Raw genomic sequence first — 57671 nt, 5'->3', positions numbered from 1 at the left:
GACATTGTTCCAGTAATCCAGCGAGACCGTTGCCGCGCCGGGACCGCAGAACAGTCCAAAGAGACCATCTACATAGTTATAGCCCTTTGCGTCCTTGCCACTGGAAGGTGGCTCAAGAATCCAATCGGCATATGATGTATCCAGGTAGTAGTAAGCGGGCGGGTTGCCAGAGTGATTGGCCAGGGGAATCAAGCTGTTGTTGTGGCGAGGATTGGCATGAATTTTGCCAGACAGCTTGTCTGCCGTAATTGCGGCAACATCAATTTGATAGGCATGCGCTTTACCATTGGCTGCGAGCGGGCTGCCAGAGCCAATACCCGTTCCGCTGGCTTGCCTGGTCGTATGAGCCAGGGTGGTTGTGGTTCCCAGCGAGAGGCTATAGAAGGCCAGCGCCAGGGCCAGGAAGAGGACTTTTAGTTTGAGTCGAGAACGTTTCATGAGATGATAGATCCTTCTTTCATAGAGTAGCCGTTAACGGCATCCTGCCAGGTGTACAATTGAAAATGCAGGTAATCTGTGTTCTAGAACTCAGAAGCGTTGTTTCCTCCTTCTAAATGAGGCGAAAGCATTGGTGCTTTTTCCTCGTGCAGTGCGTGCTCAAGCTTTACTGCATAGGAAGAGTAACATGGATACGTTATGTGAAAGAAGGGATTTGTTTATCGGCGTTATAACATGTATTTATCATCCTTTTTCGTGCATTGCCTCACTGCTACATTTGTTTGCTTTATAGCGTGTTGTGGAATATGGAGAGTGGCTTTTTACCCCCTAGAAAATGCAAGAACTGGCGCATAGTATCTCTCTATCGTAGAGTGTGGAAGCATGGGTAGGCTCTTCTACAAGAGCCATAAGCACGAGGAGGCCAGTGATGGCTGAACAGGTACAACAGTTTACTGAAAAGCGAGAGGTGAGGCCGTGGAAAGAGTTCGCGTTAAAGTTTAAGAACGACTGGGCATTTAACCTGTCGGCGGCCCTGGCCTATCATCTCCTGCTGGCGATTTTTCCTGTCCTGGTGGCGCTATTGTCGCTGCTGGGATTGGTGTTTGGGTTTATGGGCGGGGATTCGACCAAAAGTGTGACGAATATGATGGTAAGCGCCCTGCCCTCGGTAACCAATCCGCAGGGGGTGGTGCAGGGAGTACAGAGTAACCTGAAGGCCTCTTCGGGGATATTGGGCGTTATCGCGGTAGTAAGTGCCATCCTGGTGGGGGCGCGGCTCTTCGCGCTGCTGGAAACCTTCTTCTCGATTGTATACCATGTGCGCCCACGGCCCATTGTGCGCAGGATGGTCATCGCGATAGCGGTGTTTATTCTGTTTATCTTGCTGGTGCCGGTGATGAGTCTCGCGGCGAGTATTCCAGTTCTGGTGGCCTCCGTCCTCCAGGCGACGACGTTGGGGCATTTCGCATTCCTGACCACGGCCGCCGGTTTTCTGGGTGGCGTCCTGGCGGCGTTTCTCCTCTTCCTGGCGATTTATGTGATTGTGCCCAATCTGCATATCCGCCTGCGCCATGGTTGGAAGGGAGCGATTGTCTCGGCGGTCGCGCTGCAACTCTACCTGGTGCTTTTCCCACTTTACGTGGCTCACTTCCTCAAAGGAGCGGTTGGCGCGGTTGGTTTTGCCGCTATCTTGCTGGTGTTCTTTTACTACTTCGCTGTGTTGCTCTTCCTGGGCGCGGAGGTCAATGCCTACTTTGTCGAGGGTGTGCGCCCGACACCCAATGACCTGGCCACATTTTATAGCACCATGGCGGGTAAAGTCAACGAGGATATCCCCGAGGATGAGTCGGAGTCCCACGTCGATACAAAGCCGACTGAACAGCGCGATAAGGAGCGATCAGTAAACTATGTCACAGAGACCAGGGATCAGGATGTGGCGCCACAAGTAGCGCAGAATCCGCGTGTGCAGCATGAGGTCACTAAGCGACAGCAGCCGGAGCATGAAAGCTAGGGGATGATTTATTATAGGAGGTGGTGTGGGCGTGGCACCTTCGTGCCACGCCCACACCACCTCCTATAACCTGAGTCCGGGCACCTTTCGTAGCCAGATGCGTGGCAGCAATGAGTAGTGTACTCCTCAGACGACGTCGCGTACAGTGGGACGGGTCAGCAGCAGGAAGAGCGTATAGCCGCCTATGATAAGAGAGCTGATACAAACCGTCAAAGGACCGCCGATCAGCCCGATGGCCGCGCCAGCGGGGAAGTCACCCAGGGGGCGGATGCCCATAATCATCAGGGTATTGAGGCTCATCACGCGCCCACGCATTTGGGGCGGCACGCGGGTCTGCATCAGTGTAATGGTTGTCGCGCCGACGCCATTCTGGGCGATACCAAAGATGAGCAAGGTCAGAAGTGAGAGCCAGAACACGGTACTGAAGGCGAAGAGCAGCAAGGCGCTGGCCCAGATGAGAAGCGAGCCGAGCATGAGCCAGCCCTTCTTCTTGACCTCGCCGAGGGAGGCGACCATCAGGGCTCCCAGGATTGTTCCCAGGCCGCTGGCAGAGAAGAGCAGACCTAGTTGAGCGTCAGTCAGATGGAGTATTTGGGTCGCGAAGATTGGGAGGATCAGCGAGGTTGAGGGGCCGAAGAAGAGCATAATGCCATAGCCTGAGAGTACCCAGGGGAGGACGCTATCGCGGCGTACGGTGCTCAGCGAGGACTTGATCGAGTTGAGCAATGGTGCGCGCCGCTCGCTGGCCTCGGCATCGTGAGGCACTTGTAAGAGGAAGAGGACCACGAGCACGCCCAGGAAGCTCACGGCATTGAGCAAGAAGTTGCCCGCGTAGCCAATCAGGGGTCCATGCAGGCCAAGGGCATGACCAGCCTGCGCCAGCACGCCAATCATGATACCGGCCAGGGCGGGACCGATAAAGGCCGAGCCATTGAAGACGATGGATTGTAGTGAGATGGCGTTCATCAGGTCCTCGCGTGGTACGAGGGTGGGGATGAGGGCCGAACGTGTTGGCTGGTCAAAGCTGAGCACTGTCCCTGAGCAGAAGGCGATCACCACAACCATCCAGAACTGAATCTGACCAGTCAGGGTAAGCACGCCCAGGAGGGCTGCTAGCAGCATCGAGAGCGTCTGCGTAAAGAGCAGGAGTCGACGTTTATCGATACGGTCCGCGACGCTCCCGCCGATAAAGGCGAAGATAAAGAAGGAGGAGGCCTGGGCCAGCGAGACGGTTCCCAACGCGAAGGCGGAGTGATTGGTAATCGCGAGCACCAGGAGACTCTGGGCCACAATCTGCATCCAGGTACCCACCGAGGACACGATCAGGCTGATCCATAAGAGACGAAAGTTGCGATAGCGCAGGGCGCGAAAGGTCTTGAAGCGCGCTGGCGAGCCTGAAGGGGGCGTTCCCTGTTGGGGTAGGGTTGTGGTCATAAGCGAGTGTTCCATCCTGTCTAGCCATTGCAATGTGGGCAAGAAGAGTGTTCTCTATGCGTTGTACCCCATAGAGGCGCGAGAATGCAAGTTCGGGAATGTATGTGGTGGAGAGTTGGCAGTCGCAGGCTGCCAACTCTCCACCACATACATTCCCCTTTTTCGCCATCGTGCTATGCTGAAGGTACCAGTGCGATACAATTGCTTGGAGGAGCAGGGAAGCCGCTTGCGGCCCCTGCTCCTCTTTGCTTGAGTCAAAAAGGAAGCACGATGGAGGGATTGCGAGAATTTATTCGTAGACCGAGCGGCGAGGGTATTTCAGGTCGCTTGCTACAACCATTTCAAGCGTTTGTGCAGGCGGAAACGACGAGTGGTCTGCTCTTGATACTCTGTATCTGTCTAGCCCTGGTGTGGGCCAACTCTCCCTGGGCGGGGAGCTATGAGCATCTCTGGGAGATACACCTGGTCATTCACCTGGGTGGCTACGGTCTGGATAAGCCCTTGCACGTATGGATCAACGACGGCTTGATGGCGCTTTTCTTCTTCCTGGTTGGGCTGGAATTAAAGCGTGAGATCCTGGTGGGCGAGCTATCGAAGCTGAAGCAAGCAACATTCTCGCTCGCGGCCTCCATAGGAGGGGCCATCTGTCCCGCGTTGATTTATCTGCTCTGGAACGCAGGCACTCTCGGCATCAAAGGCTGGGCTATCCCTATGGCGACGGATACCGCCTTTGCGCTAGGGATACTGGCGCTCCTGGGGAGCCGTATCACGTGGAGCCTGAACGTTTTTGTCATCGCCTATGCCATTTTTGATGATATCCTTGCTGTGCTAATCATTGCGATCTTTTATACCGAGGCCTTGAACTGGCTGGCGCTGATCGCGGCGGCAGGTGTGCTGCTCTGTGTACTGGGCTTAAACCTGGCGAGTGTGCGCTGGATACCAGCCTACGCACTTTTGGGGATAGTGCTCTGGTGGCTGATGTTCATCTCTGGTGTGCATGCCACAGTAGCGGGAATCTTGCTGGCACTGCTTATCCCCACGCGAGCGCGTATCAATGCGCGGAAATTCCTGGCCGAGGGACATGCCTTCCTTGATGAGTTTGAGCGTAGAGGTAAGCCTGGATTAGGCCTGTATATGGATGACCAGCAGGCGGCGGCGGTGCAGGCGCTTGAGGCTTCTTGCGAGCAGATTCAATCGCCATCCCAGCGACTTGAGCATTCGCTCTATTACCCAGTCTCATTTGTGATCGTTCCCCTGTTTGTGCTGGCGAATGCGGGCGTTGATCTTCGCGTGGGTCTACATCCTGCTGAGCTATTGAGCACAGTGACGCTGGGTGTGATGCTGGGCCTGGTTGTCGGTAAGCAGTTGGGAATCATGCTCTTCTCGTGGTTAGCGGTAAAGGTGAGCTGGGCGGATCTCCCTGAGCAGGCGAACTGGCGGCATATCTATGGCGTGAGCTGGCTGGGAGGGATTGGTTTTACGATGTCGCTTTTCATCGCGGACCTGGCCTTTGAGGGGCAGAATCCGCTCCTGCTCACCGAGGCCAAAATGGGTATTCTGCTGGCGGCCCTGGTATCGGGAAGTGGCGGTTACCTCTTCCTGCGCCTGATGAACCGCGGGCGCGAAGCATCGTCGGAGTGCGTGGTTTCAGAGATGCCTCGGCGGTAAGAGGGGACGAACATAGTTGTTTGCCCGAAGCCGAGAAAAGGAACGCACTATGTCTTTTCCGCATTCCTCGCGAACGCCTGGTCCCGAGAGCTTGATACCACCGACGCGGACCAGAAAGCACTACGCGACACGCGTGTATATAATCGCCCTGGTCGCGGCCATCGGCGGTTTTCTCTTCGGCTACGACACAGGAGTAATCTCGGGGGCACTACTCTTCCTCAAGCGGGATTTTGCCCTCACTAACTTTCAGCAGGAACTGGCGGTAAGCTCGGTTCTGGTGGGGAGTCTTATCGGTGCCCTGGTTGGTGGTAGGTTGAGCGATTGGTTGGGCAGACGCAAGGCGCTGATTGGCATGGGCCTGCTCTTCGCGATTGGTGCCCTGCTCACGGCAGGAGCGCCCAATTTCTCTCTGTTCCTGCTCTGGCGTGTTGTGTTAGGCTTTGCGATAGGCGTTTCCTCGTTTCTCGCGCCGATGTATATCGCGGAGATGGCCCCGCCTGCCTTACGTGGCGGGCTGGTCACCTTTGACCAGTTATTGATTACGGCTGGAATCGCCATCTCCTACTGGGTGGACCTGGCTTTTGCCAATGCCGGAATGGGCTGGCGACCCATGCTGGCGGTGGCGGCTATCCCTGGGATGGGGTTGTTGATAGGAATGCTCTTTCTCACAGAGACGCCGCGCTGGCTGGCAAAGCAGGGGCGCTGGCAGGAGGCCGAGCAGGCGTTGACACATTTAAGTGTCCAGGAGCGTCGCGAGGAGATGATGGCTATTCGCGACGCTGTCCGCGATGCCCAACATGTGACCCTGAGCGAGTTCGCGCGCTCGGGCATGATTCTGGCCCTGGTTGCGGGCATTGGCCTGGCGGTCTTTCAGCAACTGGTAGGAATTAACACAGTCATCTATTACGCGCCCACTATCTTTGGTTTCGCGGGCTTCCGCTCTGCCTCTGTGGCGATTCTGGCTACCAGCGTCGTGGGCGTCGTGAATTTCCTGACCACATTGGTTTCGGTCCTGATTATCGACCGCGTAGGGCGGCGACCGCTCTTGCTGGGTGGCCTGATTGGTATGCTTGCGGCCCTGGTGCTGATGGGGAGCATTTTTGTGCTTGGAACGTCACATACCGGTTACCTGGTATTAGGGGCGCTCATACTCTATATTATGGCCTTTGCGATTGGAATGGGTCCTGTCTTCTGGCTGATGAGCTCGGAGATCTTCCCCACCTCCTTTCGCGCGCGTGGCGCGAGCATAACTACCTTTTTTAACTGGAGCACAAACCTCCTGATAAGCATAACCTTTCTCTCACTGGCGACTCGCCTTGGTCTGCCTGTAACGTTCTGGCTGTATGCCGGTTTTTGCGTGCTCGCCTTCCTCTTCTGCTGGTTTATCATTCCCGAGACAAAGGGGCGCAACCTGGAAGAGATAGAACGCTTCTGGAAACAGGGCCGCAGATGGGAGGCGCGAGAGGCTACCCACGACCCCGTATGATTCGCGTTCTGTCTTCCTTGTAGGGTCCAAGCTGGCTTGGACTTTTGCCCGCCAGCAGGACGCCTCCCTCCCCACTAAAGTTGTGGGTAAGAGACAGGTGATGTGTGCTGGCAGCCGCAGGCTGCCAGCACACATCACTCCACCTACCAGGCGAGCGTCGCAGGCGCGAGGAGTTGGGGTACTTAAACATTAAAGGCCTGGCGAACCTGGCGATCAGCCAGAAAGTAGGTCAGGATGACGACGGGCAGAATCAAGCTCAGAATAAATGGCACCAGGGAGAGAAAACCCTGAGCCCAGGCGGCAAGGATCTCGACAATATTGAGAACTTCGATAAAAACGATGGTGTATAGGGACCAGCGCTGTAGCGACCACAGTCCCCAGGAAAGGTAACCAAGTATGATCCCGAAGAGTGCGGCGAAAAGGCCATACCAGATCGCGAATCCACGCACATTGCCAGGGATGTTGAAGCCAAAGAGTCCAATGCCGAAGATCCAGGTGGCCGCGGCGAATAGGACCAGGATAGCATTAAGCGCAACGAGAAGCGAGACGATACTGACACCCATGGGGCGGCGCGAAGAACTGAGTTGATTCATGCTGTTCATGGCAAACCTCTTGTGCTGGGATAATGGTTATAACAGGAATGGTATGCCAGCTAGTATAGAGCACTGGGCGCCAGATCCTCATCACTCGGGAGAGTGATTTTTGTCTCTATTTGTGAGAGATTATTCATGAAGTAGAATGCCAGGTGATTGGCTGAGGACGCCTCTCTGGTGAAAGATGAGGTCTCGCTGGTCGTTTATATTTTTAATACTATTTTTATTGCACAAGCTGAGGAAAAATAAATGAATTAATTGTCATAAGATAGCCATTTTAGCCCTCGTTAGAGAGGCCAGGGTTAGCTCTGTGAACCAGGCATCCAGGCTAAAAACAATGTCTCGAATGAAGAGAACTAAGAGTGAGAAAGGTCTTATATGTAAAACGACGACAGGTGCGCTTAATGAAAGAAGCGAGATGATGGCATTATTCTCATATTGTGAATTAATTGTAATGAAACATAAGATTTTATTCAATGATAAATAGAAATATGCTATACTTGGGCTTGTTAATGCTCCTGAACATATTGTCATGGTCTTGAGAAAAACAGAAGTAGACAACTATTGTCAAAGGAAGAGAGTAGAAGATGGCACTCCAGTACGTTCACCGGGAAAAAACTGTCCGAGAGGAGACGCAGCATAGAGAAGTCATGAAGAGGAAATATGGCGAGGGGACCGATAGTGGGCGACAGCGAATATTTATGGAAGCGATGGCCTATTTATCGCTCTACTATCGAGAACAGGAAGGTTTTGATGGCTTTATACCACGAATGGCGCGAATCCACGACGAAATTATGCAGACTGGAACGTACTGGCAGGGAGAGAAGGAACTGGCCCATGGTGCGCGTGTGGCCTGGCGCAATAACTCACGCTGTATTGGGCGCTTGCACTGGAACTCCCTGGCGGTTCGGGATATGCGGCATGTGCAGACAGCCGAGGAGATCTATGAAGCGCTGGTCGAGCATATACGCGTCGCTACCAATGGAGGGAAGATTCGTTCCACTATTTCCATCTTCGCGCCCCAGGTACCGGGAGAGCCGGGCATCCGTATCTGGAATCCTCAGCTCATACGCTACGCTGGATACCGCCAGCCCAATGGCCTGCTTATCGGTGATCCCATGCTGGAGGAACTGAGCGAGGTCGCGCGCCAGCTTGGCTGGCAGGGAGGACCGGGAACCCCCTTTGACGTCTTGCCATTGATTATTCAGATGCCACACCAGCAACCGATGCTCTTTGAGTTACCGCACGACGTGATCCTGGAGGTACCCCTGACGCATCCAGAGTATGCCTGGTTTGAGGATCTGGGACTGAAGTGGCATGCCCTACCAGTCATCTCCAACATGCGCCTGGAGGTGGGTGGTGTCTCCTATACCGCTGCCCCCTTCAATGGCTGGTATATGGGAACCGAGATAGGGGCGCGGAACCTGGGCGATGTTGAACGCTATAATCTCCTGCCAGTTATCGCGGAGAAGATGGGGCTGAAAACGCGCCTGGATCGCGAGCTCTGGAAGGACCGGGCGCTGGTCGAATTGAACATTGCCGTCCTCTCCTCATTTACCCAGCATGGCGTGACCATCATCGATCATCATACTGCCTCGCGCCAGTTTATGCATCACCAACGCAACGAAGAGGAGGCGGGTCGGGTCTTGCCTGCTGACTGGAGCTGGATAGTGCCGCCTATGTCTGGCTCTGTGACGCCCGTGTTTCATATCCCCTACAAGGACTGTACGCTCTCGCCAAACTTCTTTCCCCAGCAAGATCCATGGAAGGAAGCTGCTGGCGGTGTGGATGTCACGCAGGACCAGCGTAGGTTGACCTGCCCAGTTGAGGTGAGCTCCTAAGTGATTGTTCGTTCTCCCTGAAGCAAGCGTACTAGTTGCTGATGTTGCAGTATTGGGTGTATATGTTTCTTAATATGCATGTCACCATATTGCAATGTAGCGAATCCTTGTGAGAAGGGGGAAGAGAACATATGCCTCAACAGATAAGCTTTATTGGCCTGGGCAAAATGGGCGAACCCATCGCACGGAACCTGCTCAAGGCTGGATATGATCTGCGCGTCTATAACCGGAGTACGGAGAAGGCCGAGGCCCTGGTTGCCGAGGGCGCACAGCGCGCGGAAGTGCCTTTTGAAGCCGTCGAGCCGGGTGGCGTAGTATTCACCATGCTCTCTAACGATGTCGCTGTTAAGGAGGTTGTCGCGGGTGAGCATGGTTTCTTGCATCGCCTGGGTCATGAGGGAGTCCACGTCTCGCTGAGCACCATCTCGCCTGAGACCTCGCGTGAGCTGGCCCGGCTACATGCTGAATATGGTAGCCAGTATGTGGCCTCGCCCGTGTTTGGTCGACCGGACGCCGCCGCCGCTCGCAAGCTCTGGCTCTGTGTTTCGGGTCCCGAAGAGGCGAAGGCGCGTGTACGCCCGTTTCTAGAGGCCATTGGCCAGGGAAGCTTTGACTATGGCGAGGATTCGGGCGCGGCTAACGTCGTCAAGCTGTGTGGCAACTTCATGATTGCATCCGCGCAGGAGGCGATGGCAGAGGCCCTGACCCTGGCCGAGAAGAACGGCTTGCAACGCGAGCAGGTGATGGATATGTTCGCGCAGACGCTCTTTGCTTGTGGTATCTATCAAAATTACGGGAAAATGATCGCGCAGCAACGCTATGAGCCAGTCGGCTTTCAGATGGAGCTGGCCCTCAAGGATCTCAATCTGGCGCTGGATACAGCCGACCAGGTGCGTGTTCCGATGCCGCTGGCCAGCCTGATGCACAATCGCCTGCTGACGGGCGTGGCGAAGGGAAGAGGAGGAATGGACTGGACCGCTCTCGCGAAAGGCGTTGCAGAGGACGCGGGCCTCGACAAAGAGCAGGAATAATCCCGAAGAGTAGAACGAGACGCGGAGAGCCGGAACATAGCCCGGCTCTCCGCTCGTATATGAAGGGGAGATAGAGCGATATGGATCTAGGTCTGAAGGGAAAGGTTGCCATCGTTCTGGCGGCGAGCAAGGGGATTGGGCGTGCCTGTGCCCTGGAGCTCGCGCGGGAGGGTGCGTCTGTCGTCATTGGTTCGCGCGACCAGGAGGCACTGACGCGTACAGCTCGGGAAATCGAAGCTATAAGCCAGGGCAGAGTCCTGGCAGTGCCAACCGATGTTACCCGGGCTGAAGATATTCGGAATATTGTCGCCACTACGGTGCGAGAACTGGGACGGCTGGATATCGTCGTCAATAACGCGGGCGGTCCTAAACCCGGCACCTTTGAAATGCTTGACGAGGAGCAGTGGGTCGCGGCCTTTGAGCTAAATTTGCTCAGCACCGTGCGCCTGGTGCGCGAGGTGGTACCGCATCTCCGCAAGGCGGGCGAGGGACGCATTATTAATATTGTCAGCACCTCAGTCAAGCAGCCTATCGATGGCCTGGTGCTCTCCAACGCCGTGCGCTCGGGCGTGGTAGGTCTGGCAAAGACGCTCTCCGTCGAACTGGCCGAGGATAATATTACCGTCAATAACGTCTGCCCAGGGCGTATCCTGACTGACCGGGTGCGCCAGGTATATCGCATTGAGGAGCGGATAAGCGCTGGCATGAGCGAGGAAGAGGCCCTTGCCAGTGTCGCGCGCGACATCCCTATGAAGCGCCTGGGCGATCCAGCAGAAATGGGAGCTATGGTGACATTCCTGGCCTCGCGGCAGGCCGCGTATATTACGGGGACAACCATTCAGGTCGATGGTGGCCTGGTGCGCTCGCTGTTATAAGAGTGCCGGGCGGAAAGTACTAGAGAGGAGGCAGGGAAAATGTCTCCTCTCTGCGGTTTTATGGTGGGAACATAGGCGTATGTAAACCAGGCGCTGGAAAAATGCCTGATTCTGAGCTATACCAGTTGAGATAGATGTTTGTAAGAGAACGCACCGCAGAAAGACTGGTACCGCTGGTGTGGGTGGATGGAAGGGAGAACATTGTCGTATGCAGTATATTTTTTCGACACGGTCAGCGCGCCTGGGGCAGCGCTGGAGACGTATTGTCCCGCTGATTATGTTGACCCATATTCTTATATCCATGGACCATATTAACCTGAGCTTTGCCTTGCCAGAGATAGAGCGGTCGCTGGCGATTGGCGCCACGCTGGTGGGGATTGCCGCGGGTGTCTTAAGTTGTGGTGCGCTGCTGGCGCAGGTGCCAGCGGGCTACTGGGTGGCGAAGTGGGGGCCACGTCGCGTCGTCACCCTGGCTTTGTTGTCCTGGGGCGTACTGGCCCTGGCCAATAGTGGTGTGCAGAACGCGACACAATTGTTGATTGTACGCTTTCTGTTGGGGATGATAGATGGCGCGATGGGTCCCGCGCTGCTGGTGCTCCTCTCGCGCTGGTTTCCCCTGGAGGAGCGAGCACGTGCAAACACGTACTGGATGTTCTGCATTCCCCTGACGTCTTTAGCATTAAAGCCACTTGTGGGGTTGTTGTTGCTACACATGAACTGGCGTATGCTCTTTGTGATAGAAGGCATTGGACCCTTGCTGTGGGCGCCGCTCTGGTTCTTCCTGGTCGCGGATGAACCAGGAAAAGCACGCTGGATCGGTATAGAAGAACAGGAAGAGCTGGAGCATAAATTTGCCCGCGATAAGGCGCGTACGGCAGGAACACGAAAACAGAACTGGCGTGAGGTGTTAAAGCTAGGAAGTGTCTGGGCATTAGGTATAGCATCACTCTTAGGAGGGCTGGGAGCCAGGGGCATGAACTTCTGGCTGCCAGTGGTCATTACGGGTGTGACACACCAGCGCTCCAGCACCGTAGGTCTGATCGCGGTCCTACCCTCGCTTGCGGGAATGGTTGGACTCTACATAAATTCCCGGCATTCTGATCGAAGCAAAGAGCGTAAGCGGCACGCGGGCGTTCCTCATCTTCTCGCGGGCTTTGCCTTGCTGGCGGCAGGTATTCTGGTGGTGGTCAACCGGAACATGAGTATTGGGAGCCTGATCATTGCGGAGGGCTGCATGCTGGCGGCGGGTGGCGTTTTCTGGACCCTGCCTGCCTTGCTGTTGAGCAGCGAATCGCTGGGCGCGGGCGTGGGTATGATTGGCTCGATTAGCGGTATCGGTGGGATTGTGGGACCCCTGTTCATGGGCTGGATTATGACGAGCAAAGAGGGAGTACACGGCATCAGCCTGTTGATGGCCTTTGTCGGCCTGACCCAGCTCATTTCCGGATATATCATTCTCTCTCTGCGCGTGGAGGAGCAGCCAGCGCAGGCGGTGCAAGAGGCAGGTGCGCTACTTGCGTACGCGCCTTCTTCTCCAGGTCAGGAGTAGGCGCGTACGCAAGTAGCGCGTCTCGTAGCGCGTGTTAGCCGGCGAATTGAAATTTTGGCAGGCCGGGTACATCGCTCTGGTAGTGGAAGAGGTCGCCGGAGAGCGGATACTGCTTGAGCTGCTCCTGCGAGAGACCCTGTTGGGCGCTGGTGATATAGAGATCGGAGAGCGCTGGCCCACCAAAGACGCAGGCGGAGGAGTGTAGGGCCGCGACCTGGATGACACGCTCCACGGAGCCATCGGGGGCGTAGCGAGTGATGCAGCCCCCGCCCCAGTGCGCGCTCCAGACATAACCCTGGCTATCCACGACCAGGCCATCGGGCTGAGGTGGATCATTGGGAAGCTGAACAAAGACACGTTTATTGCTAATGGCGCCGGTTGTGGCCGCGAAGTCATAGGCATAAATAACGCGTCGAGGCGAATCGGTCAGATACATAATGGTGTTATCCGGACTCCAGCCGAGGCCGTTTGAAATGCCAAAGCCGGTGTCCATCACATGGAGTGAGCCATCGGGATCGAGGCGATAGAGTACTCCTGAGTTCAGATCGCCGGTGGTACTCATGGTACCAGCCCAGAAGCGCCCCGCGCAGTCAACAGCGCCATCGTTGAAGCGGACATTGTTCAGGTGTTCCAGCGGACGCACGATATATTCGGGACGCTTCTCCTGGGCATTCCAGTAGGCGAAGCCATCGCGTAGCGCCATGACCAATCCGCCGCTCTTGCGGAAGGCAAGCACACAGACGGGTGTGCCAACATCAAAGCTCTCATGCAGCATAGTGCGCGGGTCGAGGCAATGAAAATGTTGACCGATGATATCGACCCAGTACAGCGCCTGCTCATCCACGTTCCAGAGGGGACCCTCGCCAAGAAAGTTTTGTGCCGGGAAAAAGAGTACTGCATTGCTCATGGGTGGTTGCTCTACGGCTCCTTTCGTTGTTACAATTTTCTCCGTTCCCACCGTTATTAGAGATAGCTGTATATTGACTCATCAAAATTTGGGTGAGGGAGGAGAAATTACTTATAGTATATACCTTGACAGGTTTAGCTTGCATCTTTAGTATACAAGAGTGGTTTTTTGGAACGAGATATTTGCAAGTATGTATTTGTAGGAGATGTTCTGGTCAGGTACCCCATGCCTCTGCGGCAGGGGCTTGTTTCGGCAAGTCTGGACTTGACCAGATTCAGCCATGAGCCTTTTGTTTCGGCAAGAGGTTATCGGGCTACGATAGTCGGGGAGTGTTTGCGTTCCTACCTACGGGTGCGTGCCAGCCTGTAGCTCTAGAATTCCTGGGTTAAACAGCAAAACGGGGTGTTATGCAGTGCTCGGGAAAAAGTACCGCCCACTATCCTTATCGAGGCAACCATTACCTACGAAAGTAGAGGCTCAACTTGAGCAACGTGTTTGTGATTGATAGTGACTCCAAACCCTTAAACCCGGTGCATCCTGCACGCGCACGGCTTCTGCTCACCCAAGGCAAAGCGAGTGTGTTTCGTAGATACCCGTTTACCATTGTGCTCAAGCGTGTGGTTGAGCAACCAGAGGTGCAACCGTTGCGCCTCAAACTTGACCCTGGCAGCAAAACTACAGGGATTGCCCTGGTGAATGATGCCAACGGCAAGATGATCTTCGCGGCTGAACTTGAGCATCGAGGGCAAGCTATTAAAGATGGCTTAGATAGTAGGCGTGCGGTTCGGCGCAACCGACGTCACCGCAAAACACGCTACAGAAAGCCACGATTTCAGAATCGACGGAGGAAGAAAGGGTGGTTGCCACCCTCGTTGGAAAGTCGCCTTGCCAATATCCTCACGTGGGTAGCTCGCTTGTGTCGCTTGGCTCCCATTACGGCTTTGAGTCAGGAATTGGTCAAGTTTGATCTGCAACTGATAGAGAATCCTGATATTGCAGGCGTCGAATATCAGCAAGGGACGCTTCAAGGCTACGAGGTGAGGGAATACTTGCTCGAAAAATGGGAACGGACCTGCGCCTATTGTGGTGCGCAAAACGTTCCTTTGCAGGTTGAGCATATTCATCCTCGCGCCAAGAGTGGCACAAACAGAATGAGCAATCTTACTCTGGCTTGTGAACCATGCAATACTGCCAAAGGCACGCAGGATATTCGCGTGTTCCTTGCAAAAAAGCCTGATGTGCTCAAGCGGATTTTGGCACAGGTCAAGAAACCACTCAAGGATGCCAGTGCCGTGAATATCACGCGATGGGCCTTATTGGAACGGCTCAAGACGTTTGGATTGCCTGTCGAGTGCGGCAGTGGCGGCTTGACAAAGTACAATCGCACCACAAGAGGGCTAGCGAAAACGCATTGGCTCGATGCCGCTTGTGTAGGGAAGAGTACCCCTGTGACACTCTCTTGGAAAGGACTTGTCCCGCTGCACATGAAAGCTACGGGGCATGGAAGAAGACAAATGTGTGTCCCTGACACATATGGCTTCCCCAAACAACACAAAGCACGCAAAAAGACCTTTTTGGGATATCAAACGGGTGATATGGTCAAAGCTGTTACTCCTAAAGGGACATATGAGGGACGCATAGCGATTCGTCATCGGCCTTCGTTCCGACTTGGGAAGGTCGATATTCACCCCAAATATATGCGATGTGTGCAACGCGCTGACGGCTATGAGTATACACAGAAAGGAGTGCGCCATGCTCCTCCCCATGTCTCAAGCCAGGGGGCCCCGCATGGCGCGATTGGATGATGGTTGACCGTGTTGGGGCGCAATTTGGTAGTTATCAACTTGTACGCCTGCTTGGAGAGGGAAGTTACGCAGAAGTGTACCTGGGCCAGCATCTCTACCTGGAGCGCCAGGCCGCGATCAAAGTTCAACAAACGGCATTTCTCTATCAAGATGTGCAGGCTTTTTTGCAAGAGGCGCGTACGATTGCCGCGCTCAATCATCCGAACATCGTCCATGTGCTCGACTTCGGCCTTGAAGGGAGAGAGCGTATTCCCTTTCTTGTCGTCGAGTATGCCCCCCATGGAACGCTGCGTCAGCGCTGTGAGAGGGGGAATACGCTCTCTCTGCTTGAGGTTGTGGCTTGTATTAAGCAACTTGCGGCAGCGCTGCAATATGCGCACGAGAGAGGGATCGTCCACCGGGATGTCAAACCAGAGAATGTGCTGATTGGTGCGCAAGGGCAGTACCAGCTCAGCGATTTTGGCATCGCCGTTATCTTGCGTAGTTCGTATTTGCGTAGCCAGCCCCACTTTGGTGGAACCGTTGCCTACATGGCCCCTGAGCAGCATCAGGGGAATCCCTGTGCCGCCAGCGATCAGTACGCCCTGGCGGTCATTGCATATGAACTGCTGACAGGCGCGCCCCCTTTTCAGGGAACGCTGGCCGAGATTGGGAGCCAGCACCTCTTCGCGGATATTCCCTCTTTGCGCGCCAAGCGGTCCTCGCTCCCCCTGGCCGTCGAACAGGTCATTCAAACCGCTCTCGCCAAAGAACCCCAGCAGCGTTTCTCCACAGTCGAGACCTTTGCGCTGGCGCTCGCGGAGGCGGCCAACACAATAGAAGCGTCTTCTGAAGCACGGCTCTCCACCACCACGGGCATGATACCAGTTCCCGCTCAGCAGGTGGACACGCCTGTACACCTGCTGACCGCGCCCCTGGTTGCCGTTAAGCAGATTGCAAGCTGGCTAGATGTCCGTATGCAGTGGAACCTCTCAAGCGTGCATAAGCGTTACTGCCACTATCTGCTCTCCCAGCATCGCGACCTGGATGTGAAGGGTCTAGGAACGCAGAGTATGTATACGCTGGCCCTGGAGCAAGTCTTTGTCGAGCTGAGTATGGTGCCAACGCCCGTCCACCAGGTATCGGCTGACCCATTGCGTGTGCGTCCGGATCTTGCGCCGGGCGAGCACCAGATCTGGGATTTTCTCGCATCTCCGGCCTTACAGCAGCAACATTTTGTGGTTGTTGGCTCCCCTGGCAGTGGTAAGACAACGCTTTTAAAGCATATGGTGCTGACGCTGGCGAGCCGACGCAGATTGGAGCAGGGGAGTGCTATTCCCACAAAACTGCCGGTTCTGCTCTTCCTGCGCGATCATGCTCAGACCATCAAACGTCGCGGCGAGCGCTATACCTTAGAGGAAGCCGCTGCTGATCACCACAAGAAATATTGGCGGCAGAGTATGCCCGCAGGCTGGTTGAAGCAGCGCCTGGAGAGTGGCAATTGCCTAATCTTTCTGGATGGTATTGACGAGGTCGCAGATCTCCAGGCGCGCAAGCAGGTGGTGAACTGGGTGCAGCAGCAGATGCTCGTCTATGGCCAGAACCGCTTTATTATTACCTCGCGCCCCTTTGGCTACCGGAGTAACCCGCTGACGGGCGTTACTGTGCTGGAGATGAGCGTCTTTACACGTGCCCAGGTCGAGCGCTTTATCTATAACTGGTACCAGGCCAATGAAATTATGAGCGCCCAGCGCGACGACCTGGAAGTACGAGCGAAAGCGCGGAGCGGCGCGGACGATTTGCTGGGGCGTCTGTATGAAAATCCGGCGCTGATAGCCCTGGCGGTCAATCCCCTCTTGCTGACGATGATCGCGACGGTGCACCGCTATCGCGATACACTACCAGTGAAGCGTGTGATGCTCTATGACGAGATCTGTGATGTCTTCCTGGGCAAGCGCCAGGAGGCGAAAGGCATTGCGCTAGACTTTACCGTGGCGCAGAAACGCGAGGTATTGCGCTCCCTGGCTTTCTCGATGCTCTGTATGGGGATACGCGATATTCCCTTTGAAGACGCCTGTCGCATCATTCAGGCGCCGCTATCCCAGCTCGGCACGAGCCTGGAACCAGCGGCCTTTTTACGCCAGTTGGAGAACACGAGTGGCCTCTTACTGGAGCGGGAGCAGGGGGTATATAGTTTCGCGCACCTCACCTTTCAAGAGTACCTGGCCGCTGTGCATATCAAAGAGGAGGGGCTGGGCAACTTCCTGGTAGAGCAGATTGCTATTAGCTGGTGGCATGAAACGATCCGCCTCTACTGTGCTCAGGCCGATGCCACCCCTGTTATCGCCGCCTGCTTGGACGCTCAGACCTCGGTCGCCACGCTGACCCTGGCCCTTGAATGCCAGCGCGAAGCCTTGAAAGTCCAGCCTGAGGTTCGCCTACGCCTGGAGACCTTGCTCAAGCAGGGGGTAGAGGATAGCGATGTAGAGCGGCGGCGTTTGATTACCAATGTCCTGCTCACCCGTCGCTTACAGCAGATGCTGCACCTGCATGGAGAGGTCTATCTCAACCCCTCTTTTGTGACCTGTGCTGAGTACCAGCTCTTCCTGGATGAGCAGCGCGCTCAAGGCAATAACTGCTTGCCAGACCATTTGCCTATTTCCATCTTTGAATATGGGCAGGGGCATATGCCCGTACTGGGAATGCGCCCAACGGACGCTGTGGCGTTCTGTGACTGGCTCAATGGGCGGGAGCCTGGTGCCTGGTATTACCGCTTGCCCACGCATGCTGAGGCCCGGCTGATAGGCGCGGATAAGAGTATCAGATCCAGGCTGTCCGCCACGCTAGGCTACTGGGTGGAGCAGGGCCAGGGATTTGCCTGGGTCGAAGAGGGCGCCTCATCACCTGAGGCCATGCGACGCATCCTCATGGAAGTGTATAAGCAGGATCTCACCTATAATAGCAAACTCAGCCAGGAGCTGGAGCAGACCCTGACACGCGTTATCGAGTGTGTGCAGGCGTTACTCAAGATCTATGGTAAGCCTGTTATGCAGGATATGTATAAAATACTGCTCCATATCTGGGAGCACGAACTTCCCTTACAATTGGTTGGCGACATTGCCACCATACTGGGAGAGCTGCTCGCGCAGATGGAGCCGTTGCTCAGCTCTTTCTACCACGCCCTCTCTGGCGCGTACTCGCTTGCGGAGACCAGGGAGAGCGAGCGCGCCCTTATGCGTGTGCGCAAGATCCAGTTCAGAGTCGAGCAGGCCCAGGCGCTTAAGCGAGCCATACAACGCGCGCACGTTGTCGCGCTTGCCAGCAGCATGGATTTAGATCAGGGGCGCCCGCTCTCCTATGACCGTCTCTTGACGCTGGCATGCACGCGTGAGAATGCCTGCAACCTGGATCGTGGTCGCGACCTGGCGCCTACCTTTGCCTTTATGCAGGAGCACCTGGCAGCTTTTGTGCGCAATAGTGCGCGCGAGTTTCAGCGTGTGCGTCTGCAGATGCACGAGTTGGAGCGGATGCTGGCTTTTATGCTGGATCGTTCGCGTCTCATGCCCCTCTATGAAGAGGCATCGAGACAGAATAATGAGAGCGAGGACTATCTGCGCAGGTATGTGAGAAGTATTTTGCTCTCGCTGGCACTCTATGTCTATGACTGGTGGGCGCGCCCCTCGGGTTCACCTGGTCAGGGTAGTGAAGAGCATTCCGGGATGGTAGCAGGTAGGGGTCTACAGCAGGCGGAAGCGTCTGTTGAACGTGTGCTGGGGCACTACCTGGACCTCTACATTGCTCTCGTCTTGCTGGAGAAACGTATTCAGGGGCAGATGGCCCCCCATGAGGGCATCTTGCTGGTACGAGAGCGGCGTACAAAACAGTAGGAAGATTGTGGCTGTAGAGACGCTGCGAACGCATGCATCTACATATTATGGGACCATAATATGTAGATGCATGCGTTCGCAGCGTCTGGCAACTAGAACCAGTCGCTAAAACTGATCCAGGGTTGGCTGGGCGGAAAGAGGTGTTGCAACACGGCCTGCTCAGTCGGCGAAAGCTCTTGTGGCTGCTGTGTGAGAACCCACGAGAGAGGGCGATAGCCAAGGACCAGTTGTGCGAAGTCCTGAGGTGAGCATTGGAAGGTGCTCGCGTTATCGTTTGGCTTCGTGGTGCCCTGAAGCTCGGATCCAGAGATGCCAAGCGTATAGCTTTCCTCGCCCACCAGGAAATGTAGCTCGCCTGACCAGTGGGCCAGGGAGCGGCGCCAGCGCGCTTGCAACTCGGGCAGCAGGGCATCGAGGAAGGTCGGCAGATGAACAATGCGCCCCATCCAGCCCGCGTAGCGATGGTGTGCCTGCACTGTGCGGATGCCCCATTCAGCGGAAGGATTGCCCCACTGAGAGGTATCGGGGACTTCGAGATGGGCGATGGCGCGATAGAGTTCTTCTGAGGTGGGCGGAAGGTAATAGGTATGCGTCGCTGGTGCCTCTGGTCCATCAGAGAGGTGCGCGTGTGCCTGCATGAGTGCGATCTGGGCAGGCCAGTTGTCAGCACAGAGCTCCAGAGCCACGGCCGGGCTTGGAGCGCGTGAAGCAAGCACATAGCCCTCAACCTGGCCCTCCGGAGACGTGGCGAGCAAGACTGTATTTTTGCCAAAGCGGTGGCGCAACAGGTATTCCTGTTTCTCGCGCGAGCGCTCAAAGCTGCCAGTAAAGCCGCTCAGGCGGCGCTCATAGAGATCGCGTATGGACTGCGCGTCCTCTGGCGTGGCCTGGCGCACGGTATGGGCGCTTGCGGGATGAGCCAGGATAGCCGCGCGATTGATCTCCTCAGTGGAGGAATCAAAGACATCGGTATAGCCATAGCGATAATAGAAATTGGGAATGCCATCCAGCAGGAGCAGGCTATGACCCTGTTCGCGCGCAAACTGGATCGCATCATGCATCAAGGCCGTTGCCACTCCTTGCTTACGCTGGCTGGAATCGGTGACAACCATGCCAATGCAACCTGTGGAGATACGAGCCTCGCCAATGCGCATTGTCCATTCATAGAGCGCATAGCCGCCCAGGTGAGCCTCGTCGCGGAAGGCGCCGCGCAGTTGTTGGGGACGGAAGTCGGGCTGCGTCAAGACAGTCTGACCCCAGGTGCGAGCATTGGCGGGATTGGGCGTGGGCGAGAATGCCTGGTCGGACCAGATAAACTGCTGGTCCATCTCCTCTGGCGTCGCAAGTTGACGAACAACGATGGTCATAAGAGATCTCTCCTCTGAAATAGCTTGGCTGGATCGCTGGCGAAAAAGTCCGGGGTGGTGTGAGGCTCAACGCTGCTAAAGCATGCGTCGGGCAGTAGCTCTGCATACTGTTATAAAGGTAACATCCAGGTAGCGTCTGCGTCAAACCCAAATGGCCTCTGGCAGAGACGTGTGCATGAGGTCCCTGTGTCCCATACCCCTTACCCAAGGGCGCCGTAGGCGCGAAGGAACGAGGGAACCAAAAAAATTGACAAATACCCATGCTTCAGGTATAATTGAATGGTAAAAAATATTGTAGCTAAAAAACACGGCAGTCAGCGCGCTCATATGCAAGCATGGAGCGATTGATTTGATTGCACCGTAATATAACCTGGGACACTGATTTGAAAAGTCCTGAGCCGAAGATAGATAAAGAAGGCTTAGGGCTTTTTTTATTTCTCTTCTGGCAGGTAGGCATAGTAAAGATAGAGAGTTATGAAAGAAGACTGGAGTGGAACAGGCTATGAGCACAATATCTCCTTTCACACAGCTCGAAGGAGAGCTTTTCGATGTCGTTATTATTGGCGGAGGAATCGTGGGGGCGGGTATCGCACGCGATGCGGCTCTCCGTGGCTTACGCGTGGTGCTCTTTGAGAAGGACGACTTTGCCGCGGGAACCTCTTCGACCTCAACACGTCTGATTCATGGTGGCCTGCGCTACCTGGAAATGTTCGATTTTGGCCTGGTGCGCCAGGACCTGGGCGAGCGCGAGATCTTGTTACGTATTGCCCCTCACCTGGTCAATCCGCTCCGCTTTGTCGTACCGATGTGGTCACGCAGCCTATTTTATCGCGCCAAGCTCAAAATGGGCATGATCCTCTATGACCTGCTCTCCTACGATAAGAGTCTGCCGAACCATAACTTCTGGAATCGGGAAGAGGCGTTGAAGCGTGAGCCGCTGCTCAATCCCGATGGTCTGCAAGGAGCGTTGTGCTACTATGATGCGCAGGTGCCATCGACCGAGCGCCTGGTTATGGAGAATATTCTCGATGCACGCGACCATGGCGCGCAGATCTGGAATCACACGCGAGTCGCGGGCATGTTGCGCGAAGGAGAGGAGATTACCGGGGTCAAGGTGCGGCATGAGCGCAGTGGAGAAGAGCGCGAGGTCCGGGCGCGCCTGGTTATCAACGCGGCGGGACCCTGGCTCGATAGCCTGACGGGCAAGCTGCTGCATAAGCCTAGTCACCGGGTGCGTATGACCAAGGGCATTCACTTTACCTCCCCTCCCGCGAGCAATCACGCCCTGGTTCTCTTCGCACGCAAGGATGACCGCCTCTTCTTTGTCATTCCCTGGCAAGGCTATGCCTGGGTGGGCACGACCGATACGGATTACGATGACTCGCCCGACCTGGTGCGCGCCAATGGTGAGGATGTTGACTACCTGCGCGACTCGGTCGAGACGTTTCTCCCGGAGGCGCAGTGGCGCAAGATTTACTATACCACGGCAGGCTTGCGTGCCCTGGTGCGTAAGGAGGGCGTCAACGAATCGGCGGTCTCGCGTAAGCATGCCCTGGTCGACTATGCCAAAACCGATAATCTACATGGCTACATGGCGGTGGTGGGTGGCAAGATTACGGCCTATCGCGACATCGCGGAAGACGCTGTAGACATGGTCTGCCAGAAACTGGGGCTCTCGGCGCGAGCACAGACCGCGAAGGTCCCTCTGCCTGGTGCGCGCCTGAGTGTTCGAACCCAGGGGCGGGACGAGAGCCTGCGTTATATGCGCGACCTGCTCTACAAAGAGAGCGAGGGCCTGAACCTGTCAAACGAGCAGGTAGAACACCTGTTGAGCCTGTATGGGACAGAGGCGCTAAGCATCTTCGCCCTGTTGCGCAGGCAGCCAGAATTGGGGGAGCGTATCCATCCCGCGTACCTGGACATTGTGGCGCAGATCCATCACGCTGTTGCGCGCGAGTTCTGCGTGGACGCCGAAGACTTCCTGTTGCGGCGGACAATGCTAGGCTACACCCAGGACCAGGGGCTGGCGGCCCTGCCACGCATCCTCAAGGAGATGAGCGCGCTCTGTTGCTGGTCTGAAGAGGAGCGTGCTGCGCAGGAGCAGCGCTATCAGGCGGCGGTCGCCAAGAGCCAGGCCTTCCGCCAGGAGTTGAAGGAGGAGTCCGCTGCTCCAGCGATTGAGCCTGTGCAGGCTGGAGAGAGCTAAGTAGATCAGGGAACAGAGAGGGGGAGCAGCGTCGCGACGCTGCTCCCCCTCTCACGCATCCTTTAGCAAGCTACTGTTCCCAGTGAAGGGAGCGCTCGACGGCTTTCTTCCAGCCCTTATAGAGCTTTTCGCGCTGGTCTTCGCTCATGCGTGGCTCAAAGGTCTGGTCAATCGCCCATTGCGCCGCGACCTCCTGGGGGCCGCTCCAGAAGTTCGTGGCGATACCAGCCAGGTACGCGGCTCCCAGCGCGGTGGTCTCCGCGACCTTCGGACGCTGTACAGGCACACCGAGGATGTCTGCCTGGAACTGCATCAGCGTGTTATTGACCGCGGCGCCGCCATCGACGCGCAGGGCCTTGAGATCGACTCCGCTATCAGCGACCATGGCCTCCAGCACATCGCGTGTCTGGTAGCACATAGATTCCAGGGTGGCGCGGGCGATATGGCCCATAGTGGTGCCACGGGTCAGGCCGAGGATGGCGCCACGTGCGTAGGAATCCCAGTAGGGGGCGCCCAGGCCCACAAAGGCGGGAACGAGATAGACGCCGCCATTATCCTCAACGGTATTGGCCAGGCCCTCGACATCGCCGCTGCTCTCGATCGCTTTCAGGCCGTCGCGTAGCCACTGCACGGCTGCGCCAGTGATAAAGATGCTGCCCTCAAGGGCGTAGGTGGTCTGGCTCTGCAAGCGCCAGGCGATGGTGGTCAGGAGGCCATTCTTGGATTCAACGGCCTCGGAACCGGTATTCATCAGCATAAAGCTGCCGGTGCCATAGGTGTTCTTGGCCATACCTGTCTCAAAACAGGCCTGGCCAAAGGTCGCGGCCTGCTGGTCGCCTGCTATACCCGCGATTTTAATGGGGCCACCGAAGAACTCGGGATCGGTCTCGCCGTAGACCTCGCTGGAAGGGCGCACATCGGGGAGCATGGCGCGTGGCACGCCCAGCTCTTTGAGAATGACCTCGTCCCACTCTCCCTTGTGGATATTGTAGAGCAGGGTGCGCGAGGCGTTAGTGGCGTCGGTAACATGGACGCGACCTCTGGTCAGGCGCCAGATCAGGAAGGTATCGACGTTGCCGAAGAGGACCTCGCCGCGCTCCGCCTTCTCGCGTACTCCCTCCACATTGTCGAGAATCCACTTAACCTTGGTTCCCGAAAAATAGGCATCCGTTACCAGGCCAGTACGGGCGCGAAGCTCTTTGTCAAAGCCCTTAGCCTTGAGCTCATCACAGATAGGAGCGGTCAGGCGGCTCTGCCAGACGATGGCGTTGAAAACAGGCTTGCCAGTGGCCTTCTCCCAGACGATGGCGGTCTCACGCTGGTTCGTGATACCGATTGCCGTCACGTCGGTAGAGGAGGCTCCGGCTTTTTTCAAGGCTTCCTGCGCAACGCTCAACTGGCTGGACCAGATGTCCTCGGGATTATGCTCGACCAGGCCGGAAGCGGGATAGATCTGAGGAAACTCCTGCTGGGCGATGCTGACGATTGCCCCATCATGGTCAAAAACAATCGCACGTGAACTGGTGGTGCCTTGATCCAGTGCTAACACATACTTGGCCATACGTACAATCCTCCATGTTCTTTGAGTAAGAAACAGCAATGTAGTAGTGAAAATGCGAGCGGCGGCGCCCACAGTATTCTAGCATGAGAGCGTGATAGTTCCCTAATCGTCTGTGGGAGCGTCAGGGCCAGAGATGGGCATGATGAATCGCTACAGCCTGAGCGCCCGCTTGAAGTATAGCCTGGATCTGTGGGTGCGTTGAAACTAGGCCAGAGCCGATGTAGGGTTCATTAACTGCTACCATTGGAGACGATCTATACTGATACTTGTAGGGAAAAGAGAAAAGCTGTACTACGTGAAAACACGGCTATATCTTTGACCTCACTAGCTGCTCTTGAGAGAGAGCTAGTAGATTGGTTTGTAGCGAGAGAAGGTCTGAAGACAGTTATTGGTATGAAGGAGGCAACATGAGCGCTTCGGCGATGAAGAGGAGCATCGGTCTTTTCCTGGTCACCTGTCTGTTGGTCTTGGGTCTGCTTGTGGGAACCAGGACTCCTGCTTTGGCAGCGAGCCATGCCATGAATTTGGGAACACATGGCACTTCCCATGTGAGCACATTATTGCACAAGGACACCTATGCCGGTCCCCCAAAAGGCACGCCAGGCCCCAAGCACCATGGGAAGGAACGTCAAAAGCCACATAAGACTGGAGGAACGACCCATCCGCGTCAGCCTAATAAAACCAAGTGATGCGTAGATAACACTGTCAAACACATTTTACCCGCCTGATCGCCTGCCCAGGAGATCCGAAGGCGGGTTTATCTTGTGCTTAGACCAGGGACAAGGCGTGTGGCGTTTCCCCCAGGGAGTGAGAAAAGATGGCACAACGTAGCGAGGCGCAAAATATCATACAATATGATAGCGCTGTGATTAGCCATGTCCGCGCTGTGCTAGCACTGCCATATCTGCCTGCATGATGTGATGGATGTCATATACAAACTATTTCTAATTATGCTATGGTAGACGCTATAGACAAGTTTAGCCCCGTTAACGAGAGAGTCTTATATTTATGGAAATGTATGGAACAGGCGATGTTGGACTGGTGGGTAAGCACCTTGGCAACTATCGCCTGACACAATTGCTGGGGCGTGGAAGCTTTGCCGAGGTGTACCTGGCCGAGCATCGTCACCTGAAGATGCAGGCCGCGATCAAAGTACTGCATACGCATATCCAGGAGCGCGAAGCGGAGGCTTTCTATGCTGAGGCACGCACCCTGGCGCAACTGGAGCACCCCAACATTATTCGCGTGCTGGAGGGTGGCATCGATGGAGATGTCCCCTATCTCGTGATGGCCTATGCTCCAAATGGAACCTTGCAGCAGCGCTATCGTCTGGGGCAATGCTATGAACCCCATGTTATTTTGCCGCATGTCATGCAGATCGCGGACGCCTTATCCTATGCGCATCAGCGGCGTATCGTCCATCGTGATATGAAGCCGGAGAACGTCCTGCTGGGTGTGGCTCATGAGGCGCTCTTGAGTGATTTTGGCCTGGCCGTTATTGCGCATCATACGCACTCGCAGCATAGAGAGGCCTTCGCTGGCTCGGTCAACTACATGGCGCCGGAGGTCATTCAAGGCTATCCGCGTCCCGCTAGCGATCAGTATGCGCTAGCGGCGATTATGTATACCTGGCTGAGCGGGAAGCCGCTCTTCGCAGGAACCTTCCGCGAGGTCCTCTCCCAGCATCTCACGCTGGCCCCGACCTCTCTGACCACGCATCTGCCAGATGTGCATCCAGGCGTTGCTCACGTCATAGAACGGGCGTTGGCGAAGGACCCTCATCAACGTTTCCCCGACATCAGCAGCTTCGCCCGCGCCTTTGAGCAGGCATGCCTGGGAGAACCCGGGCCATATGAAGCTGGCTACCAGGCTCAACCCGGCATAATGGAGCGCGAGCGCATCGTGGAAATACCGACCGGAGACGAGGCCTTGTCCACGAGGCAGATCGAAGCGGAGACACAGCGCATACCAGCAAGCACGCGCCATATCTCGCGCCGCCTGGTTGTGGGGAGTATCGCGCTAGGGGCGGGCATTATTGCTGTGGGCGGAGGTGTCTCCTGGTGGGCCTTAAGGCGGCCAGAAGCGGCGCAGAGTACGCCGAAGAAGTCACCGGCACCGACACATAGTCCAGCGCAGAAGCCACTACCTCCCTTTGGGACGCGTCTGCTCATCTTCAATGGGCATGATATTCATAACGATCCCCAGCAGGCCGGGAGCTATAACACCATCACCGCTTTGGGCTGGTCGCCTGATGGAAGGCTGATAGCTTCCGCTGATCTCAACCGGGTCCTGGTATGGGATGCAGGGCAGGGGAAGTTGAGTGCGCAACCGCGGGAGCAGTTGGGAAGCATTACCCGCCTCAACTGGCGCGATAACGACACTCTTGTCTCCGTCAATGGACAACAGCCGGGCGCGAACGAGTCGGGTGTGCGTGTATGGAAGGCGCATAGCGGCGTCGTGCAAGCCACCTATCATAGTGGAGGAAACGCCATTCCTATAGTCGTTTCTCCCGATGGCAAGTTCGTCCTGGGGATGAAGAACGTATCAGACCAGAAGAATGCCTCCAACCTGGGAAATCTGCTTGTGTGGGACCTGGTCACGGGGGAGACGCAGACAACTCATCCTGGTCTGCATGTGCTCTCGAACGTTGATGCCTCCTGGTCTGCCGATGGAAAGTATATCGCCACCGCTTTTAGTACGGGTGGCAGTTCAGGCGATGTTGATATCGCGCTATTTGGTATTATGACCTGGAGGCGAGATAACGGTAGTGACCTGGTGAGCAATCCCTCAGGGGAGCACGATGCGTTGCATATCGCGTGGCAACCAGGCGGGCGATTGGTAGCGACGGGGTATATCGAGGGGCATGTGCGTGTCTGGGATGGGTTGAGCGGAGCCCAGCAGGCGATTTTTCAGGCGGGCAAGCAGGGAGAGAGCGTGCTGGCCCTGGCCTGGTCGCCGGATGGCACACGGTTGGCCGCCTCCATTGGCTCGTTGCAGGCGCAGGGGTATGTCTCCGCAGTGCCAGTCTGGGATATCGCGCGGAAGCAGCTATTGGGTTCCTATGCAAAACATACAGACTATGTGCGTGCAATGGCCTGGTCGCCGGATAGCACGCGTATCGCCTCCACGGATGGAAGCGTTGTGCATATCTGGCAGGCGGAATGAGGCCAGCCACAGGTAGGGCCGTGAAAAGGTTTGGAGCAGCAGGAAGTTATGAGCGACTATAGCGGGCGACAAGTTGGGAACTATCACCTGACCAGGCTGTTGGGGAAGGGCGGTTTTGCCTCAGTGTACCTGGGTGAGCATCGCTACCTGGGGAGCCAGGCGGCGGTCAAGGTTATGCCTACCGCCTTGACGAAGGAGAACAAGGAACTCTTCTTGCAGGAGGCGCGAGTACTGGCGCACTTGAACCATCCTGGTATTGTGCGTATCCTGGAATTTGGTATAGATGAAGCGAGCGAGTCGACGTACCTGGCGATGCAGTATGCTCCCAGGGGCACCACGCGCACCCTCCATCCCCGGGGGACGCGCCCACCATTGAAGGTGATAGCATCCTATATCGCGCAGGTCGCCGCCGCCTTACAGTACGCGCATGAGCATAAAATTGTGCATCGCGATATCAAGCCGGAGAACCTGCTGATAGATCGAGAAGGGCAGGTGCTACTCAGTGATTTTGGGATTGCCATGATCGCCAGTAGTGTGCGTGAAGAGAGTGCGCAGGATACGATTGCAGGTACAATTTTCTATATGGCGCCTGAGCAGTTGCAAGGGAAGCCCGGTGCCGCCAGCGACCAGTATGCGCTCGGTATCGTGGCGTACGAGTGGCTCTGTGGCCAGGCCCCCTTCATAGGCTCTACCTCCGAGGTGCTGGCTCAACACCTGCTCACCCCTCCTTATCCGTTGCGTTACTATCAGCCCGATATCCCTGACGAACTGGAGCAGATTGTCCTGTGCGCGCTGGAGAAAGAGCCACAGAAGCGTTTCCCTTCCATGCTTGCGTTTGCCCAGGCCTTTGTCCAGGCTAGTGCCGCTGTAAGCGCGCCCGATATCCTCCACGGAGGGGATAGAGGTGTGCGCGAGCGAACTTCTAGAGACTATGGAACCCTGTTTGGGGCTTCGAGGACGCTACAGGCTTCTGCCTCTGAGCAGCTAGCGGTGGCACTGCAAGCGACCGAAAGGCGTCAGCAGCAGGTGCAGGTACCTGCTGCGCTGGAGAAGCCCCCTTTGTCCACGCCTCGTCTGTCGCGGCGTGCCTTGCTGGCCGGAGGCGTTGGTGTGGCAGGCGTTGCGGGTCTGGGAGCCCTGGGGAGCTTCTGGTTCTGGTGGAAAGCGCCCCCGGTGGTTGCGGTTACTGGGGATGAAATCGCTGTCTATCGCCGGGCACACCAGAAGGTTGGCTATGTCGCCTGGCTCCCTGATAGCAAGCGCGTGCTGACCTTTCTCGACGATACCGATGCCTATCTATGGGATGCCCAGACCGGAGCGAACGAGCAATGGTTGTATCCTGGCGCCAGCCACTATGGGACAACGCTCTTAAAAAATATCTGCCTGGCTCCGGATGGAAGACAGTACGCCCTGGCAACAGATAGGGGTGTGCTCCTGGGGCATCTCAACGCCGATACCTATGAGACATTAGCCACACCCAATTATCTTCTGGATATGTGCTGGTCGCCTGGGGGCGACTTTCTGGCCTTTGTGGCCAGCAATGGGCTTGAGATATGGGGGGTGCGCCAGAAGAAGCAGGTCTATACAAACAACACGGTCAAGTTTCCCCAGGGGCGGCTTGCCTATATGCTGCAATGGGTTCTAGGTGCCGCCTCTTTAGCACCAGGGCGTGGTGCGCAGAAGGCGATTGTGAGTGGAGTGGATGACATATGGAGTTCTTCGGCTGGGGCAAATGGTAAGGCGCAGGCACTTCTCACTGGTATTGTTGGGGATGCGCAGGCCCTGGCCTGGTCGCCGGATGGTACGATGCTGGCGGTCTCGTATCAAAATGCGGATGTCCAGGTATGGGATGTGGCGCGCCAGCGAGTTGTGTTTACCTGCGCACCAGCCTTGAAGGGACCCCAGGTGTTAGCCTGGTCACCAGATGGGCGCTATCTGTTAGGGGCGCGAGACTATGAAAACAAGGATACCAATCTCTATGTCTGGCAGATGCAAGGGGGAGCGCAGCGAGGCAAACTGGTCAAAGTCTATCGCGGGCATACACAACCCATTTGTTCTGCTTCCTGGTCGCCGGATAGCCGCATGCTGCTCAGTGGCAGCGGCCTGGACGAAGGGTTTTTCACAGCCAAGGGTGACGCCACGGCCCGCGTCTGGCGCGCTCCCAGCTAGTCTTCTGCCAAGAAACGTTTCTCCTTCGCTCTTCGTGATCTCGATACATGCATCTTCACCCCTTTTCACACGAAGAGAGAAAAACTTATGGAGCGGATCATCGACATTCTTGAAGAGCGAAGTTACCCCTATACTTTTCATGACCTGGACGCGTTAGTGCGCGCAGTTGGCCTGGAGTATCTCTTGCAGGAGGATACGCAGATCACCCTATTCGCGCCGCATGACCAGGTTTTGAATGAGCTGAAGGATGTGAACGAGTTTGATTTGTTGAGGCATCTCAGCAAGCTTAAGTATTTGCTTGATTACCATATCGTGCCTGAACGTATCTCGCTTGCCGATTTGCGCCGGGAGGCGGAGCAGAGTCACTCTACTACGATTCAGCTTCAGACTAGCACAGGCCGCCTCCTGACGATTGATATGCGCAACCCCATGCGGGTAGGTGGTGTACCCGTTCTGGAGGCAGATCTCTTCGCTTCAAATGGGGTCATTCATACACTGGATGGTCTGCTGATGCCCCCTGATCTGGATCTGAAGGAGTTTTTGCAGCCGGGGGGGCAGCACCGAGCCTCGGTCTATAATCCCGATGAATTGATGCGGTATGAGGCGCAGGGGCCAGGAGCGTGATGGGTCGACGCTGCGGGGAACTGCGCGTGCTTTAGCAGCGCGGCTTCCCGCAGCGTTGGTCGAATGCCTCTAGTGGAGGGAGTCCGCGAAGGCCTGGAAGAGGCGCTTCTGCTCCTCATTCAGCTTGGGCGGGAGCTGGATGTGTACCTCTGCGTAGAGGTCGCCGCGCTCATCGCCTTTGCCCATGCGCGGCATGCCCTTCCCGCGCAGGCGGAAGGATTGCCCATTGGCCGTTCCCTCAGGGATGCGTAGCAGGAGGCGTTTTCCGTCGGGTGTGGGGACCTGGACCTCGCCGCCCAGGATCGCGTTCTTGAGCGGAACATCGATCACTGTGCGCAGGGTCGCGCCCTCGCGCACAAACTGGGCGTCGGGACGCAGGCGAATGTTGAGATAGAGATCACCACCGTTCAGGCCCTGTTTGGCGATGCGAATGCGCCCACCCTCGTTGACCCCTGCGGGTATCTTGACCTCAAGACGCCGGGTGCTGCCGTCAGGTGCGGCGAGTTGCAGGGTGCGTGTGGTGCCCTGATACACTTCGGCGAGTGTGACCTCTACCTCTGTCTCGACATCCTGGCTCTGGGTCTGGGCGACGCGCCCACGTTGAGCACCACGCTGGCTACGTACATTGCCGAATGGACTACCACTTTTCTGGCTACCAAAGCCGGAGTGGAAGAAGGTCTCAAAGAAGTCCGAGAAGGGCGATTGACCACCAAAGAGATCGGACAGGTCCTCCTCGCTGACCGTGCGATATCGATAGTTGCCACCGCTAAAATTGCTGGCACCGCCACCAGCCCCAGGCCAGGTTCCATACTGCTGATAGTAATCGCTGAGTTCGTCGTATTTCTTGCGCTTCTCAGGATCGGCCAGCACCTCGTATGCCTCATTGATCTCTTTAAACTTCTCTTCCGCTTCCTTGTTATTAGGATTGAGATCGGGATGATACTGGCGCGCCAGCTTACGGAAGGCCTTACGGATCGCATCCTTATCGGCGCCTTTGCTGACACCAAGCACTTTGTAATAATCTTTATAATCAACTGCCATCGATCGTTTCTCCTACGCTGCTAGTTATTGTGCGAAAAATACAAGGACCTTCAAGCGCTAGAGTGGTGAAGAGAGTGGGTCCATAGCCCGAAGACAGGAGGGCACATAGGTTTCTGGCTCTCCTGTTCCTGGACTGCTAGCAGTCTCCTCTAGAGAATGATAACATATTTTAGGCGAAATTTATTCGCTACTGGCTGACATTCTGTTCTCCTGATGGAGCGGGACCTGCCACTGTGACCTGGGCTGGCCGGATGACGCGTTCGCCAAAGACATAGCCTGGGCGATAGACCTGGGCGACCGTCCCTTCTGGAAGATCGGGGCGTGGCTCTTTCATCAAGGCCTCATGCCACTGAGGATTGAAGAGCTCGCCTGGATTACCAATCTGGCGTACACCCAGTTGTTGGAGAGCTGAGATCAATTGGCGCGAAGTGAGCTGAATGCCCTGCGCCCAGGGATGCTGAGCCAGTTCAGGTGGGACCGCCATCAGGGCGCGCCCCAGGTCATCGAGTACGGGAAGGATATGTTCAATGATCTGGGCCTGGGCTTGCAGGCGTCCCTCGGACTGCTCCTGGGTCACGCGCCGCTTATAGTTGATAAAGTCAGCTTGCAGGCGTTGAGTCATGCTCAGATACTCGCCAGCTTGGCGCTGAGCCTCAGTGAGTTCGCGTTCGAGGGTCGCGACATCTGTATCGATGCCTCCGCCATTGCCTGGCATTGCTTGCTGGGCCTGAACTTGTTGGCTATTGACTGCTTCAGTGCGCATGGTTGGCTGCTCTGAGACATCCTGCGGGACGACCTGTTCCTCGGCAGGGGTATAGTCGGGCTGCTGTTGTGGATTGCCAAATGGTTGCTGTGGCATACTCACTGCTAAAAATCTCCTTTAGGATCTTATTCCGAAACCCAACGTCACTGGCGTGCCTAGCGCTTCGCGCTCAGGGTTTTCGGATCAGAAGTAGGTAAAAAATCCCTGGTACAATAAAGGATAAAATACAGTGCCCGTATGCCTGGCTAGACGGTGCCAGGCATACGAGGATGAAGCTCGCGATGTTGAAACGCACGCACGAACAGGGTAAAGCCCCACGCAATGGCGTAGATGCCGATGAGCCAGACGAGCGTGAGGAGTCCAGCTCGTGGCTGGGCAATAAGCAAGATACCCAGCACGATGGAGAGCACGCCCGCGATACCCATTGCCCATTCGCGCCTGACTGGTGCGCGTCCCGAAAAAGCGCTCACAAGCTCCAGAATGCCTGTGAGAATGGCCCAGGTCGCGACCAGGAACAGGAGTGCCAGCGCGGTCACGCCGGGCAAGGCAAAGGCGGCGATACCAATGATGATGCCAAAGATGCCCTCCAGCAGAATGATCCACCAGTAGTTTGTCAGGTGGCGCAGCTGCACCGAGGCAACGGCGGCAAGAATGCCATCAACTATTGCGAAAGCCGCGAACAGGTAGACCAGGATTAGCAGCGTCCGACCCGGCCATAAGAGTGCGGCAATGCCAAAGATGATAGCGACGACACCACGTATGGCCATAAGCCAGGTGGACCCCGTCGTGCCATACGCGCCCTGGTAGAAGTCGTCTGTTCGTTGCATGTGTGTTCCTCCTCACTACGTATAATACTGCATTTAGTGCTTGAAGCGAGACAGCCCTGAACCAAAAAGGAGGGCCTCTTCTACTAGCATGACGCATAGGTGAAAGCACGACTGAAGCATTGAATTCTTTTGTGAATTCATTTTACAGAGAACGCGGCGAGAAAGCCCCAGTCATTGATGCCGGGGATGAATCGCCGCCTCTGCTGGATGAGAGGAAAGAGAGCAGGGTCAGATACCTAGAACTAGCGTTCTTCCCGTTCCTCTGGTACAATAGACGTCAGTGGATCGAGATCACGTGTATGTTCGAAGAAGGGGCCACAATGCCGAAGAAGTGTCAGGGACAACGCAAACAGAAGGAACAGCAGGAGAAGCGACCTGCGACCCCCACCTTTCTGCTGGAACTGCCCCTGGCCGTCGATGCAGGGCAAGCCGCCCGCCTGCGCGCTCATCTGGAAGCCGCTCGTCAGCTCTACAACGCCATCCTCTCCCAAGGACAACAGCGCCTGCGCCGCATGCGGTCTGACCCCGCCTGGCAAGAGGCCCGCGCCCTTCCTCGCACCCACAAAGCGGAACGAGCGGCAACCTTCTCCGCCTTGCGCAAGGCGCATGGCTTCTCCGAAGCCGCGCTGCATGAAGCCGTCAAGGGGCTGCGCGTGGGCTGGATTGCCGCGCACATCGAGGCCGTGCTCGCCCAAACCCTGGCCACTCGCGCCTACCGTGCTCTCAACCGCGTCTGTCTGGGCAAGGGGAAACGGGTGCGTTTCAAGAGCCGAGGACGTGGCCTCTCCAGCATCGAGAATAAGCGCAACGATACCAGTCTCCGCTTTGTCCTGCAGCCCGCCTCTGAAGGCAACGCCGGCTATCTGCTCTGGAACGGAGACCAGATGCCCGCCCTCATCAATTGGAAGGATGAGGTGGTGACCCATGGCTTGAGGCACCGCATCAAGTACGCCCGCCTCATCCAACGTCCCGCCAGCAGCCCCAGAGCGGCCGGAGCCGATGCACAGGGCTCTCACTACGTCGTGCAGTTGGCCCTGGAGGGCAAGCCCCACCACAAACCCAAGCACACGATTGGCCAGGGCATCGTTGGGGCTGACCTGGGACCCTCGACCCTGGCGCTCGTTCCCCAGCAAGGGGAGGCGAGCTTGCAGGTGTTCTGCGCGGAACTGGCTCCTGAGGCCTGTGCCATTTGCCGTTTGCAGCGGCAGATGGATCGGCAGCGGCGAGCGGGCAATCCGGAGCACTACGACGAGAAGGGGCGCGTCAAGAAACAGGGGAAGAAGCGTCTGCCCTGGAAGAACAGCAAGCGCTACCAGGCGACCCGGCGGCGCAAGGCGACCAAAGAGCGCAAGCTGGCGGCGCACCGCAAGAGCCTGCACGGCCGCAAGGTGCACGAGGTGGTCGCGCTGGGCAGGACCATCATCCTCGAAAAGGTCTCCTACAAGGCATGGCAGAAACGTTTCGGCAAGAGCGTGGGACTGCGAGCACCAGGGATGTTTGTGGAACTCCTGAGACGCACCGTTGCAAGCACGGGCGGCACCCTGGTCGAGGTTCCCACACGCACGACGGCGCTGAGCCAATGGTGCCACGGCTGTGGCAGACGGGTCAAGAAGCCGCTTTCTCAGCGCTGGCATCACTGCGAATGCGGCGTAGGACCGGTGCAACGCGACCTGTATTCGGCCTTCCTGGCCGCCTATCTCGATCCAGCAGAACCCACTCCCTCGTGTGCCCGGTACCAAGCGTATTGGGAGGGTGCGGAAGCGCGCCTGCGGGCAGCACACGAGCGTCTAGCACAACGCGCGAGAGAGGGGCAGTCCTTGCCCCGAAGCTTTGGCATCCCCAGAGCCGGAGCGCGTCTGCCCAAAAGTCCAGGGGAACCACCACAAGAGCCAGCTTTCCCGCATCAGTGGGAAGGACTGGAAGCGTGGAACGAATCCCTGGAACCCCCAGCGCTTTAGCGCGGGGAGCTTCAGTAGCTTTCATTCGCACATATACCTGGACTCGCTCTCATCCCCTCTTGTTGTGCTATCATACGTAAAGAAGACATGCCCTTTTTGAGGAGACATGCCGGATTGATGGTGCTAATTGTAACCATTGGCTGAATGCTTGTGTTGTAGTTGGTAGAGAAAAATATAAAGAGCATGGTTAAAAAGAGCTATGAAACCGGCAGGAGAAAATTTGCTGGCTCTATTCGCCGATGACGTCGAACGGTACTATGAAGAACTGGTTGTGCTCTACTGGCACCAGCTCTGTGCCTTCGTGTGCCGGCGGGTAGGGAGCATGCAAGATGCGGAAGATATCGTACAGGAGGCCTTTTTGCGCGCCTATATGGCTCTAGAGACTTATTCTCCAGAGCGTATACAGACGCTAAAAGCGCGTGCCTGGCTCTATAAGATTACCTGGAATGTCTATTGCAACTATACCGGGCGTGTGAAAGCGCCCCCATCCATTTATCTCGATACTTCAGATGAGAGCCCACACCTTGAGCGCGAGGATGAGCATAATGCACAGCCGGAGCGAGCCTTTGAACTGGCTGAGAGTAGGCAGGAACTGGAGCTACTGGTCGCGCTCTTGCCGGCGCATTATCGCGACGTGGTGAGTCTGTATTTTTTTGAGGACTTGACGTACCAGGAGATCTCGGATGTGCTTGAGCAGCCCCTGGGGACGGTGAAGGTGTATGTGCATAGGGGCGTTAAGCTCTTGCGCAAGACCTTTGAAGAGGTGCGCCCCGGTATCCCTACAGGTTCAGCCGAACCGGTGAAAAAAGTCACGAAGAGCAAAAATGAGGGGAAACCAAAGAAAGCAAGCCAATGGAGTTTGATGCCTACCGATCACAACTAAATCGTGGCGAGCAGGAGCCTTCATCCGTCCCAGCGACACCTCCGGGTGGCATTTCTGCCTCATCTGAGCCACCAGTGCTCGCGCACCTGGGTCTGGGGAAGGTGCGTCACCAGGCGCGCGCCCTCTCGCATGACCAGCTACGCGCAGCCCTTCAGCAGGAGAACTGGCAGCAAAAGGTAATGGCCTTGCGAGAACTGGCGCGCAGGCAGGAAGATATCGCGCCAGAGGTACTACTAGCGGCCTTACATGATGAGCACGAGGCCGTGCGCGCGGCGGCTGTGCGCGCGTTGGGTAGTAGAGGAGAGCGGGCATCGTTGTCTATCCTGGCTGAAGCTTTGCGCGATGAGCAGTGGCAGGTCCGAGCGGAAGCGGCCCGCGCCCTGGGCAAGCAAGGCCAGCGTGCCCCTCTCGATCTTCTGGGTAAATCATGGCACGATACTGATCCCACAGTACGCGCGGCTGTGATCTGGTCCCTGGGACAAATGGGGGAGCGCGCGCCAGTAAATATCCTGGTCGAAGGGCTTACCGATGAGTCCGATCTTGTACGTGAAGCCGCTATCCATGCCCTGGGCGAATTAAACGAACAGGTTTCCCTGGAGCCTTTTGTGCGCGCGCAACTGGATCAGGCAGATCATGAGCGCGGGTTGGAAGATGGAGCGCCCAAGCGGCATATGGCACAAACGCCCTCCGTCTCATCCACGAATACCGATTCGCTATTGCTCCCGCTTACTGAGCCTGCCTTATCGTTTGAACAGACCGGGACACCTAGCGCGCAGTCGGACAATAGTGAAGGTCTCTCTACTAGTGTCGTGGAAGCTGAACAGGTGGCTGAGGATGTGCCACAGGAGCAAGTGTCACGTCCAGAGTGGACAACAGGTGCGGAGAGACGTGGTGGGCGAGCCCGCGCGAAATACCGGGAGCGTGCGCCACACTGGGTGGCACCCTGGCAACAGTGGGGTGGGCGTTTGCTCGCGGTTGCCCTCTTGCTCTTCATCATTGGGGGCTGGCTATCACTACGCTCGTGGACGCATCCCCCCGCCGCCGGCGTGGGGCGTACTGAGACCTACTTTAGCTATGTCAATGCGCGCAGTATTGAAAAGGTGTCCTGGGCGCCGACCGCGTATCGAGGTGCGCGCCATGGGCAGCACCTGCTCGCCTTCGCAGACGAGGCAGGCTATATCCAGGTCTGTGATGTTGCGCACCAGGTATGCGATAAGAGCTTTGGCGTCTTTGGATCTGTGCTTGCCATGCAGTGGAGCCAGGATGGCCTTACTATCGTTGACCTTAACCTGAATCAACAGCTTGTCGTGACGCGTATCTTTGTGAATTACCAGGGAAGCGATACGCAAAGTAACTATACACTGCCAGGAGAGGCAAACCGGTATTCCGTCGCCACGCTTTCACGCGATGGCAATACTATCGCACTTGCACTGAACAGCACGGATAGCGTGACAGGCGCCCGGGGAAGAGTACAGCTCTGGCACTGGAATAATCGTACGCCCTTTACAACCTATCCCACGCTCAATCTCCGTGTGACCGCCCTTGCCTTTTCGGATGATGCCGCTATGCTGGCCATTGCCAGTAGTACGCCTGAGATGGTAAACAACGGTAACACGCTGGAGATCGTGGGGCATGGTATATTGCTTCCCGTTGGGCCAGCCTATCCTACCTACGCCCTCGATTCGCTGGCCTGGTCGCCTGATAGTATGTATCTTATCGGGACAAACGGCCAGGATGGGGCTAAACGGTGGTTGTTGAAGCAATTTGCTGCCGATGGCATTGTGCTGGTGAATGGCAAAGCCTCGGTTGTTAGCGCCTGGTCCCCTTTACAGAGCTTAAATTTGCTCCGTTTTGCCACGGCGAGCAGCGATGGTAGTATTCAAATATGTGATCCCTCGGGATGCGCGGATGGCTCATTTGAGCAGCATAAACACATTGTCACAGACGTAGCCTGGGCCCCCGATGGCGCGCAGGTCGCCTCCGTTGACGAGAATGGCACGCTGTTTGTGTGGGGCGTCAAAAATTGAGCTGAATCTTACCCAACAGGGTTTTCCAGTTCTTGCCTCGGCTCGCTACGCTCGCCTCGGGGTAAGGGGGTGTGGATGGAAAACGGCTTTGCCGTTTTCCATCCACACCCCCTTACCTCGAGCGCCGCAGGCGCGAGGGCGCTCGTGAGAAAGAGCATCACTTTCATCCTCACGAGAATTGGAAAGCCCTGTTACCCTGTATTGCTCCTATTGACAGGAGGATGTGGGTTGCATATGATGCTGTATAGATTGGTCGTGGCGAATGTAGTGTGTCTCAATAGCCCAGGTCGCGATGAGGCGAGGAACTTTATTGGCCGTGTGGCACTGGCGGAGGTACAGTATGAGACGCGTGGTTACTCCTTTGCTCCTGTGCATGATGGTAATGATGCTGGCATGTACCAGTAGTAACACGGGAGGAAGCGGGAATCAAGGTTCCCAGGGGGGCGGCAGAGAGAGTGGTCAATACTCCTTGAGGAGTGGTGACCCCTTTATGGAGTGCCCGCAACAGACAAACATCCGAGTAGCCCCCCCAGAGCAAGGAAAGGTCACCTTGACTGTGGCCTACTGGTCGTCTTCGCCAGTTGAGGACGCGCTAGTGGAAGCCAACTTACAGCAATTTCAGCGCCTACACCAGAATATCCTCATCAAGAAAGAGCTTATTCGCGGAGACTATAGTAGTGCTCTTCAAGCTGACCTCAAGCGCGGCCAGATGCCAGATGTCTTTTATTTGCAGCCGCGTATGGCCAATATTTATATTGGTCAGGGTGTTCTGCTCAATCTCTCCCCCTACATGGCGCGCGACAAGGTTGCCGCCACTGATTTTTATCCAGGATTAATTAGCTCATTTAGTTGTAAGGGTGGGCAGGTCTATGGTTTGCCCAAGGATTGGAACGCGCTTGGCGTGTTCTACAATAAGCGCCTCTTCGCGGCAGCCCATCTCCCTGAGCCAGGTCCGAATTGGACATGGCAGGATCTGCGTACGACTGCTCAGAAGCTAACAAGCGTAGATGCCCAGGGACGAGCGCAGACTTATGGCCTGACGCTCCAGCTTGACTCCTCGCGCTGGCTGGCCTTTCTCCTCGCGAACGGTGGATCGGTGCTTAGCCCCGACGGAACCCGCACCACCTTTAATAGCAAGGCCGGGGTTGAGGCGATGGATTACTACACCAGCTTTATGCGCCAGGATGCCTCTTCTACGCTGTCAACCGCGCTTGTGCCGGCGACGGCCCAGGAAGAGTTTGACGCCTTTGGCATGGGACACTCGGCTATGGTTATTGAGGGCGGCTGGCTTGTGACCTATATGCAGCAGAACTATCCTCAGACCGACTACGGCATCGCGCCTCTTCCCAAAGGTCCAGGTGGTAAGCAGGCCAACTTGATTTACACCAATGCCTGGGCCGCATCCGCCCAGAGCAAGCATCCAGAAGCCTCCTGGGAATTGATTCACTACATGACCGGGCAGGATGTACAGCGAAGCCAACTCCAGGCTGGTTTCGCGCTGCCAACATTGAAGAACATGAATATAAATGCGTACCTTCAGGCACACCCTAAGATTAACGTCTTGTTTGAAGGCGCCAACTACGGCTACCTGGATAACTTTGGTAAGTATGACCAGTATATTCACGACCGACTCAACCTGGCCATTCAAAGCGTCCTCTTTAGCCAGACCAGTTCTCAAGCAGCTCTGGACCGGGCGGCAATGCAGGTCAACCAGATTTTAAGCCCATAAATCAGGTGAAAGTATGAAAGGCCTGTTGCGCAAAATGTGCAACAGGCCTTTCATACTTTCTTACCCTTTGACGGCGGCACTGGTGGCGCCTTCGATGAAGTAGCGCTGGAAGATAAAGAAGAGGATGAACATGGGGATGGTATTAAACATCGAGCCTGCGATAAGCAGGTTGTACTCGGTATAGTAGGCACTCTTATAGAAGAACATGCCCAGAGGTAGGGTATACATATTGCGGCTATTGAGAACAAGCAGGGGCCAGAGGAAATCGTTCCAGGCGCCCTGGAAGCTGATGATAGCGACCGCGATCAGCGCGGGCTTCACAAGAGGCAGGATGACCTGTGTAAAGATGGTCCAGCGCGATGCACCATCTAGCATGGCCGATTCCTCTAGCTCGCGTGGCAGGCTCTTCATAAACTGAACCATCAGAAAGACCGCGAAGGGCTGAGCCATAACAGGGAGGATCAGCGCGAAGTAGGTATTTACGAGATGTACGCTGTTCATGATCAAAAACTTGGGGATAATCGTGATTGGGGCGGGAATCATCATCACGGCCAGCGTCGCCAGAAAGATGACCTCGCGCCCACGGAACTTGATACGCGAGAGGGCATAACCAGCCATAGCCGAGAAGAGCACATCTAGCGCGGCCACGCTCACCGCGTAAATGCCCGAATTGAGGATCCAGCGTAAGAAGTCGGGATCGCTGATCAGGCGGGCGAAGTTATCGTAGGTCACCGGGTTAGGCAGCAGCGTTGGAGGGTAATCCAGAATATGCGAGAAGGTCTTGAAGGACGACAGGAAGGTAAAAATGAAGGGACCGAGCGATGTAATCGTAAACACGAGAAGCATCGCATAGAGAAAGACATTGTACCAGCGAAATGGCCTGCGCGGCTTCTCGCTCTCTTGCTGGCTGATATCTAATGGTTTATTGATTGTTTGGGCCTGGGCCATAGCAATTCTCCTTCTTCCAACCGGTGATTTTGCCTAGTTATTGACATCGATCAGGCGGCGCTGAACGATGGTCACAATGAAGATGACAACGAAGAGCAGCACAGACATGGACGCCGCGAGGCCAAAGTTATTATCTTTAAAGGCCGCGTTATAAATCTCAAGTACCGGCGTCAGGGTCGAATTGAGTGGCCCGCCCTCGGTCATAAACTTGACCTGGTCGAAGAGCTGGAAACTGCTGATGGTGCCAAGGGCCACGACCAGGAAGATGGTTGGGCGTAGCAAAGGTATTGTCAGATTGAGGAAGAGATGCCAGCGATTGGCGCCATCGACGCGCGCGGCCTCGTAGAGCTCCAGGGGGAGATCCTGGATCGCTGCCAGGAAGTAGAGCATAAAGGTGGCCGAAGTCGTCCAGATATTGAGCATCATAATGGCCGGGAGCGCGAAGTTGGGGTCTTCGAGCCAGTGGGGGCCTGGCAACCTTAGAAGTGAGAGCATGTAATTGATCAGCCCTTGGGGATTATAGAACCAGAGGAACATCAGTGAGACCGCCACTGATGAGGTCACAGCGGGAAGATAGAAGACACTGCGGAAGAGGCCACGCAGGCGGGGAGCGATAGCCTGGAGCAGAAGCGCCAGTAGCAGGCCAAGAATTGTCTGCCCGATCACCACGAACACTGTGTACTTCAAGACATTGACCATCGAGACCCAGAAGTCGCTATCGGCAGCGTATGAGAGCTGGTTGAAGAGATTCTGATAGTTGCGAATGCCGATGAAGCGGGGGATGGTAAAGCCAATATCGACCTTGTAGAAGCTGAGTCCCAGGCCATAGAGCATGGTCACCAGGTAGAAAACGATCAGGACAAACAGATATGGGAGTAGGAAGAGATAAGCGGCGACGGCGTCGCGGCGGCGGCCCTCAGAGGCCCCTTTAAAGCGGGGAGAGGCGGGTTTTTTCTCGCCGGTGACCAGCCCCGGCGTCGCCGCGGGTTGTGGTGATGCTGCCATAGCAAAGCTCCTTACACACATCAGGGATAAGGCCTGCCGCCCTGTACTCCCGGGGAAGAAGGAGAGACAGGGCGACAGGCATATTGCAAACGATAGAGAGTAAGTAATCTGGACGAGTGATCAGGAGTTCAGCTCGTTATTGATCTTGTTCTCGGCCTCCTTCAAGGCATCCTGGGGACTGGCCTTCCCGAGCAGGGCCTTCTCAACGGCAGCGTCGAGCAGCGAGTGAATCTTGTCGGTATGCGGGCCAAAGTTGTCGGCATAGCCGTAGGTCGCGGCCTCAAAGAGCGTCTTAAAGCCAGGATGCTGCTCAAAGTAGGAATCGTTAGCCAGGCTCTTGAGCGAAGGCAGGGCGAAACCGGCATGCAACTGGCTGCCCTGGACATCTTTGCCTGTCATGTACTGGATCAGCTCCCACGAGGCCTCTGGATGCTTGGTGCTGGCATAGGCGGACCAGGAGTTGGTAAAGATCAGGTCAGCACGCTTGCCATTGGGAGCCAGGGGAACTGGCGCGATATCATAGTCCACATCGGAGAAGTTCTGCTGCATATAGGGGATGAGCCATGGACCTTCCAGGGCCATCGCCGCGCGCTTCTTACCAAAGGCATCGCCAGCCCAGCCGGCCGCGACATCCCCAGGCTGTACCGAGGAGCCATCCTTCTGGAAACCGGTGTAGAAATTGAGCGAATCGATGCCTGCCTGGCTATTGAAGGCCGAGGCGGAGCCATCGGAATTGAGCACCTTGCCACCATCGGCGAGCATGAAGGGTAGCCAGCGCTGTGACGCAGCCCCGAGGGTAATGCCATAGGTTGAGGTCGCGGCATTGCCGGACTTGGTCAGCTTCTTGGCCATGGAGCTCATGTCATTCCAGGTCCAGTTCGCCGTTGGCAGGCTCACACCCGCGTCCTGGAACATCTTCTTATTGTAGAAGACGCCCAGCGTGCCCCAGTCCTTGGGCAGACCGTAGACCTGGCCACCCTTACAGCTAAAGGGCGTGATCAGGGAATCATAGTAGTCCTTGGCATTTACATTCGACTTGCTCATATAGGGTGAGAGATCGAGCAATTTGCCTGCGGTGATGTACTCGGGTGCCATGTCGGTCGAGAGATAGAAGACATCCGGCACGTTGCCGCTGGCGATATTGGCGCGCATCTTGGTTGCATAGTCGCCAGTGATGGGTGACCACTTCAATTTAATATTGGGATGAGCATCCTCAAATTTCTTTAAGTTTTGCTGTACAAGCGCATCCTCAGCGGGTGAGGAGGACCAGCCCGCGACCGTAAGTGTCACGGTGCCGCTCTCTTTGTTTGCGGCCTTATCGCTGGTATTGCCAGGGCAGGCGATATAACTATTTCCGCCCGTGAGTCCCTGGTGCGTATCTCCGCTGTTCCCATTGCCGCCAGAATTGCCGGTATCGCTACCGCCGCAGGCTGCGAGCAGGAAGATCAGGAGAAAGGTAAAAAAGAGTGAAAATGTGTGGCGTTTCTTCATGAACGGCCAGCCTCCTACTGTTATGTCGCATCTTTGTGACACGTAATTGTGAGATATGCTATGGGCCGAACCGGTTACGGCCTTATAGCCAGGTGCAACGTTGCTCCGATCAAGAGGTCTAAGTATCACGAAGGCAAAGCGATTGATATTGACATCCTGCTGTATCAACCTACGGGGCAGCTCTCATCAAGATGAGCTAATGGCCCTGAAATACTATAAGATCGATAAAATGAGATATAGATTCCATGGCCAGGTACCTATGCTCTATGAAAGTTGTCACGTAGATGCCTTCGTGCTTCTACTCTCTAGAACACAAAGATGACAGAAATGGTTACAACTCGGCGAGGAAAAGAAAGGACCCAAACGAGCACAACCTATGGCTAGAACAAACAGTATAAGGTGACATAGACGGTCAAAAGTAACATTTTGGATGTGTTCGGGTTTCGTAAGTATTCCACCTGGCAAGAAAATACTGTATAGTAGTAGTGTGTGTAGTTCATAGGCTTTGTGTGTGTAAGCTTATGAACACAAGTAATGTATGTGTCTGTTCAATTTGAGAGGTACGCAATGAAGCCGTGCCATCTTGAAAATCAATGAGGAGTTTGTCATGGACAACAAGGCACAAGAGTGTGTTCGCATTGGGCGCTATCAATCTTGCCTGGAGAACGGCACGTTAAAGTTCTACTACCACCAGGTAGGGGACCCCAGTGGTTTCTACGGCAGTATGGATGCTGAGGAGATGCTTGGTCTGCTCAATTTGCTCTCGCGGCATAAGGAGGACATCTACCAGGCCGTGAACGCAAAGGAGGATAGCCGTTACGCAACGGGCATGTAGGCCTGTGCAGCCAGGAGAATTGTCATAGCTCTAGCAGCCTGAACGGCAATGAGGCCGCCTGGGAATGCAAGAGTAATGAGACAGTTTGCACCTGGCAACGAAGAAGAGCGGGAGTACGCGTAAGTGTGTGGCGCGTACTCCCGCATATTTTTTAGGTGCGCACGCAGTAGCGCTTGCTCGCCCTCTCGTTAGACGAAGAGTGGTTCCATGCCCAGGCGGTCGACCATACTTTGCATCTCATGTTCAGCGGGTGTGGCGCTGGCTTCGAAGCGGCTGGCGGCATCAAGCACCTTGGGAAGCAGTGTGACATCGCCTACTGTGTTGAGGAAGATGCCGGGGCGGCTCAGCGCCCAGTGGACTGCGCGATCAATATCTTCCTGCGCTGTTAGTGGCGCGTACCAGGTATTATGTGTGTGATCGCGATCCATATAGGGGCGATAGGCGATAGACTTGATGGTTTGCACAGCCACATTGCGCTGCTGGCAGGTTGCTACTAGCGCGTTAAAGTTCTCCGCGTAGTAGGGATTTTGCAAGGTGACATAGTTGTAGGGCAGGAGCACCGAGTCGAAATCAAAGCGTTCGAGGCTGCGGCGATGGGTCGCGGCGATCTGCAATCCATGCCCGGTCACGCCGATGGCACGTACCAGCCCCGCTTTTTTGGCCTCGATGGCTGCCTCCAGTACGCCACCTGGACTGAGCGCGATATCCCATTCAATGGGATCGGCCAGGTTATGCATTTGCCAGAGATCAATATACTCCACGCCCATGCGTTCAAGCGAGCGGTGAAGTTCCTCGCGGGCCTTGTCCGCCGTGCGTTCGCCGGTCTTGGTCGCGAGAAAGAAGTGGTCGCGATGCTGCTTGAGCCAGGGCGCCAGGCGTAGTTCCGCCTCGCCATAGCTGGCGGCGACATCGATATGATTGACACCATACTGGAGCAGTACCTCAAGAGTCTGATCCGCCTCAGCCTGCGAAAGGGAGCCGAGGGAGGCCGCCCCAAAGAGGGTACGTGTGCTGAAATGGCCAGTACGACCAAAGGGGAGTGTGGGAATTGACATGTTAGTATGCACCTTTGCTAGATCGCTTGTTTGATAAGCGACGGATAGATGAGCATGTATGAAGCGTCGTCTCTCACCTTGTAGATAACCCGGTCCTAAAAGTATAGAGCATTTCCCTGCCTGAACGCAAGGTTGGCTTGTCTCTTCTCCAGGGTTTCTCAAAAGTCTGGTGAGGGGTGAAAAAGAAGAGTCAATCCAGTAGAATGCATGACATCAAAAAACACAGCATTCAAGGAGTGACTCAGCATGGACTATACAACATTGCTGGAAGAAAACAAGGGGGAGCCCGTCTGCTCGTCGAGACAGATGCAATCCCTGTATCAGGTTTGTCACCATCTGAGAGACGGAAGAAAAGCACGAGGAAGGCAATATGACCTCGCGGGGGTGCTGCTGGTGGTCGTCCTGGCAAAATTGGCGGGGATGAGCAGCCTGCTAGCAGCAAGTGAATGGGCAAAGGATCAGGAAAAGGTCATCCGCGCGAATGTGAACCTTTCCTGGAAACGGATGCCTTGTGCCAATACCTACAGCTACGTCCTGGCACGCTTAGACAGTCAACAGGTCAATGCTCATCTGGCCGTGTGGTTTGTGCGCCAGATGAGCCACCAGCGAGAAGGAGAGCCAGACGACCAGCACGTCCATCTGGCCATTGATGGCAAAGCGCTCAAAAGCACTGGGGAGCAGGCATATGGAGGAGAGCATCCCCAACAACATCTTCTGCATATTTATGAAGCAGAAACGGGTGTGGTCCTCCAGCAGATCCCCATTGGCTCTAAGACGAATGAGGTTGGCGCGCTCAAACCGTTTCTGACCGAGGTGACATGTAAAGGGCGAGTGATCACCGTTGATGCGGCGCAAAGCTATCACGAGATGACTCGGCTGGTGCGCACGAGCTGGAGGGGAGGTGATTCTCATCATCAAGGACAATACACCTGTTGCTCGCGCGGACCTCGAACTGTTTTTTGAAGACCCGCAAGCAGATCAGAGCACCTGGCAATCGTATACTCAGCTTGACAAGGGCCATGGTCGTCTGGAACGTCGCTCGATTATGAGCAGTCCCGATCTCAATGGCTTGTTCTTCAAGGATTGGGGCGAGATTGGACAGGTCTTTCGCTTACAGCGCGAACGAACGATCAAAGGGAAGCACAGTTGCGAGGTTCGCTACGGGTTAACAACGCTTTCTCTGAGGCATTGTCCTCCAGAACGTCTTCTGCACTACCTTCGAGCACACTGGAAGGTGGAGAATCATCTCCACTGGCATCGAGATGCCACCCTTGGGGAGGATCGTTGCCGAGTCCGCTTCATTCCGGTGATGGAAATGCTGGCCGTGCTCAATAACGTGGTTCTTTCTCTCATGCACCTGCACCGGGTTTCCACCGTCGCTCGCCAGCTTCGTCGTTTTGCCTCTCATCCAGAGGAGGCTCTTGCTTGGTTGCTTCAGGACTTTTGAGAAACCCTGGTCTCTTCTCTGGCACGAGCGCAAGAGAAACACTCCCTTCTTGCGCATCGTGATAGGGAGAGAAAGGAGCGTTTTGTGATGAGTAAACTTTCAGATAAAGATAAAGAGAATCTGCCAGAGAGCGCCTTCGCATTTCCTAAGGAGCGCAAAGAGCCGCTGATTGACGCGCGTCATGTGCAGGAGGCGGTAGCGCGTTTTAACCAGGTGCAGGGGGTATCGAACGAAGAGCGTGAAGAGGCCTGGCATCGTATTCAGAAAGCGGCCAAGAAATTTGATGTTGACCTGCGTGAAAACGATTGGCATGATTTGTTTGAGCAGAATGAGCGCGAGGTTCCCCGCGATTAGATGGAGTATATCCATAGCAAGAGAGGCGGGCACGACCGCGGTCGTGCCCGCCTCTCTTGCTATGGATATACTCCGGCGTGGTCTCGAGAAGAGAGATGTATGTATGTTATTTATACTAAAACTACGTAGGTCGAGAGATAGGTATTGCCGCGCTTGTGTGATATGACGAGATGTTATCCTTAGTCCAAGATGAGAGTTTGAGAAGCATATGGCAAATCGAGCAGTACATCCAGCTACGCCCCTTGCTGGGGTAGGCGGCGAGGCGTTGGCCGAGTTTATCGGCACCTTTGTGCTCGTGCTGTTAGGAAATGGCGCGGTCGCTTCCTTCCTTCTATTCAACAATATCGCAGGGACGAATGCCTTCTTTGCCAATACCTGGCCGGTAGTCTTTTTCGGGTGGGGTTTTGCGCTGATGCTGGGCATCTATATCGCGGGCGCGATTAGCGGAGCACATCTCAACCCGGCGGTGACCATAAGTTTTGCGGCCACCAGGCGTTTCCCCTGGAACAAAGTAGGCCCCTATATTGTGGCGCAGTTTCTTGGCGCGTTTGTGGCGGCGGCCTTCCTTTTCTTTGTCTATCGTGGTGCAATCACGCATACACTAGGTGGGGCGTCCTTGAATGCCGCCAATGTTAATAAGGTAGGATTAGCCTTCTACACGGGGAAACGAGATTTTGTGGGTCTGTTTGGAGCGTTTTGCGCTGAAGCGCTGGGCACAGCCATGCTCGTTGGCTTGATCCTGGCAATTGTGGATGCACGCAATCAGCCTGTGCAGGCGAACCTCAATCCTTTGATCATTGGCCTGGTGCTTGCAGCTATCGGTTGTTCGCTTGGCATAATTACCGGTTTTGCGGTCAACCCTGCGCGTGACTTTGGTCCGCGCCTGTGGATGACCCTGGCTGGTGGTGGACTGGGTGCGTTGAACAGCTACACCTGGGTCCCCATTGTGGCGCCCATTGTGGGCGGGCTGATCGCGGCCTTTGGCTACGACTATACTATTGGGCGTGTGCTGGCGGAACGTGGCATGACGCGTTCGGGCACAACCATAACGCGTGGCGAGGCGGTGCGCGAGCAAGATATGCACGTGGATACAGGTGGGCGTCCAGTCCGCGAGGAGCATCGTGGGAGAACATTCCGCGAGCGCTAAGCAGTAGTGTTGACGGAGATGGAGGGCGTACTCCATCTCCGTCAATTAAGACTCTAGAGGGGAACGAGGACGGGCGTTGCCTCCTCGGCAGAACGCTTTTTGCGGCGTGGCAGGCGAATGATCTCGCTGCGTAGGCGTGGATCGGCGATCTCATCGAGACCAATATTGATAAAGGTCAGGCCTGCGCCGTCCTCTTTACCAACACTATAACTCGCGCCAGGAGGGCTGGTAGGTGCGCCAGTTCTCGTAGCCGAGCTTGCCATAGAAATCGGTCAGGACAAGCCAGTCGATATAGCAGTTGCGAACGCCGCGTTGTTTGAGAATCTCAGAGGCATAGGCCACCAGGGCGATACCGATGCCTCGTCCACGCTCGGAGACGGCGACCCCGACTGAACCCAGGGAGCCAGCATCCTCGCCCAGCAGGCCCTGCCAGATGACATCGGTACGTTCCGGATTGGATCGGGGGCTCGATGTCACCAGCGAGCCAACTACGCGCTCTCCATCGAAGGCGATGAGCAGGTCCTGGTAATCGCCCACGCTCGCCATATAGTTCACCGCGCGCAGCCAGTTATAAAACTCGCGCTCCTCGAAGGCTCTGAGCGCGTCAATTGTCTCGGGGGTGGCAACTTCAAAGCGAATGCCCTCGCGCTGCATACGCTCAACAATACGTGTGGGGATGCTAAAGTCGCGCAGGTCGCGGACCATGTCATAGACGATCTCGTCCAGGTGCCAGCCTTTGCGGGCAAAGAATGGCGCGACGGGTAGGTTGGTTGGCGCGCCGCACCAGAAGCGTGGATAGATGCTGCCAAGCTGGATGGCGCGCAGACCCGGCTGCTGTTGCAAGTAGTTGAAGGCCACATCATGTAGCTCACTGCCGATTCCCCGGCGTTGTTTGTCAGGGGCGACCAGGAGTGCGGCGAGATGCCCAACCTTGTCATGTCCCCGTGGACTCTGGAAGGTAGCCGCGAAGGCGATCAGTCTGCCCTCCTCGCGGAGAGCAAAATGGTGTGCCTCTGGCCCGTTGAGAACCAGTTGGATGCGCTCGGCGCTAAGCGGCCATTGCGAGCCAACAGTGCTCTGCCAGAGCGTGACCAGGTCGGCCAGGTCGCGCTCTGGCTCAAAGATAGCAAAATGGTGTGCCATAGCAAAAAGAACTTTCTTTCGTAGCCTCTTGTCCAAATGATCTCTGGTTGTAGGTGTAGAGCATGTTGGCTGCCGTAGGCAGCCAACATGCTCTACACCTACAACCAGAGAACTCTACTCTGCGCGGTGGCCCCGCTCGTGCAAGCCAGGAATGCTTACTGGAAGTTTGCCCTGAGCGGTCTGTTTGCCTTGTAAGACATCCAGCGCGGCCTCAAAGGCTGGTAGGGTGTATTCATAGGTGACCAGGTAGGTCTCCAGCTCAGGGAAGGTCAGCAGGTCATAGGGGTCATAGACGGCCAGGCCAATGACTGGCTTCTCCTGTTGTAGCAGGGAGTGTACCAGGTCCGCCTGGGGCTGGTAACGGTTCGCGTTAACGGTGACGACAACGAGCGTGGAACTGCCGGCAATGGCCTCTTGCAGCCGGGCTTCCGTTGCCTCGTCGCGCTGACTGGGGACGGCCAGAACCTCTGCCGTGGGAAAATGCTCCGTAATAGCGGTCTGGAGTTCCTCCAGCGAGGGGTAGCGGTCGGCAGCGAAGGTGGCGTGATCGGTCTCTGGGAAGAGGAAGAGCGGGTGTTGTGCCTGCTCGCCTGTCACGGGTACAAGCTGCTGAGCGTTGCGTACCAGGGTGGTTGAATGTGCGAAGGAGCGCTTGCTCAGGTCGAGATGCTCGGGAGTTGCGATCTGGCGCACACTCTCTTCCCCTGGCAGATCATCCCAGGAGAGGTAGCTGGCCTTGAGTTGAAGCACACGCTCGGCGGCGGTGGTGATCTGAGCTTCTGTCAGCTCGCCCTTCTGCACGGCCTCAAGGACCGCGGCAAGGCCTGCCTTCTGATACTCGTAATGATGGGAGATTAAGGCGATATCGGCACCAGCTTGCAGGGCCATCACCGTCCCGCGTGGAATGCCAACCGTGTCCGCCAGCGCGTTCATCTCCAGGCAATCGGTGGTGATAACGCCATTAAAGCCCAGGCGTTCGCGCAGGAGTCCTGTAATGATCTCGCGGGAGATCGTCGCGGGTAGCATCTCCTCTTTCATCAGAGCTGGAAGATAGACGTGCGCGATCATAATTGAATCGGCCCCGGTGGCGATGCCAGCGCGGAAGGGCACCAGTTCAATCTCCTCAAGGCGTTCGAGGGTATGCGGGATGACCGGCAGGGCCTGGTGGGAGTCGACAGCGGTATCGCCATGGCCGGGGAAGTGCTTCAGGTTGGTGACGACGCCCGCTTCCTGGTAGCCCTTAATCGCGGCCACGAGATGGCGCGAGACGTGGGGGGCATGCTCGCCGAAGGAGCGCACGCCAATCACCGGGTTGGCGGGATTGTTGTTGACATCCGCAACTGGGGCCAGATTCATATTGACGCCCAGCGCCTTGAGCTCTTTGCCCGTTGCCAGGGTGATCTCGTAAGTCTCCTGTTCGCTGTCGATGGCGCCAAGAGCCATATTGCCGGGAAAGCTCGTTGCGCTTTTGCCGAAACGGCGCACCATGCCGTTCTCCTGATCTGTCGAGATCAGCAGGGGGTAGGGATGACCAGCATCGCGTGCGATACGTTGTAGCTCGCTGGTAAGCTGGTGGACCTGGTGGGCGCTCTCGATATTGCGCGCGAAGAAAATAATGTTTCCGACATGGTGATTCTGGATTAGATCAATGATTTCAGGCGTTGGGGTGGTACCATAGAAGCCAACACTGAGCAGTTGCCCGATCTGCCGCTCAAGCTCCATGCCTCGGGTGTAATCAGACATGTGTCCCCATCCTTTCTTCACCAGGCTGTGCAAGCCGTGTGAAGCGAAAATAATATGTTTGACGTACAGGCGCGTCATACCAAATCCTGTAGAAGGAAGAGAGGTGTGGGCAACATCCCTGTCTGGATTCCATTTCACAACGCCGCTGCTGCGACTCGCCTTCGGCTGCGTGAAGCGAAGAGGCTTCCCCGCCATTCCCGCGTAGATGATCAATCTTCCATAGAACTTGATTCAAAACGCGCAAAACAACTATAGCTGGCATGCATCGCGCTCGTCATTTACCGCGACTATCACAATATTATCACATTCTTCGATATAGAGGTCGTGCAATAGATCTTTTAATCGATCTTTCGTTTGTGTGTGCCAGGTTACTCTGCCTGCAAGGCCGCAAGGGTGGCGCGCAAGACCTGCTGGTGTGCCGCGAGCTGCTGACGAGCCTCCTGTGGGCTGACATGAGCGCGCGCGACCACAATCGCGGTTTTTGTCTCCCCGTCGCACTGGGCAAGCAGAGCATCGGCCTGCTCCTGCTCAATGCCAGCGATGGTCTGCACGATCTTGCTGGCCCGGCGCTGGAGCTTATAATTTGAGGCATGCACGTCGACCATCTGGTTACCGTAGGTCTTGCCCAGCAGAATCATGACACCAGTACTGAGCATATTGAGCGCCATCTTCTGAGCGGTGCCTGCCTTCAGGCGCGTGGAGCCACTGACAATCTCGGGGCCAACCACGAGGGCGATCATGATATCGACGGTGGAGTGCAGGGGCGTCTGTGAGTTGCAGGCGAGTCCCACGGTCAATGCGCCAACCTCGCGGGCGTAGGCGACAGCCCCCAGGACATAGGGAGTGCGCCCGCTGGCGGCGATGCCAACCACAACGTCTCTGGCCTCAAGATGCAACTGTTGCAGGTCGGCCTTGCCACCCTCGGGATTATCTTCCGCTCCCTCGACTGCTTTCAGAATGGCAGGAGGACCGCCCGCGATCAGGCCTATTACTAACTCTGGCGGTGTGCTAAAGGTGGGGGGACACTCCGAGGCATCCAGAATGCCTAAGCGACCCGAGGTGCCTGCACCAAGATAGATCAGGCGCCCTCCCTGGCGCAGACGTTTGGCGCTCTCCTCCACGGCGCGCGCGATCTGGGGTAATTCTTGCTGCACGGCCAGGGCGACCCTGGCGTCCTCCGCGTTCATAATCTGAACAATCTCAAGTGCGCTCATTTGATCGATTTGCGCGCTGGCGGGATTGGCCCCCTCAGTCTCCATAGCGTGAAGATTGAGTTCTGGCTGTCCTGATGAACTCGACATATATGCGTTACTCCTGGTAGTGTGTTTACTATTGCTGTGTGCCCGGTGCGGGCACGTTGTTTTGTATGAGGTGCAGACGGTGCAGCATGGGATAGGTGCCTGCTGTGCTTGTCTCTTCCTGGTGTTCCAGGTCTGTGTGTACCTGACGGAGAAGCTGGCGATAATTGCGCCCTGGCACGATCTTGCCCAGGATGGCGGGGGCGCTTGCCCCTGTGCTGCCTGGTAGATTGTTGGCGCGGCCATAGAGGCACTCATGCCCCAGCAGGGCGAAGAGGATACCCTCCTTGGCCCCGGCGGGAAGGCCCGTCTCTTCGAAGAGGCGGACCCGTGTGGTGGGAAGGCCCGCCTGTAAGCCCTGCATGAGTACAGGGTTATAGCCGCCGCCACCACCGACCAGGACCTCGCCCAGGTGTGCTGGGCCATAGGTGCGGTAGGCATGAATGATGCTCTTGATTGTGATGGCGGTAAGCGTCGCGATGGTATCTTCGGGCGAGAGACCCGCGTCTGTGGCCTGGGCAATGAGCTGGGCCGCGAAGGCATCACCAAATAGTTCGCGCCCGGTGGTTTTGGGGGGCAACTGGTGAAAATAGGGATGGGCCAGGACCTGGCTTACCAGGCCCTCATCGACTGTGCCCTGGTGTGCCAGTGCTCCGTCGCGGTCAAAGTGGAGCGCTCCTTGCGTGTAGTGGCGGACCGCGGCATCGATAAGCACATTACCCGGGCCAGTATCAAAGGCGTAGGCCCCGGATGGACCTTGACCCGCCGGGAGAAAGGTTACGTTGCCGATGCCGCCGATGTTTTGCAGGGCAAGTGTCTGCTGCGGGTCGCTAAAGAGCAGGGCATCGAAGAACGAGGCCAGGGGCGCTCCCTGCCCGCCAGCGGCAACATCGGCCACGCGCATGTCGGCCACGACGCTTATCCCCAGGCGTTGCGCGATCACCGCCGCCTCGCCGGTTTGCCAGGTTGAGCGGACGCGTCCAGGTTCAACGAGGTGATAGAGCGTCTGCCCATGAGAGGCGACCAGGTCGATCTCGGCGCGTGAGACCTGTTGATGAAGACAGAAGGTCTCGACGGCTTCGGCGAATGCCGCTCCCAGGAGAAAGTTTAGCTCTGTCAGGTCCGCCAGGTGGGCCTGTGGCGTGCGTAGGATGTTGAACACCTGCTGGCGCAAGGATGCGGGGAAGCTGGCCTCTTCATATGCCAAAAGGCGCAGCGAGAGTTCGCCTGGCGCGACGGGCAGAAACTCGCAGAGAGCCAGGTCGATGCCGTCAACGGAGGTACCCGAGTTCAGGCCAAGTACGCGCATAGGACGTGTGCTCCTTTCGTTCTCATATGCCATCAGTCCTGGTAGCGCAAGAAAGAGGCGCGTCGCTGCGCGAAAGCAGCCAGGCCACCCTCCCAATTCGCCGTGATCTCTGCTACGCTTGCGCCAGCCTCCAGGGCCAGGCGCACCTGGTCGCTGCCGCAGAGCAGATCGAGAAAATAGGTTCCGTTCTCACCCTGAATCCAGGTCCGTGAGAGCGGCGAGAGGCGGCGCAGGTCTGCCAGCAGGTACAGCCCCAGTTCCATGAGAGGAATCCGTGCGCGCTCCAGCAGGTAGACCTGTACGCCTCCACAGCGTGTCTGAGCGTGCTTGGAGAAGGTTGGCGTGAAATAGAGCGGGCGGAAGGCCACTCCAGGCAAGGCATGGACTGCGAGTGTCTCCGCCAGGACGAAGGGATCGATATCGGGCGCGCCCAGGATTTCAAAGGGGCGCGTCGTGCCGCGTCCCTCGGAACAACTGAGACCTTCAAGCAGGCAGGTCGCGGGGTAGAGCGCTACCGCGTCCAGCGTGGGCAGGTTGGGCGAGGGCTGCACCCAGGGCAGATCGAGCTGATCAAACCAGTGATTGCGCCTCCAGCCCCGCATTGCCACCACCATGGGTTCAGGCAGCCCGTGTTCAGCGGCATATAGACGTGCGAACTCGCCGACCGTTAGTCCATGGCAGACGGGAATATTGGCGATGCCGACAAAGGAGCTAAAATCTGGATTAAGGATATTGCCTGCCAGGAGCTGGCCACCAAGCGGATTGGGGCGATCCAGAACCACAAAGAGTAGTCCGGCCTCCGCCGCGGCCTCCATGGCGTAGACCAGGGTTGAGAGATAGGTCGCGTAGCGCACGCCTATGTCCTGGATATCGAAGAGCAGGGCGTCTAACCCCTGGAGCATCTCGGGACGCGGCCGCCGGGTCTCGCCATAAAGGCTGTAGACTGGGAGGCCGGTGCGTGAGTCTGTGCTGGCCTGCACATGCACACCGGCCTGGGCATCGCCGCGCATGCCATGTTCAGGTCCAAAGAGTGCGCAAAGCTCGAAGCGCGGGTCGGCGTGCAGGAGATCAACGCCGCCCTGGAGCGCCCTGTTGATACCCGTTGGATTGGTAATCAGTCCCAATTGCTTCCCGTGTAGGCCTGGTGCTCCTCCCGCCAGTAAGACATCGAGTCCATTCTGGACGACAGCGTGGGTGGACCCCTTCATGACACGCTCCTTTCGCTCAACAGGTCGTGGTCTTATCCCTTGATCGCGCCCATGCGCACACCGGAGAGGAAGTTGCGCTGGAAGATCAGGAAGAAGATGATCATCGGAAGCGCGGCCAGAGCAGCGCCTGCAAAAATGATACCATAATCTGTGGTGAACTCACCTTGCAAGTTGGCCACCCCAACGGAGAGCGTATAGTGATTGCTGGACTGCAACACGATCAAGGGCCAAAGGAAATCATTCCAGTGCTGGACGAAGGTAAAGATGGCCAGCGCGCCAACCGCGGGCCGACACAGAGGCAAGATCACATGCCAGAAGACGCCCATCTCGCCACAGCCGTCTATACGAGCGGCATCCAGCAGCTCTGTGGGGAGGGTCTGGATATACTGGCGCATCAAGAAGATGCCAAAGACGTTGGCGAAGCCGGGTAGAATCACGGCCCAGAGCGAGTCGATCAGGTTAAGCTGCTGCGTGACCAGGTACATGGGAACCAGGGTTACGTATGTCGGAATCATCATCGTCCCGATCACGACCCAGAAGAGGATGGTGCGGCCAGGAAACTTACGTTTCGCGAAGGCATAACCCGCCATCGTATCGAAGAGAATATGGAACAGGGTAATGACGATGGAGACAGTCAGGCTGTTTGCGCCCCAGCTCCAGTAATCGGTGGCCTGGCTGAGCAGGCGCTGGAAGTTCGATATGTCTGCGTGTACGGGAAAGAAATCCGGGGGCGTCTTGAGCGAAAATGTGGTCGGCGTAAAGGCCGTCACATAGAGCCAGTACATCGGCCAGAGCGCGATGACAGCAACGATAAGGAGCATGAGCCAGGGCGCGACACTTCCCCATTTGATCCTGCGCGGAGCCACTCTCCGCTGTTTGAGTTCTGCTTGAGCCATTACTGACACTCCAACCTACTACTTATCCGAAAACCCTGAGCGCGAAGCGCTAGTCACGCGAGTGACGTTGGGTTTCGGAATAAGATCCTAGTATTCCACATCGCTGCGGAGCATACGGAACTGTACCACCGCTACGGAGGCGATCATCAAGAAGAGGATAAAGGCTTGCGCGGAGGCAACGCCATAGCGTGACTGCTGGAAGCCATTTTCGTAGATCTGCGTTACCATCACCTGGGTGCTGGTACCCACACCGCTCTGGACCATAACAAAGAACTTCTCAAAGACCTGAAAGCTGGCGATGGTATAGAGCACAACCAGGTAGAGAGTGGTGGATTTGATCAGAGGGAGGGTGATGTACCACCAGCGTTGAATGGGACCGGCCCCATCGATCTGAGCTGCTTCATAGAACTCAGGTGGAATGCTGGCCATCGCGGCATTAAAGAGCACCACGCCGGTTGCAGGAATGGTGAGTATCGTGGAGAGTGTAATGCTATTGAGCACGACATTGGGATCGGAGAGCCAGCGGATGGGGGCAATATGCACCAGGCTCAGCAGGTAGTTGAGCAGGCCATATTCAGAGTTGAAGATCCATTTCCAGGTAATCGCCACAATGACGGAACTGGAGACCGCAGGCAGGTAGAACGCCGCCAGGAAGAAGGTCTTCGCGATCTTGCCGCGCTTTTGAATCAGCCCGGCGAGGATGAGCGCGATCAGAATATTGGCGATCACGGTAATAACCGTGTAATAGAGGGTATTCTCGATGGACTTGAGAAAGATTCCCCCCTCTGTGGTAAAGGCCGAGACGTAGTTTTTGAGGCCCACCCACTTTCCGGTCGTCACGATATCGCTATCCTGGAAGGAGATGACCAGCGCCCACAGGATGGGAAAGAGCGTGAAGATGGCAAAGGTAATCATGCTAGGCAGGATGAAGAAGTAGCTCCAACCGTGCCTTTTCAGAGAGCGCATGAACGCACCCGATGGGCGAGACGGCGTGCGCTTCTCCGCACGTTGCAGTGATATGTCTGACATGACCATTCTCCTGATAATGATGTTGAAAGGCTCACAGAGCAGGTGTTGCGAGAGGAGAGGACAGTGCGACAGACGATTTGGCGCCGCCAGTATGCCCCGAGGCGAGTCAGGATCTTATAAGTGGTAGCAACATATGTCCTTCCTGGCTCAGGGGAAACACGAGTGTACAGGCACGTCCTGTACACTCGCGTCCTCTCTTACTTGTGCTTACGCATTGCCGGAAAGGATCGAATTGATCTCGTCAGCAGGAGCATTGAGTGCCTCCTGCGCGGAAGACTTACCCAGCACCGCGTTTTGCAACTGCGAGTGGATCAGGGTACGAATCTGAGACCACTGTGCAATGATGGGCATAAAGTAAGTGCTGGCCACAAAGGGCGAGAACTTGCTGATGGGATCGAGCACCGTAATGGATTTACGCGCGCCCGGAGCCAGGTAGTAGCCGTTGACATCCGTGCCGACCTGCTTGCCCGTCAGGTAGTTGGCGAAGTCCATCGCCAGCTTCTCCTGATCCTTGTTGCTGTGCTTGCCAACCACAATCAGGCCTACGCCGCCAACCGTGAAGGGTTTGTTGCGTTTGCCGATAGGCATGGCGCGGACTTCGAAGTTCATACCCAGTTGGCGATAGCTACTGGAGTCACCGCTGGGAGCGCTATACATCGCGTAATTCTTGTTCTGGCTAAAGCCGGGACCGATATCGTCGGGCGACTGCGTGCCAAAGTCGGGAGGGGTGACCTTGTACTTTTGTGCCAGGTCAACCAGCTTCTGGAGGCCGCTCACCCCCTCCGGGCTGTTAAGGGTATATTTCTTGTTATCCTCGGAGAGTGGCGTCGCGCCATCACCCAGGAGGAAAGACCAGGTATTGACCAGGTCGGGATCGATGGCACCTGTATAGCCATAGACTTGCTGCCCATTGGAGCGCTTGAAGGTCAGGCGCTGCGCGATATCGACAAACTCCTCGTAGGTCCAATCATCTTTGGGCAGCTCGATGCCGCGCTCTTTAAAGAGATCAACATTGAGATACATGGCCACCGGGGGAACCCAGAGCGGCCAGGCATAGACCTTGCCGTCAAAGGTGACGGATTTAAGGATATCGGGATAGAAATCGGCCTTGTCTTCCGCGCTCAGATACTCATCGATAGGAGCGACCAATCCCTGCTTGATCAGCAAGGGCAGGTTGTCGGAGGGATAGCGGAAGAGGTCGATAGAGGTGCCGCCGCGTACCGCCTGCGTGACCTTGGTGAAGCCGGCCTGATTACCAGTGTAACCAGTGGCCTTGACGTCCTTGAGATTGGCATGGGCCTTTTTGTAGGCAGCGACTGCTGCATCTGTAAGTTTACCGGTCGCGTTAGCGCCATGAGGCTGATAGCTTGTGACCCAGTAGTTGAGGGTGCCTGAGGCTGCACCGGCACCCGAATCGCCACAGGCCGCGAGGAATGCAGC

The 57671-nt window shown here is 56.3% G+C and carries 46 protein-coding genes (2 of these 46 running past the window's edge); 24 read left to right on the top strand and 22 right to left on the bottom strand.

What is annotated here, in order from left to right; all coding sequences use genetic code 11:
• On the bottom strand, positions 1-438 hold the start of the coding sequence (locus KRAC_RS19555; protein WP_007909976.1) for a hypothetical protein. The gene continues 564 nt to the left of window position 1, outside the view; 438 of the gene's 1002 nt are visible here — the first part of the coding sequence; the start codon lies at positions 436-438; the stop codon falls past the left edge of the window.
• A 427-nt stretch (positions 439-865) separates the two neighbouring features.
• On the opposite strand from KRAC_RS19555, the gene KRAC_RS19550 reads away from it, so the two are divergent.
• Entirely contained in the window at positions 866-1948 is a 1083-nt protein-coding gene (locus tag KRAC_RS19550) for a YihY/virulence factor BrkB family protein (protein WP_007909975.1), read from the top strand.
• Positions 1949-2074: 126 nt separating this feature from the next.
• Here the strand turns inward: KRAC_RS19550 and KRAC_RS19545 are convergent, their stop codons facing one another.
• Entirely contained in the window at positions 2075-3382 is a 1308-nt protein-coding gene (locus KRAC_RS19545) for an MFS transporter (RefSeq protein ID WP_007909970.1), read from the bottom strand.
• A 270-nt stretch (positions 3383-3652) separates the two neighbouring features.
• On the opposite strand from KRAC_RS19545, the gene nhaA reads away from it, so the two are divergent.
• Positions 3653-5050: a Na+/H+ antiporter NhaA gene (gene nhaA / locus KRAC_RS19540; RefSeq protein WP_007909968.1), complete on the top strand. Its 1398-nt coding sequence runs from the start codon at positions 3653-3655 to the stop codon at positions 5048-5050.
• A gap of 49 nt (positions 5051-5099) precedes the next feature.
• A complete protein-coding gene (locus KRAC_RS19535; RefSeq protein WP_007909966.1) occupies positions 5100-6536 on the top strand; it encodes a sugar porter family MFS transporter in 1437 nt (478 codons plus the stop codon).
• A 182-nt stretch (positions 6537-6718) separates the two neighbouring features.
• Here KRAC_RS19535 and KRAC_RS19530 read toward each other — a convergent pair whose 3' ends face one another.
• Positions 6719-7138, bottom strand: coding sequence for a hypothetical protein (locus KRAC_RS19530; RefSeq protein ID WP_007909963.1), 420 nt, complete (start codon positions 7136-7138; stop codon positions 6719-6721).
• Positions 7139-7716: 578 nt separating this feature from the next.
• Between KRAC_RS19530 and KRAC_RS19525 the strand changes: the two genes are divergently transcribed.
• The 4 genes from KRAC_RS19525 to KRAC_RS19510 all read left to right on the top strand — a co-directional run bounded on the left by KRAC_RS19525 (position 7717) and on the right by KRAC_RS19510 (position 12425).
• Positions 7717-8970, top strand: coding sequence for a nitric oxide synthase oxygenase (locus KRAC_RS19525; protein WP_007909962.1), 1254 nt, complete (start codon positions 7717-7719; stop codon positions 8968-8970).
• A 131-nt stretch (positions 8971-9101) separates the two neighbouring features.
• A complete protein-coding gene (locus KRAC_RS19520) occupies positions 9102-10001 on the top strand; it encodes an NAD(P)-dependent oxidoreductase (protein ID WP_007909961.1) in 900 nt (299 codons plus the stop codon).
• A gap of 80 nt (positions 10002-10081) precedes the next feature.
• Positions 10082-10876, top strand: a complete 795-nt coding sequence (locus KRAC_RS19515; RefSeq protein WP_007909960.1) for an SDR family oxidoreductase — start codon at positions 10082-10084, stop codon at positions 10874-10876.
• A gap of 208 nt (positions 10877-11084) precedes the next feature.
• Positions 11085-12425, top strand: coding sequence for an MFS transporter (locus KRAC_RS19510; protein WP_007909959.1), 1341 nt, complete (start codon positions 11085-11087; stop codon positions 12423-12425).
• Positions 12426-12459: 34 nt separating this feature from the next.
• Here KRAC_RS19510 and KRAC_RS19505 read toward each other — a convergent pair whose 3' ends face one another.
• Positions 12460-13332 carry an SMP-30/gluconolactonase/LRE family protein gene (locus tag KRAC_RS19505; protein ID WP_007909958.1) on the bottom strand — a complete coding sequence of 291 codons (873 nt, stop codon included), beginning with the start codon at positions 13330-13332 and terminating at the stop codon, positions 12460-12462.
• A 482-nt stretch (positions 13333-13814) separates the two neighbouring features.
• Here KRAC_RS19505 and iscB point away from each other — a divergent pair, with 482 nt between their 5' ends.
• Positions 13815-15137, top strand: a complete 1323-nt coding sequence (iscB, locus tag KRAC_RS19500; RefSeq protein ID WP_007909957.1) for an RNA-guided endonuclease IscB — start codon at positions 13815-13817, stop codon at positions 15135-15137.
• Positions 15134-19003 carry a protein kinase domain-containing protein gene (locus KRAC_RS62000; RefSeq protein ID WP_007909956.1) on the top strand — a complete coding sequence of 1290 codons (3870 nt, stop codon included), beginning with the start codon at positions 15134-15136 and terminating at the stop codon, positions 19001-19003. Before iscB ends, KRAC_RS62000 begins: the two co-directional genes overlap by 4 nt.
• Positions 19004-19095: 92 nt before the next feature.
• Here the strand turns inward: KRAC_RS62000 and KRAC_RS19490 are convergent, their stop codons facing one another.
• Complete coding sequence (locus KRAC_RS19490; RefSeq protein ID WP_007909955.1) at positions 19096-20370, bottom strand: GNAT family N-acetyltransferase; 1275 nt, start codon at positions 20368-20370, stop codon at positions 19096-19098.
• A gap of 502 nt (positions 20371-20872) precedes the next feature.
• Here KRAC_RS19490 and glpD point away from each other — a divergent pair.
• A complete protein-coding gene (gene glpD, locus KRAC_RS19485) occupies positions 20873-22576 on the top strand; it encodes a glycerol-3-phosphate dehydrogenase (protein ID WP_007909954.1) in 1704 nt (567 codons plus the stop codon).
• A gap of 70 nt (positions 22577-22646) precedes the next feature.
• On the opposite strand, the gene glpK is transcribed toward glpD, so the two are convergent.
• Positions 22647-24137 carry a glycerol kinase GlpK gene (glpK, locus tag KRAC_RS19480; RefSeq protein ID WP_007909953.1) on the bottom strand — a complete coding sequence of 497 codons (1491 nt, stop codon included), beginning with the start codon at positions 24135-24137 and terminating at the stop codon, positions 22647-22649.
• 407 nt (positions 24138-24544) lie between these two features.
• On the opposite strand from glpK, the gene KRAC_RS19475 reads away from it, so the two are divergent.
• The 4 genes from KRAC_RS19475 (at position 24545) to KRAC_RS19460 (ending at position 30095) form a co-directional block, all read left to right on the top strand.
• Positions 24545-24826: a hypothetical protein gene (locus KRAC_RS19475; RefSeq protein ID WP_007909952.1), complete on the top strand. Its 282-nt coding sequence runs from the start codon at positions 24545-24547 to the stop codon at positions 24824-24826.
• 319 nt (positions 24827-25145) lie between these two features.
• The gene (locus KRAC_RS19470; protein ID WP_007909949.1) at positions 25146-27302 is read left to right on the top strand and encodes a WD40 repeat domain-containing serine/threonine protein kinase; all 2157 of its coding nucleotides are present in this window, start codon (positions 25146-25148) and stop codon (positions 27300-27302) included.
• A 48-nt stretch (positions 27303-27350) separates the two neighbouring features.
• Positions 27351-29471 carry a WD40 repeat domain-containing serine/threonine protein kinase gene (locus KRAC_RS61995; protein ID WP_007909948.1) on the top strand — a complete coding sequence of 707 codons (2121 nt, stop codon included), beginning with the start codon at positions 27351-27353 and terminating at the stop codon, positions 29469-29471.
• Between the two features lie 87 nt (positions 29472-29558).
• Positions 29559-30095, top strand: a complete 537-nt coding sequence (locus tag KRAC_RS19460) for a fasciclin domain-containing protein (protein ID WP_040443885.1) — start codon at positions 29559-29561, stop codon at positions 30093-30095.
• A 69-nt stretch (positions 30096-30164) separates the two neighbouring features.
• On the opposite strand, the gene KRAC_RS19455 is transcribed toward KRAC_RS19460, so the two are convergent.
• The 3 genes from KRAC_RS19455 to KRAC_RS19445 form a co-directional block, all read right to left on the bottom strand.
• Positions 30165-31136 carry a DnaJ C-terminal domain-containing protein gene (locus tag KRAC_RS19455; RefSeq protein ID WP_007909943.1) on the bottom strand — a complete coding sequence of 324 codons (972 nt, stop codon included), beginning with the start codon at positions 31134-31136 and terminating at the stop codon, positions 30165-30167.
• Between the two features lie 187 nt (positions 31137-31323).
• Positions 31324-31995 carry a nucleotide exchange factor GrpE gene (locus KRAC_RS19450; protein ID WP_052568417.1) on the bottom strand — a complete coding sequence of 224 codons (672 nt, stop codon included), beginning with the start codon at positions 31993-31995 and terminating at the stop codon, positions 31324-31326.
• Positions 31996-32144: 149 nt separating this feature from the next.
• Positions 32145-32726, bottom strand: coding sequence for an HdeD family acid-resistance protein (locus KRAC_RS19445; protein ID WP_007909939.1), 582 nt, complete (start codon positions 32724-32726; stop codon positions 32145-32147).
• 320 nt (positions 32727-33046) lie between these two features.
• On the opposite strand from KRAC_RS19445, the gene KRAC_RS19440 reads away from it, so the two are divergent.
• The 5 genes from KRAC_RS19440 to KRAC_RS19425 all read left to right on the top strand — a co-directional run bounded on the left by KRAC_RS19440 (position 33047) and on the right by KRAC_RS19425 (position 39323).
• Positions 33047-34684, top strand: coding sequence for a zinc ribbon domain-containing protein (locus tag KRAC_RS19440; protein ID WP_007909938.1), 1638 nt, complete (start codon positions 33047-33049; stop codon positions 34682-34684).
• Between the two features lie 199 nt (positions 34685-34883).
• Positions 34884-35567 carry an RNA polymerase sigma factor gene (locus KRAC_RS19435; protein WP_040443883.1) on the top strand — a complete coding sequence of 228 codons (684 nt, stop codon included), beginning with the start codon at positions 34884-34886 and terminating at the stop codon, positions 35565-35567.
• Entirely contained in the window at positions 35537-37594 is a 2058-nt protein-coding gene (locus KRAC_RS61990) for a HEAT repeat domain-containing protein (RefSeq protein WP_007909936.1), read from the top strand. The genes KRAC_RS19435 and KRAC_RS61990 overlap by 31 nt, the downstream gene beginning before the upstream one ends.
• 234 nt (positions 37595-37828) lie before the next feature.
• Positions 37829-37999: a hypothetical protein gene (locus KRAC_RS71395; protein WP_157506820.1), complete on the top strand. Its 171-nt coding sequence runs from the start codon at positions 37829-37831 to the stop codon at positions 37997-37999.
• 85 nt (positions 38000-38084) lie between these two features.
• On the top strand, positions 38085-39323 hold the full coding sequence (locus KRAC_RS19425; protein ID WP_007909931.1) for an ABC transporter substrate-binding protein: 1239 nt from the start codon (positions 38085-38087) through the stop codon (positions 39321-39323).
• A gap of 60 nt (positions 39324-39383) precedes the next feature.
• Here the strand turns inward: KRAC_RS19425 and KRAC_RS19420 are convergent, their stop codons facing one another.
• The 3 genes from KRAC_RS19420 to KRAC_RS19410 all read right to left on the bottom strand — a co-directional run bounded on the left by KRAC_RS19420 (position 39384) and on the right by KRAC_RS19410 (position 42767).
• A complete protein-coding gene (locus KRAC_RS19420) occupies positions 39384-40271 on the bottom strand; it encodes a carbohydrate ABC transporter permease (RefSeq protein WP_007909929.1) in 888 nt (295 codons plus the stop codon).
• A 33-nt stretch (positions 40272-40304) separates the two neighbouring features.
• Positions 40305-41276, bottom strand: a complete 972-nt coding sequence (locus KRAC_RS19415) for a carbohydrate ABC transporter permease (protein ID WP_007909927.1) — start codon at positions 41274-41276, stop codon at positions 40305-40307.
• Between the two features lie 120 nt (positions 41277-41396).
• Positions 41397-42767 carry an ABC transporter substrate-binding protein gene (locus tag KRAC_RS19410; RefSeq protein WP_007909925.1) on the bottom strand — a complete coding sequence of 457 codons (1371 nt, stop codon included), beginning with the start codon at positions 42765-42767 and terminating at the stop codon, positions 41397-41399.
• Positions 42768-43374: 607 nt separating this feature from the next.
• Between KRAC_RS19410 and KRAC_RS19405 the strand changes: the two genes are divergently transcribed.
• The gene (locus KRAC_RS19405; protein ID WP_007909900.1) at positions 43375-43602 is read left to right on the top strand and encodes a hypothetical protein; all 228 of its coding nucleotides are present in this window, start codon (positions 43375-43377) and stop codon (positions 43600-43602) included.
• 188 nt (positions 43603-43790) lie between these two features.
• On the opposite strand, the gene KRAC_RS19400 is transcribed toward KRAC_RS19405, so the two are convergent.
• Positions 43791-44657 carry an aldo/keto reductase gene (locus tag KRAC_RS19400; RefSeq protein ID WP_007909899.1) on the bottom strand — a complete coding sequence of 289 codons (867 nt, stop codon included), beginning with the start codon at positions 44655-44657 and terminating at the stop codon, positions 43791-43793.
• A gap of 246 nt (positions 44658-44903) precedes the next feature.
• Here KRAC_RS19400 and KRAC_RS78365 point away from each other — a divergent pair, with 246 nt between their 5' ends.
• The 4 genes from KRAC_RS78365 to KRAC_RS19380 all read left to right on the top strand — a co-directional run bounded on the left by KRAC_RS78365 (position 44904) and on the right by KRAC_RS19380 (position 47605).
• Positions 44904-45620: an ISAs1 family transposase gene (locus KRAC_RS78365; protein WP_040443882.1), complete on the top strand. Its 717-nt coding sequence runs from the start codon at positions 44904-44906 to the stop codon at positions 45618-45620.
• Complete coding sequence (locus tag KRAC_RS78360) at positions 45559-46104, top strand: ISAs1 family transposase (RefSeq protein ID WP_052568076.1); 546 nt, start codon at positions 45559-45561, stop codon at positions 46102-46104. The genes KRAC_RS78365 and KRAC_RS78360 overlap by 62 nt, the downstream gene beginning before the upstream one ends.
• A gap of 87 nt (positions 46105-46191) precedes the next feature.
• Positions 46192-46458, top strand: a complete 267-nt coding sequence (locus KRAC_RS19385; protein WP_007909897.1) for a DUF6582 domain-containing protein — start codon at positions 46192-46194, stop codon at positions 46456-46458.
• A gap of 208 nt (positions 46459-46666) precedes the next feature.
• Entirely contained in the window at positions 46667-47605 is a 939-nt protein-coding gene (locus KRAC_RS19380; RefSeq protein ID WP_007909896.1) for an MIP/aquaporin family protein, read from the top strand.
• A gap of 53 nt (positions 47606-47658) precedes the next feature.
• On the opposite strand, the gene KRAC_RS71390 is transcribed toward KRAC_RS19380, so the two are convergent.
• From KRAC_RS71390 to KRAC_RS19340, 9 genes are all read right to left on the bottom strand, one after another.
• Entirely contained in the window at positions 47659-47868 is a 210-nt protein-coding gene (locus KRAC_RS71390) for a hypothetical protein (protein ID WP_157506816.1), read from the bottom strand.
• Positions 47810-48748, bottom strand: a complete 939-nt coding sequence (locus KRAC_RS19375; RefSeq protein ID WP_007909895.1) for a GNAT family N-acetyltransferase — start codon at positions 48746-48748, stop codon at positions 47810-47812. The genes KRAC_RS71390 and KRAC_RS19375 overlap by 59 nt, the downstream gene beginning before the upstream one ends.
• Positions 48749-48862: 114 nt before the next feature.
• Entirely contained in the window at positions 48863-50491 is a 1629-nt protein-coding gene (locus KRAC_RS19370) for a glycoside hydrolase family 3 protein (protein WP_040444502.1), read from the bottom strand.
• 368 nt (positions 50492-50859) lie between these two features.
• Positions 50860-51792 (bottom strand): N-acetylmuramic acid 6-phosphate etherase, encoded by a 933-nt coding sequence (gene murQ, locus KRAC_RS19365; RefSeq protein ID WP_007909894.1) that lies wholly within the window; start codon positions 51790-51792, stop codon positions 50860-50862.
• Positions 51793-51820: 28 nt separating this feature from the next.
• Positions 51821-53098 (bottom strand): anhydro-N-acetylmuramic acid kinase, encoded by a 1278-nt coding sequence (locus tag KRAC_RS19360; protein WP_052568413.1) that lies wholly within the window; start codon positions 53096-53098, stop codon positions 51821-51823.
• Positions 53099-53130: 32 nt separating this feature from the next.
• Positions 53131-54306 carry an exo-beta-N-acetylmuramidase NamZ family protein gene (locus KRAC_RS19355; protein WP_007909892.1) on the bottom strand — a complete coding sequence of 392 codons (1176 nt, stop codon included), beginning with the start codon at positions 54304-54306 and terminating at the stop codon, positions 53131-53133.
• 32 nt (positions 54307-54338) lie between these two features.
• Entirely contained in the window at positions 54339-55202 is an 864-nt protein-coding gene (locus KRAC_RS19350; protein WP_007909890.1) for a carbohydrate ABC transporter permease, read from the bottom strand.
• Between the two features lie 87 nt (positions 55203-55289).
• Positions 55290-56231: a carbohydrate ABC transporter permease gene (locus tag KRAC_RS19345; protein ID WP_007909888.1), complete on the bottom strand. Its 942-nt coding sequence runs from the start codon at positions 56229-56231 to the stop codon at positions 55290-55292.
• A 207-nt stretch (positions 56232-56438) separates the two neighbouring features.
• Positions 56439-57671 carry the 3' portion of an ABC transporter substrate-binding protein gene (locus KRAC_RS19340; protein ID WP_007909886.1) on the bottom strand. The gene runs 69 nt beyond the window's last position, so 1233 of the gene's 1302 nt are visible here — the last part of the coding sequence; its start codon lies beyond the right edge, outside the window; it ends in the stop codon at positions 56439-56441.

It is taken from the genome of Ktedonobacter racemifer DSM 44963, assembly GCF_000178855.1.
Lineage (GTDB): Bacteria > Chloroflexota > Ktedonobacteria > Ktedonobacterales > Ktedonobacteraceae > Ktedonobacter > Ktedonobacter racemifer.
Note: the sequence above shows the minus strand (reverse complement) of the source record. Positions and strands in the feature narration are given on the sequence as shown.

Bases quoted from the DNA above. Each gene is read 5' to 3' on its own strand.
- KRAC_RS19550 (WP_007909975.1), top strand. From the start codon at position 866: ATGGCTGAACAGGTACAACAGTTTACTGAAAAGCGAGAGGTGAGGCCG.
- KRAC_RS19545 (WP_007909970.1), bottom strand. From the start codon at position 3,382: ATGACCACAACCCTACCCCAACAGGGAACGCCCCCTTCAGGCTCGCCA.
- nhaA (WP_007909968.1), top strand. From the start codon at position 3,653: ATGGAGGGATTGCGAGAATTTATTCGTAGACCGAGCGGCGAGGGTATT.
- KRAC_RS19535 (WP_007909966.1), top strand. From the start codon at position 5,100: ATGTCTTTTCCGCATTCCTCGCGAACGCCTGGTCCCGAGAGCTTGATA.
- KRAC_RS19530 (WP_007909963.1), bottom strand. From the start codon at position 7,138: ATGAACAGCATGAATCAACTCAGTTCTTCGCGCCGCCCCATGGGTGTC.
- KRAC_RS19525 (WP_007909962.1), top strand. From the start codon at position 7,717: ATGGCACTCCAGTACGTTCACCGGGAAAAAACTGTCCGAGAGGAGACG.
- KRAC_RS19520 (WP_007909961.1), top strand. From the start codon at position 9,102: ATGCCTCAACAGATAAGCTTTATTGGCCTGGGCAAAATGGGCGAACCC.
- KRAC_RS19515 (WP_007909960.1), top strand. From the start codon at position 10,082: ATGGATCTAGGTCTGAAGGGAAAGGTTGCCATCGTTCTGGCGGCGAGC.
- KRAC_RS19510 (WP_007909959.1), top strand. From the start codon at position 11,085: ATGCAGTATATTTTTTCGACACGGTCAGCGCGCCTGGGGCAGCGCTGG.
- KRAC_RS19505 (WP_007909958.1), bottom strand. From the start codon at position 13,332: ATGAGCAATGCAGTACTCTTTTTCCCGGCACAAAACTTTCTTGGCGAG.
- KRAC_RS62000 (WP_007909956.1), top strand. From the start codon at position 15,134: ATGATGGTTGACCGTGTTGGGGCGCAATTTGGTAGTTATCAACTTGTA.
- KRAC_RS19490 (WP_007909955.1), bottom strand. From the start codon at position 20,370: ATGACCATCGTTGTTCGTCAACTTGCGACGCCAGAGGAGATGGACCAG.
- glpD (WP_007909954.1), top strand. From the start codon at position 20,873: ATGAGCACAATATCTCCTTTCACACAGCTCGAAGGAGAGCTTTTCGAT.
- glpK (WP_007909953.1), bottom strand. From the start codon at position 24,137: ATGGCCAAGTATGTGTTAGCACTGGATCAAGGCACCACCAGTTCACGT.
- KRAC_RS19475 (WP_007909952.1), top strand. From the start codon at position 24,545: ATGAGCGCTTCGGCGATGAAGAGGAGCATCGGTCTTTTCCTGGTCACC.
- KRAC_RS19470 (WP_007909949.1), top strand. From the start codon at position 25,146: ATGGAAATGTATGGAACAGGCGATGTTGGACTGGTGGGTAAGCACCTT.
- KRAC_RS61995 (WP_007909948.1), top strand. From the start codon at position 27,351: ATGAGCGACTATAGCGGGCGACAAGTTGGGAACTATCACCTGACCAGG.
- KRAC_RS19460 (WP_040443885.1), top strand. From the start codon at position 29,559: ATGGAGCGGATCATCGACATTCTTGAAGAGCGAAGTTACCCCTATACT.
- KRAC_RS19455 (WP_007909943.1), bottom strand. From the start codon at position 31,136: ATGGCAGTTGATTATAAAGATTATTACAAAGTGCTTGGTGTCAGCAAA.
- KRAC_RS19450 (WP_052568417.1), bottom strand. From the start codon at position 31,995: ATGCCACAGCAACCATTTGGCAATCCACAACAGCAGCCCGACTATACC.
- KRAC_RS19445 (WP_007909939.1), bottom strand. From the start codon at position 32,726: ATGCAACGAACAGACGACTTCTACCAGGGCGCGTATGGCACGACGGGG.
- KRAC_RS19440 (WP_007909938.1), top strand. From the start codon at position 33,047: ATGCCGAAGAAGTGTCAGGGACAACGCAAACAGAAGGAACAGCAGGAG.
- KRAC_RS19435 (WP_040443883.1), top strand. From the start codon at position 34,884: ATGAAACCGGCAGGAGAAAATTTGCTGGCTCTATTCGCCGATGACGTC.
- KRAC_RS61990 (WP_007909936.1), top strand. From the start codon at position 35,537: ATGGAGTTTGATGCCTACCGATCACAACTAAATCGTGGCGAGCAGGAG.
- KRAC_RS71395 (WP_157506820.1), top strand. From the start codon at position 37,829: ATGATGCTGTATAGATTGGTCGTGGCGAATGTAGTGTGTCTCAATAGC.
- KRAC_RS19425 (WP_007909931.1), top strand. From the start codon at position 38,085: ATGGAGTGCCCGCAACAGACAAACATCCGAGTAGCCCCCCCAGAGCAA.
- KRAC_RS19420 (WP_007909929.1), bottom strand. From the start codon at position 40,271: ATGGCCCAGGCCCAAACAATCAATAAACCATTAGATATCAGCCAGCAA.
- KRAC_RS19415 (WP_007909927.1), bottom strand. From the start codon at position 41,276: ATGGCAGCATCACCACAACCCGCGGCGACGCCGGGGCTGGTCACCGGC.
- KRAC_RS19410 (WP_007909925.1), bottom strand. From the start codon at position 42,767: ATGAAGAAACGCCACACATTTTCACTCTTTTTTACCTTTCTCCTGATC.
- KRAC_RS19405 (WP_007909900.1), top strand. From the start codon at position 43,375: ATGGACAACAAGGCACAAGAGTGTGTTCGCATTGGGCGCTATCAATCT.
- KRAC_RS19400 (WP_007909899.1), bottom strand. From the start codon at position 44,657: ATGTCAATTCCCACACTCCCCTTTGGTCGTACTGGCCATTTCAGCACA.
- KRAC_RS78365 (WP_040443882.1), top strand. From the start codon at position 44,904: ATGGACTATACAACATTGCTGGAAGAAAACAAGGGGGAGCCCGTCTGC.
- KRAC_RS19385 (WP_007909897.1), top strand. From the start codon at position 46,192: ATGAGTAAACTTTCAGATAAAGATAAAGAGAATCTGCCAGAGAGCGCC.
- KRAC_RS19380 (WP_007909896.1), top strand. From the start codon at position 46,667: ATGGCAAATCGAGCAGTACATCCAGCTACGCCCCTTGCTGGGGTAGGC.
- KRAC_RS71390 (WP_157506816.1), bottom strand. From the start codon at position 47,868: ATGGCAAGCTCGGCTACGAGAACTGGCGCACCTACCAGCCCTCCTGGC.
- KRAC_RS19375 (WP_007909895.1), bottom strand. From the start codon at position 48,748: ATGGCACACCATTTTGCTATCTTTGAGCCAGAGCGCGACCTGGCCGAC.
- KRAC_RS19370 (WP_040444502.1), bottom strand. From the start codon at position 50,491: ATGTCTGATTACACCCGAGGCATGGAGCTTGAGCGGCAGATCGGGCAA.
- murQ (WP_007909894.1), bottom strand. From the start codon at position 51,792: ATGTCGAGTTCATCAGGACAGCCAGAACTCAATCTTCACGCTATGGAG.
- KRAC_RS19360 (WP_052568413.1), bottom strand. From the start codon at position 53,098: ATGCGCGTACTTGGCCTGAACTCGGGTACCTCCGTTGACGGCATCGAC.
- KRAC_RS19355 (WP_007909892.1), bottom strand. From the start codon at position 54,306: ATGAAGGGGTCCACCCACGCTGTCGTCCAGAATGGACTCGATGTCTTA.
- KRAC_RS19350 (WP_007909890.1), bottom strand. From the start codon at position 55,202: ATGGCTCAAGCAGAACTCAAACAGCGGAGAGTGGCTCCGCGCAGGATC.
- KRAC_RS19345 (WP_007909888.1), bottom strand. From the start codon at position 56,231: ATGTCAGACATATCACTGCAACGTGCGGAGAAGCGCACGCCGTCTCGC.